Annotated in this window: 46 protein-coding genes (1 of these 46 running past the window's edge); 28 read left to right on the top strand and 18 right to left on the bottom strand. The window is 68.9% G+C overall.

Annotated features, from left to right (window positions below):
• The 4 genes from AB0F98_RS18710 to AB0F98_RS18695 all read left to right on the top strand — a co-directional run.
• A protein-coding gene (locus AB0F98_RS18710; protein ID WP_357736760.1) for a sugar ABC transporter permease crosses the window boundary here: on the top strand, positions 1 to 822 show its 3' portion. 120 nt of this gene lie to the left of the window's left edge; 822 of the gene's 942 nt are visible here — the last part of the coding sequence; the start codon falls outside the window, past its left edge; it ends in the stop codon at positions 820 to 822.
• Complete coding sequence (locus AB0F98_RS18705; RefSeq protein ID WP_357736757.1) at positions 823 to 1,707, top strand: carbohydrate ABC transporter permease; 885 nt, start codon at positions 823 to 825, stop codon at positions 1,705 to 1,707.
• Positions 1,708 to 1,786: 79 nt separating this feature from the next.
• Entirely contained in the window at positions 1,787 to 3,514 is a 1,728-nt protein-coding gene (locus AB0F98_RS18700; RefSeq protein ID WP_357736754.1) for an IlvD/Edd family dehydratase, read from the top strand.
• Between the two features lie 39 nt (positions 3,515 to 3,553).
• Positions 3,554 to 4,621, top strand: a complete 1,068-nt coding sequence (locus AB0F98_RS18695) for a LacI family DNA-binding transcriptional regulator (protein WP_357736751.1) — start codon at positions 3,554 to 3,556, stop codon at positions 4,619 to 4,621.
• Between the two features lie 82 nt (positions 4,622 to 4,703).
• On the opposite strand, the gene AB0F98_RS18690 is transcribed toward AB0F98_RS18695, so the two are convergent.
• Complete coding sequence (locus tag AB0F98_RS18690) at positions 4,704 to 5,420, bottom strand: OBAP family protein (protein ID WP_357736748.1); 717 nt, start codon at positions 5,418 to 5,420, stop codon at positions 4,704 to 4,706.
• A gap of 184 nt (positions 5,421 to 5,604) precedes the next feature.
• Between AB0F98_RS18690 and AB0F98_RS18685 the strand changes: the two genes are divergently transcribed.
• Complete coding sequence (locus AB0F98_RS18685; RefSeq protein ID WP_357736745.1) at positions 5,605 to 6,102, top strand: YcxB family protein; 498 nt, start codon at positions 5,605 to 5,607, stop codon at positions 6,100 to 6,102.
• 15 nt (positions 6,103 to 6,117) lie between these two features.
• On the opposite strand, the gene AB0F98_RS18680 is transcribed toward AB0F98_RS18685, so the two are convergent.
• A complete protein-coding gene (locus tag AB0F98_RS18680) occupies positions 6,118 to 7,008 on the bottom strand; it encodes a LysR family transcriptional regulator (protein WP_357736742.1) in 891 nt (296 codons plus the stop codon).
• 100 nt (positions 7,009 to 7,108) lie between these two features.
• On the opposite strand from AB0F98_RS18680, the gene AB0F98_RS18675 reads away from it, so the two are divergent.
• Positions 7,109 to 7,996, top strand: a complete 888-nt coding sequence (locus AB0F98_RS18675) for an NAD(P)H-binding protein (RefSeq protein ID WP_357736739.1) — start codon at positions 7,109 to 7,111, stop codon at positions 7,994 to 7,996.
• A gap of 42 nt (positions 7,997 to 8,038) precedes the next feature.
• Here the strand turns inward: AB0F98_RS18675 and AB0F98_RS18670 are convergent, their stop codons facing one another.
• The gene (locus AB0F98_RS18670; RefSeq protein ID WP_357736737.1) at positions 8,039 to 8,803 is read right to left on the bottom strand and encodes an MBL fold metallo-hydrolase; all 765 of its coding nucleotides are present in this window, start codon (positions 8,801 to 8,803) and stop codon (positions 8,039 to 8,041) included.
• Positions 8,804 to 8,928: 125 nt separating this feature from the next.
• A complete protein-coding gene (locus AB0F98_RS18665) occupies positions 8,929 to 9,396 on the bottom strand; it encodes an NUDIX hydrolase (protein ID WP_357736734.1) in 468 nt (155 codons plus the stop codon).
• A gap of 168 nt (positions 9,397 to 9,564) precedes the next feature.
• On the opposite strand from AB0F98_RS18665, the gene AB0F98_RS18660 reads away from it, so the two are divergent.
• On the top strand, positions 9,565 to 10,452 hold the full coding sequence (locus tag AB0F98_RS18660) for a hypothetical protein (protein WP_357736731.1): 888 nt from the start codon (positions 9,565 to 9,567) through the stop codon (positions 10,450 to 10,452).
• Between the two features lie 413 nt (positions 10,453 to 10,865).
• Here the strand turns inward: AB0F98_RS18660 and AB0F98_RS18655 are convergent, their stop codons facing one another.
• Both AB0F98_RS18655 and AB0F98_RS18650 read right to left on the bottom strand, forming a co-directional pair.
• Complete coding sequence (locus tag AB0F98_RS18655; RefSeq protein WP_357736728.1) at positions 10,866 to 11,264, bottom strand: hypothetical protein; 399 nt, start codon at positions 11,262 to 11,264, stop codon at positions 10,866 to 10,868.
• A gap of 151 nt (positions 11,265 to 11,415) precedes the next feature.
• On the bottom strand, positions 11,416 to 12,450 hold the full coding sequence (locus AB0F98_RS18650) for an aldo/keto reductase (protein WP_357736725.1): 1,035 nt from the start codon (positions 12,448 to 12,450) through the stop codon (positions 11,416 to 11,418).
• 69 nt (positions 12,451 to 12,519) lie between these two features.
• Between AB0F98_RS18650 and AB0F98_RS18645 the strand changes: the two genes are divergently transcribed.
• Both AB0F98_RS18645 and AB0F98_RS18640 read left to right on the top strand, forming a co-directional pair.
• Entirely contained in the window at positions 12,520 to 13,389 is an 870-nt protein-coding gene (locus AB0F98_RS18645) for a helix-turn-helix transcriptional regulator (RefSeq protein WP_357736722.1), read from the top strand.
• A gap of 138 nt (positions 13,390 to 13,527) precedes the next feature.
• Entirely contained in the window at positions 13,528 to 13,950 is a 423-nt protein-coding gene (locus AB0F98_RS18640; protein WP_357736719.1) for a hypothetical protein, read from the top strand.
• 235 nt (positions 13,951 to 14,185) lie between these two features.
• Here AB0F98_RS18640 and AB0F98_RS18635 read toward each other — a convergent pair whose 3' ends face one another.
• Together AB0F98_RS18635 and AB0F98_RS18630 are read right to left on the bottom strand one after the other, a co-directional pair.
• Positions 14,186 to 14,647: a tetratricopeptide repeat protein gene (locus AB0F98_RS18635; protein WP_357736716.1), complete on the bottom strand. Its 462-nt coding sequence runs from the start codon at positions 14,645 to 14,647 to the stop codon at positions 14,186 to 14,188.
• 124 nt (positions 14,648 to 14,771) lie between these two features.
• Complete coding sequence (locus AB0F98_RS18630; RefSeq protein WP_357736713.1) at positions 14,772 to 15,176, bottom strand: MerR family transcriptional regulator; 405 nt, start codon at positions 15,174 to 15,176, stop codon at positions 14,772 to 14,774.
• A gap of 196 nt (positions 15,177 to 15,372) precedes the next feature.
• Between AB0F98_RS18630 and AB0F98_RS18625 the strand changes: the two genes are divergently transcribed.
• The 3 genes from AB0F98_RS18625 (at position 15,373) to katG (ending at position 19,247) form a co-directional block, all read left to right on the top strand.
• Positions 15,373 to 16,302, top strand: a complete 930-nt coding sequence (locus tag AB0F98_RS18625; protein WP_357736710.1) for a TIGR03619 family F420-dependent LLM class oxidoreductase — start codon at positions 15,373 to 15,375, stop codon at positions 16,300 to 16,302.
• Between the two features lie 219 nt (positions 16,303 to 16,521).
• Positions 16,522 to 16,977 carry a Fur family transcriptional regulator gene (locus AB0F98_RS18620; RefSeq protein ID WP_357736707.1) on the top strand — a complete coding sequence of 152 codons (456 nt, stop codon included), beginning with the start codon at positions 16,522 to 16,524 and terminating at the stop codon, positions 16,975 to 16,977.
• Positions 16,974 to 19,247, top strand: a complete 2,274-nt coding sequence (gene katG, locus AB0F98_RS18615) for a catalase/peroxidase HPI (protein ID WP_357736704.1) — start codon at positions 16,974 to 16,976, stop codon at positions 19,245 to 19,247. Before AB0F98_RS18620 ends, katG begins: the two co-directional genes overlap by 4 nt.
• Positions 19,248 to 19,385: 138 nt before the next feature.
• Here katG and AB0F98_RS18610 read toward each other — a convergent pair whose 3' ends face one another.
• From AB0F98_RS18610 to AB0F98_RS18600, 3 genes are all read right to left on the bottom strand, one after another.
• Positions 19,386 to 20,153 carry a VOC family protein gene (locus tag AB0F98_RS18610; RefSeq protein ID WP_357736701.1) on the bottom strand — a complete coding sequence of 256 codons (768 nt, stop codon included), beginning with the start codon at positions 20,151 to 20,153 and terminating at the stop codon, positions 19,386 to 19,388.
• Positions 20,154 to 20,287: 134 nt separating this feature from the next.
• Positions 20,288 to 22,087, bottom strand: a complete 1,800-nt coding sequence (locus tag AB0F98_RS18605) for a hypothetical protein (protein ID WP_357736698.1) — start codon at positions 22,085 to 22,087, stop codon at positions 20,288 to 20,290.
• A gap of 336 nt (positions 22,088 to 22,423) precedes the next feature.
• Positions 22,424 to 24,340 carry a Xaa-Pro dipeptidyl-peptidase gene (locus AB0F98_RS18600; RefSeq protein ID WP_357736695.1) on the bottom strand — a complete coding sequence of 639 codons (1,917 nt, stop codon included), beginning with the start codon at positions 24,338 to 24,340 and terminating at the stop codon, positions 22,424 to 22,426.
• Positions 24,341 to 25,253: 913 nt separating this feature from the next.
• On the opposite strand from AB0F98_RS18600, the gene AB0F98_RS18595 reads away from it, so the two are divergent.
• Positions 25,254 to 25,433 (top strand): hypothetical protein, encoded by a 180-nt coding sequence (locus AB0F98_RS18595; protein ID WP_357736692.1) that lies wholly within the window; start codon positions 25,254 to 25,256, stop codon positions 25,431 to 25,433.
• A 280-nt stretch (positions 25,434 to 25,713) separates the two neighbouring features.
• The gene (locus AB0F98_RS18590; protein ID WP_357736689.1) at positions 25,714 to 25,956 is read left to right on the top strand and encodes a hypothetical protein; all 243 of its coding nucleotides are present in this window, start codon (positions 25,714 to 25,716) and stop codon (positions 25,954 to 25,956) included.
• A 147-nt stretch (positions 25,957 to 26,103) separates the two neighbouring features.
• Here the strand turns inward: AB0F98_RS18590 and AB0F98_RS18585 are convergent, their stop codons facing one another.
• Together AB0F98_RS18585 and AB0F98_RS18580 are read right to left on the bottom strand one after the other, a co-directional pair.
• Entirely contained in the window at positions 26,104 to 29,247 is a 3,144-nt protein-coding gene (locus AB0F98_RS18585) for an NACHT domain-containing protein (protein WP_357736686.1), read from the bottom strand.
• An 853-nt stretch (positions 29,248 to 30,100) separates the two neighbouring features.
• Entirely contained in the window at positions 30,101 to 30,412 is a 312-nt protein-coding gene (locus AB0F98_RS18580; RefSeq protein ID WP_357736683.1) for a GYD domain-containing protein, read from the bottom strand.
• Between the two features lie 637 nt (positions 30,413 to 31,049).
• Here AB0F98_RS18580 and AB0F98_RS18575 point away from each other — a divergent pair.
• Complete coding sequence (locus AB0F98_RS18575; protein ID WP_357736680.1) at positions 31,050 to 31,748, top strand: hypothetical protein; 699 nt, start codon at positions 31,050 to 31,052, stop codon at positions 31,746 to 31,748.
• Positions 31,749 to 31,908: 160 nt separating this feature from the next.
• Here AB0F98_RS18575 and AB0F98_RS18570 read toward each other — a convergent pair whose 3' ends face one another.
• On the bottom strand, positions 31,909 to 33,333 hold the full coding sequence (locus AB0F98_RS18570) for a M1 family metallopeptidase (protein WP_357736676.1): 1,425 nt from the start codon (positions 33,331 to 33,333) through the stop codon (positions 31,909 to 31,911).
• Positions 33,334 to 33,670: 337 nt separating this feature from the next.
• On the opposite strand from AB0F98_RS18570, the gene AB0F98_RS18565 reads away from it, so the two are divergent.
• Positions 33,671 to 34,801 (top strand): HupE/UreJ family protein, encoded by a 1,131-nt coding sequence (locus AB0F98_RS18565; RefSeq protein ID WP_357736673.1) that lies wholly within the window; start codon positions 33,671 to 33,673, stop codon positions 34,799 to 34,801.
• Between the two features lie 34 nt (positions 34,802 to 34,835).
• The gene (locus AB0F98_RS18560) at positions 34,836 to 39,536 is read left to right on the top strand and encodes a PQQ-binding-like beta-propeller repeat protein (RefSeq protein WP_357736670.1); all 4,701 of its coding nucleotides are present in this window, start codon (positions 34,836 to 34,838) and stop codon (positions 39,534 to 39,536) included.
• 209 nt (positions 39,537 to 39,745) lie between these two features.
• Here the strand turns inward: AB0F98_RS18560 and AB0F98_RS18555 are convergent, their stop codons facing one another.
• Positions 39,746 to 40,576 carry an NAD(P)H-binding protein gene (locus AB0F98_RS18555; protein WP_357736667.1) on the bottom strand — a complete coding sequence of 277 codons (831 nt, stop codon included), beginning with the start codon at positions 40,574 to 40,576 and terminating at the stop codon, positions 39,746 to 39,748.
• A gap of 91 nt (positions 40,577 to 40,667) precedes the next feature.
• Between AB0F98_RS18555 and AB0F98_RS18550 the strand changes: the two genes are divergently transcribed.
• Positions 40,668 to 41,264 (top strand): TetR/AcrR family transcriptional regulator, encoded by a 597-nt coding sequence (locus AB0F98_RS18550; protein WP_357736664.1) that lies wholly within the window; start codon positions 40,668 to 40,670, stop codon positions 41,262 to 41,264.
• Between the two features lie 119 nt (positions 41,265 to 41,383).
• Here the strand turns inward: AB0F98_RS18550 and AB0F98_RS18545 are convergent, their stop codons facing one another.
• The gene (locus tag AB0F98_RS18545) at positions 41,384 to 42,103 is read right to left on the bottom strand and encodes a hypothetical protein (protein WP_357736661.1); all 720 of its coding nucleotides are present in this window, start codon (positions 42,101 to 42,103) and stop codon (positions 41,384 to 41,386) included.
• A gap of 253 nt (positions 42,104 to 42,356) precedes the next feature.
• Between AB0F98_RS18545 and AB0F98_RS18540 the strand changes: the two genes are divergently transcribed.
• Positions 42,357 to 42,887 carry a GNAT family N-acetyltransferase gene (locus tag AB0F98_RS18540; RefSeq protein ID WP_357737197.1) on the top strand — a complete coding sequence of 177 codons (531 nt, stop codon included), beginning with the start codon at positions 42,357 to 42,359 and terminating at the stop codon, positions 42,885 to 42,887.
• A gap of 409 nt (positions 42,888 to 43,296) precedes the next feature.
• Here the strand turns inward: AB0F98_RS18540 and AB0F98_RS18535 are convergent, their stop codons facing one another.
• Positions 43,297 to 45,957 (bottom strand): glycoside hydrolase family 97 catalytic domain-containing protein, encoded by a 2,661-nt coding sequence (locus AB0F98_RS18535; protein ID WP_357736658.1) that lies wholly within the window; start codon positions 45,955 to 45,957, stop codon positions 43,297 to 43,299.
• A gap of 602 nt (positions 45,958 to 46,559) precedes the next feature.
• On the opposite strand from AB0F98_RS18535, the gene AB0F98_RS18530 reads away from it, so the two are divergent.
• From AB0F98_RS18530 to AB0F98_RS18490, 9 genes are all read left to right on the top strand, one after another.
• Complete coding sequence (locus AB0F98_RS18530) at positions 46,560 to 47,243, top strand: GntR family transcriptional regulator (RefSeq protein WP_357736655.1); 684 nt, start codon at positions 46,560 to 46,562, stop codon at positions 47,241 to 47,243.
• Positions 47,240 to 48,208 (top strand): tripartite tricarboxylate transporter substrate binding protein, encoded by a 969-nt coding sequence (locus AB0F98_RS18525; RefSeq protein ID WP_357736652.1) that lies wholly within the window; start codon positions 47,240 to 47,242, stop codon positions 48,206 to 48,208. The genes AB0F98_RS18530 and AB0F98_RS18525 overlap by 4 nt, the downstream gene beginning before the upstream one ends.
• Complete coding sequence (locus AB0F98_RS18520; RefSeq protein WP_357736649.1) at positions 48,205 to 48,687, top strand: tripartite tricarboxylate transporter TctB family protein; 483 nt, start codon at positions 48,205 to 48,207, stop codon at positions 48,685 to 48,687. The genes AB0F98_RS18525 and AB0F98_RS18520 overlap by 4 nt, the downstream gene beginning before the upstream one ends.
• Positions 48,684 to 50,210, top strand: a complete 1,527-nt coding sequence (locus AB0F98_RS18515; protein ID WP_357736646.1) for a tripartite tricarboxylate transporter permease — start codon at positions 48,684 to 48,686, stop codon at positions 50,208 to 50,210. The genes AB0F98_RS18520 and AB0F98_RS18515 overlap by 4 nt, the downstream gene beginning before the upstream one ends.
• The gene (locus tag AB0F98_RS18510) at positions 50,207 to 51,232 is read left to right on the top strand and encodes a sialidase family protein (protein WP_357736641.1); all 1,026 of its coding nucleotides are present in this window, start codon (positions 50,207 to 50,209) and stop codon (positions 51,230 to 51,232) included. Before AB0F98_RS18515 ends, AB0F98_RS18510 begins: the two co-directional genes overlap by 4 nt.
• The gene (locus tag AB0F98_RS18505; RefSeq protein WP_357736638.1) at positions 51,229 to 52,104 is read left to right on the top strand and encodes a dihydrodipicolinate synthase family protein; all 876 of its coding nucleotides are present in this window, start codon (positions 51,229 to 51,231) and stop codon (positions 52,102 to 52,104) included. Before AB0F98_RS18510 ends, AB0F98_RS18505 begins: the two co-directional genes overlap by 4 nt.
• 612 nt (positions 52,105 to 52,716) lie before the next feature.
• Positions 52,717 to 53,901 carry a sialidase family protein gene (locus AB0F98_RS18500; RefSeq protein WP_357736635.1) on the top strand — a complete coding sequence of 395 codons (1,185 nt, stop codon included), beginning with the start codon at positions 52,717 to 52,719 and terminating at the stop codon, positions 53,899 to 53,901.
• A 307-nt stretch (positions 53,902 to 54,208) separates the two neighbouring features.
• Entirely contained in the window at positions 54,209 to 54,802 is a 594-nt protein-coding gene (folE, locus tag AB0F98_RS18495; protein WP_357736633.1) for a GTP cyclohydrolase I FolE, read from the top strand.
• A 20-nt stretch (positions 54,803 to 54,822) separates the two neighbouring features.
• Positions 54,823 to 56,076: an FAD-dependent oxidoreductase gene (locus tag AB0F98_RS18490; RefSeq protein WP_357736630.1), complete on the top strand. Its 1,254-nt coding sequence runs from the start codon at positions 54,823 to 54,825 to the stop codon at positions 56,074 to 56,076.
• A 13-nt stretch (positions 56,077 to 56,089) separates the two neighbouring features.
• Here AB0F98_RS18490 and AB0F98_RS18485 read toward each other — a convergent pair whose 3' ends face one another.
• Entirely contained in the window at positions 56,090 to 56,734 is a 645-nt protein-coding gene (locus AB0F98_RS18485; protein WP_357736626.1) for a hypothetical protein, read from the bottom strand.
• Positions 56,735 to 57,671: the final 937 nt, after the last annotated feature.

Genomic DNA, 57,671 nt, shown 5'->3' with positions numbered 1-57,671 from the left:
GTGTTCCTGGCGTTCCTCATCGCGCCGCTGGCGTACGCCCTGTACCTGAGCCTCTTCCAGAAGAAGCTGATCGGCGGCACCAGCTTCGTCCTCTTCGACAACTACGTGAAGGCGTTCACCGACCCGAGCTTCCTGTCCGGCGTGTGGTTCGTGTTCCGCTTCTCGCTCGTCGCCATCCCGCTGCAGATCGTCATCGCGCTCGCGATGGCCCTCATTCTTGATGCGGTGACCACCCGGTTCACCCGCTTCTCCCGCCTGCTGATCTTTCTTCCGTACGCGATCCCCACCGTCATCGGCGCCGTCATGTGGGGTTTCCTCTACAGCAAGGGGTTCGGCCCCCTCACCGACATCTTCGGGCTGTTCGGCGCCACCGCACCCGACTTCCTCGGCAGCAACCTGATCTTCTACGGTCTGCTCAACGTCGTGACCTGGCAGTGGGCCGGCTATTACATGATCATCTTGTATGCGGCGTTGCAGGGAGTCGACCCGTCCCTCTACGAGGCGGCCCGGATGGACGGCGCCGGACGATGGCAGATCGCGCTGCGGATCAAGATTCCGCTGATCGCGCCGGCTCTGATCCTGATCCTGGTCTTCTCGCTCATCGGCACCCTGCAGTTCTTCAACGAACCGCAGATCCTGCGGTACCTCGCCGCCGGCACGATCGGGACGGACTTCACGCCCAACATGTACGCGTACCAGCAGGCGTTCTCGCTCGCCAACTTCAACTACGGGTCGACGATCTCGTTCGCCCTCGGCGGAGTCGTGTTCATCTGCGTGTACGCATTCCTGTTCTTCACCCGCAAGCGGAGGAGCTTCCTGTAGATGGCCGACCGCACCAGCGTCCGCGCCGGCTCCCGCCGACCGCAACGCTACCTCCCGCTGCAGATCCTCCTCGGCTTCCTGGTGATCTATTTCCTCGTGCCGTTCTGGTGGATCATCGTCAACAGCTCCAAGGACGCGCCGGGCCTGTTCGGCGGCGGAAACACCCTGTGGTTCACCGACCGGATCGACTACCTCGGCAACCTCAAGCAGCTCTTCACCTACGACGGCGGCATCTACCTCCGATGGATCCTCAACTCCACGCTGTACGCCATCGCCGGCGGGATCGGCGCCACCGTCCTGGCGGTCATGGCCGGCTACGGGTTCGCCAAGTACCGTTTCGCCGCCCGGCGCTTCAGCTTCGCCGTCGTGCTCGGCGCGTTGATGGTGCCCGCCACCGCACTGGTCATCCCGACCTTCATCATGTTCTCCCGGCTCGGCATGACGAACACGATCTGGGCGGTCATCCTCCCGTCGCTGCTCAACCCGTTCGGCGTCTACCTGATGCACGTGTACGCCCGCGACGCGGTCCCCGACGAACTCCTCGACGCGGCACGGGTCGACGGCGCGGGAGAGCTGCGCACCTTCCTCCAGATCGCCCTGCCGATGATGCGACCCGCCGTCGTCACCGTGCTGCTCCTGTCGGCCGTGGCCTCCTGGAACAACTACTTCCTGCCGCTGGCCATGCTCTCCGACAACCGCCTCTTCCCGGTCACCGTCGGCCTCGGCCTCTGGCAGGGCATCGCCTCGGCGAACAACGCGGGGAGCACCTCCCTCTGGAGCCTCATCATCCTGGGCTCGCTCGTCTCGGTGATCCCGCTCATCGTCGCGTTCTTCAGCCTGCAACGGCACTGGCGCGGCGGTCTGTCGGTCGGCGGCCTCAGATAGGCCGCACCGTGCCACCAGCCGATCAAACACTTCTATCGCCGCGTACCCCCGCGGCCGCTCAGATCACGGAGGCGTGCTGATGACGACCACCGATCGACCGCTGCGCAGCGGGCAGTGGTTCGGCGCGGAAGGCCGCAACGGGTTCATCCATCGATCCTGGATGCGCAACCAGGGGTTCGCGGACGACGTCTTCGACGGTCGCCCGGTGATCGGCATCGCCACCACCTGGTCGGAGCTGACCCCCTGCAACGCCCACCTGCGAGACCTGGCCGAATCGGTGAAGCGGGGCGTCTGGGAGAGCGGCGGCCTGCCGCTGGAGTTCCCGGCGATGAGCCTCGGCGAACCCCTCATGCGACCGACGACCATGCTCTACCGCAACCTGCTGGCGATGGAGTTGGAGGAGTCGGTCCGCGCCAACCCGCTCGACGGGGTGATTCTGCTCTCCGGTTGCGACAAGACGACCCCCGGCCTGCTGATGGGGGCGGCGAGCGTCGACCTGCCGACCCTGATGATCACCGGTGGTCCGATGCTCAACGGCAAGTTCCGCAGCCAGGACATCGGCTCCGGCACCGTCGTCTGGCGCTTCACCGAGGAGATGCGGGCCGGCCGGATGACCGCGGCCGACTGCGCCGAGGCGGAGGTCGGCATGTCCCGCAGCCGCGGTCACTGCATGACCATGGGCACCGCCTCCACGATGGCCTGCGTGACCGAGGCTCTCGGCGTGCAACTGCCGGGGGCCGCCGCCGTGCCGGCGGTCGACTCCCGGAGGTACGCGCTCGCACATGCCGCCGGACGCCGGATCGTCGCCATGGTCAAGCAGGACCAACGTTTGTCCACTGTGCTCACCATGCGGGCGTTCGAGAATGCGATCCGGGTCAACGCCGCGATCGGCGGTTCCACCAACGCCGTCGTACACCTGCTCGCGATCGCCGGACGCCTCGGCGTACCCCTGTCGCTGGACGATTTCGACACCCTCACCGCGGACGTGCCCATGCTCGTCAACCTGATGCCGTCCGGGACGTACCTGATGGAGGACTTCGCCTACGCGGGCGGCGTTCCCGCGGTGATGAAGGAGATCGCTTCCCTGCTCCACCTGGATCACGTCACGGTCAGTGGGGAGAGCGTGGCCCAGAACATCAGCGGCGCCCAGTGCTGGAACCGCGAGGTGATCGGCACCATGGCCGAGCCGGTCCAGCCCGCCGGCTCCGGCACCGTGGTGCTGCGCGGGTCGCTCGCACCGTCCGGAGCGGTGCTGAAGGTCTCCGCCGCCTCCGCCCACCTCCTCAAGCACACCGGACCGGCACTCGTCTTCGACCGGATCGAGGACTACGTCGTCGCGGCCGACGATCCGGACCTCGATGTCACCCCCGACACGGTGATCGTCGTACGAAACGCCGGACCACGCGGCTATCCCGGTTTCCCGGAGGTGGGTAACGTGCCCATGCCACGGCGGCTGCTCGCCGACGGTGTCACCGACATGGTGCGGATCTCCGACGCCCGGATGAGCGGCACCGGGTATGGAACCTGCATCCTGCACGTGGCCCCAGAGGCGTCGGTGGGCGGCCCGCTCGCGCTCGTACGCACCGGCGACCAGGTCCGGGTCGACGTTCCAGCCCGGCGCCTGGACCTACTGGTCGACGACACGGAACTCGCCCAACGCCGCTCCACCTGGCAGCCACCACAACCGGTCGCCGACCGGGGCTGGGTACGGCTGTACAGCGAGCACGTCCTGCAGGCCGACCAGGGCGCGGACCTCGACTTCCTCGTCGGCGGCAGCGGCAGCGCCGTGCCCCGTCACTCACACTGACCACCCGCGGAACTCACGAGCCCACGAGGAACTGATCCCATGGGAGAACGGATGGCCCGCCAGGGCGGGTTTCGTAAGGCGGCAGCCACCGCGGCCGCCGCTCGGCCACCGGTCATGGCCGACGTCGCTCGCCTCGCGGGCGTATCGCACCAGACGGTGTCGCGGGTCATCAACGGCGCGCCCAGTATCCGGCAGGAGACGCGGCAGCGGGTCCTCGAGGCCATCGAACGGCTCGGCTACCGCCCCAACATCGCCGCCCGGGCGCTGGTCCGCGGACGCTCCGGAATGATCGGAATCATCGGCACGGCCAGGACACTGTTCGGTCCGACGAGCATCCACCGGAGCGTCGAGGATGCCGCGCGCGCCGCCGGCTACTTCGCCACCTCCGTGAGCCTGTCGGAGGTGACGTTGCACGCCCTCATCGACGCCACCGAACACCTGATGCGTGTCGGGGTGGAAGGCGTCGTGATGATCGCCAGCAACGACGAGGCTCTCGACGTGGTGCGGATGACCCGCACCGGCGTTCCCTTCGTCGTCGTGGAGGGCGATCTGTCCAGGGCCACCGTCACCGTCGGCGTCGACCAGGTGCTCGGCGCCCGCCTGGCCACCGACCACCTCCTTCAGCTCGGGCACCGCGAGATCGTGCACGTGAGCGGCCCACTCGACTGGGCGGAGGCCCGCGCCCGCATCGAAGGCTGGCGCCGAACGATGACCGAAGCGGGCCTACGCCCGCCCGAGCCGGTTCAGGGTGACTGGAGCGCCCACAGCGGTTATGTCGCCGGGTTGCGGATCTGCGAGATGCGCGGGACCACCGCGGTGTTCGCCGCCAACGACCAGATGGCGATCGGCGTGCTCCGGGCGTTGCACGAGCGCGGCCGACGGGTGCCGCAGGACATCTCCCTCGCCGGATTCGACGACGTCCCGGAAGCGGCATACCTCGTCCCGCCGTTGACCACCATCCAACAGGACTTCGACGCCGTGGGCCGCCGCGCCATCACGGCCGTCACCCAGGCGATCAACGGAACGAAGCCGCAGCCCTTGCCGCTGGTCGTCCCGAAGCTGGTCGTACGGCAGAGCACCACCCGCCCGCCCACGACCGAGACGTGATCACGCGGGGGGCGGGTCCGCTTCGACGGACATGAGGGAAGCACCGAGCAGCCACGTCCGTGTGAGCCGCGAGTCCCGCCGGTCAAATGGTCTCGGAGCGGTCCACCACTGCGGCGAGTGGGGTGCCGTCCGGGAAGGCCCGGTCGAGCAGCGCCACCCCGTCCTGCGGGTGCGCGCGGTCCACCAGGCCGGAGCGCGAGGAGAGTTTCTCCATGCGGTCGACTCCCATGGCCTCGTTGCGGTGCTGTTCCAGGGCCGGGTCGCACTGCCCGTCGCGGTTGAACGACCACATCAGCATCGGGTCACCGAACGGCAGCATGTCGCCCGGACCGGTGTCGAGCCGGCCGGTGTGCCAGGTGTGCCAGGTTTTCCCATAGCTGTTCATCAGCATCGCCATGAGCGCCCGCTCGGCCGGCTCCGGCAGGCCTGGTGCGATCAGGGAACCGCCGAGCACCTCGTAGTTGTGCGGGTGCCAGTAGTGGCGTTCGTCCTCGGGCAGCGTCCCGTACAGCCGCTCCGAGACGATGTACTCGACACCGATGAGGTTCGCCTCGGCGGTGTTGCCGTCGAACAGCACGCACTGCAGGAAGTCGTCGTTGACCTGACGGCAGTAGTGGTGCGCCTCCATCTGCATCGACGGGTCGTCCTTCGCCGGATGGAAACCGACGACGTACGCGTCGAAGCCCTTCAGCGGCGCCGTCTCCTGCATGACCTTGGCGCCGAGGTTCAGCCCCTGGTGCCAGAGACCGGTCGACGCCCCAGGCGGCCGCACCGGGCTGTCGCGGCGGTGTCTCTCCACGATCCGCTCCCGTCCTCGCCGCTCGGCAGGTCCTTCCTGACGCTAAGTCGTCCGTCGGCTCCGCCGGTGGCGTTCGCCGGCCAGATCCCACGAAGGGACCCGTGTTCGAGCAGCTGCACGCGATCTGACCGGTGGGGCGCGTCAGGCGCCGCACCGAGTCGGGTGGGCGCACTATCGTTCTGGCGTGCACATCCGCTTTGACGTCCCGGCCGATCCCACCTACCCGGGCCGCGTGGCCGCCGCGCTCAGCAGTGTCCGGCTACGCAAGTACGGCTACATCGGCGCGGTGCTGGCGGCGGTCGGGGCGATAGGCTTCGCCGTCTCGCGGGGGTTCGCGTGGGGCGACCGGGTGACAGCGCTGTGCACGGCGTTGGTCGTGGGTGGCCTGCTGTCGATGCTGTACGCGCCGTGGGTGCGGTTGCGTGCCCGGCGCCGCTCCAGTCGCTACGCCGTCCAGGGCGCCTACGACATCACCGACGACAACATCATGATGCGCAGCGGTTCGGAGTCCGGCGGTATCGCCTGGGACGGGGTCGCCCAGGTGCGGGACACCCCTGAGTTCTGGATCGTGTACGTCGGCCGGATGCCGGCGACCGTGATCCCACGCAGCTTGATGTCCGCCGAGGACGCCGAGACGTTGCGTGCCTATATGGCCGAGCGTGGGCTGCTCCAACGTCGGTGAACTCGGTTGCCGCGATCACCTCACGGCGGGCTGACCAGCGGCCGACGATTCGTCGACCATGGTGGTGTCTGCGATCTCCTTGACGGTGCGCACGAAGGCCGCCACCGCAGGTGAGCGCGACTCGGCCGGCCAGGCCACCGCCAGCGTCGTCGGCTCGAGTCCGTCCACGGGTCGATAGGCGATGTTGGGGCGGGGGAAGCGCCGGGCCACCCAGTCCGGCAGGAACCAGACGATGTTTCCGACTTCGACCAGGTTGAAGATCTGCGACAGGTCCAGTCTGCTCCGCCAGTTCGCGGGCGGCTGCTGCGTACGGCCCGTCTCGGCCGGCGTACCGTCCGGGAGCCGCCGCCCGGCCAGGTCGGACAGCCGTACGGTCGCCCGCGCGGCCAGCGGGTCGGTGGCCGCCAGCGCTACCAGACGCGGACCTGTCACCAGCGGTTCCGTGTCCAGTCCACCCCCGTCGAACGGCGTCGGCACCAGTGCCACGTCGGCACGCCCGTCACGCAGCGCCGGAACCTGTTCGCCGTGCCCACCGAGAAGCAACTCGACCGGCAGGGTCCGGTACGCATCCATGATCTTCGGCAGCAGCCCGGCGTCGTAGTCGGCCTTCAACGCCAGCCGCAGCGTCGGTACTGGCCGCCCGGCGTGGCGGGCCCGGTGTTCCGCCGCGGCGACCGCGTCCAGCGCCACCCGGGCGTCGGCCAGCAGCGTCTCCCCGGCCGACGTGAGCGCGACCTGCCGCGTCGTGCGAATCAGCAGCTGCACGCCGAGCTGCCGCTCCAGATCGCGGATCGCACGGGACAGCGGCGGCTGTGCCATGCCCAGCCGCGCGGCGGCCCGCCCGAAGTGCCGTTCCTCGGCCACCGCCACGAAGTAGCGCAGCTGCCGCGTCTCCAGACCACTCATACCGTCAGGGTATCAATCGGGACGGAAGCGATCCTTCCGCCGAGCACCCGACCGGCGTTCACTGGACCGCGTCAAGTTCGATACCGAATCGAGGAAAGACATGATCGTGGTTACCGCGCCGACCGGCAACATCGGCAGTCGGCTGGTGCAGGATCTGCTCGACGCCGACACGTCGGTCCGCGTCGTGGTCCGGGACCCGGCGCGGCTCGCGCCGGGCATCGCCGAGCGGGTCGAGATCGTGCACGGCTCCCACAGCGACCCTGCCGTCGTGGCCGAAGCGTTCGCCGGCGCTGACGCCGTCTTCTGGCTCGTGGCGGCCGACCCGCGCGCCGACGATGTCGACGCCGCGTACTCGGGCTTCACGCGCCCGGTGCTCGAAGCGTTCACGGCGCGGGGCGTCGGGCGGGTGGTCGGTATCTCGGCGTTGGGTCGGGGCACACCGGTCGCCGGGCACGCCGGTCACGTCACCGCGACGCTGGCCATGGATGACCTGATCGCTGACACCGGCGTGCCGTACCGGGCGCTGACCATGCCGTCCTTCATGGACAACACGCGGTGGCAGGCCGGCCCGATCGCGGCCGAGGGCGTGTTCCACGGCCCTAATCTGCCCAACCTGCCCGCACCGATGGTCGCCACCCGGGACATTGCCGCGGTCGCCGCCCGGCTGCTACGCGACGACACCTGGACCGGGTTCGACGAGGTGCCGGTGCTCGGCCCGCAGGACCTCACCTACGACGAGATGGCCGCGATCATCTCCGACGTGCTCAGCCGACCGGTGCGCTACCAGCAGATCCCGGGCGAGGTGTACAAGGCGAACATGATGCGGGCCGGCTATTCCGAGCCGATGGCCCAGGCCCTGCTCGACATGGCTCTCGCCAAGAACAACGGCCTGGACAACGGCGTCGCGCGTACGGCGCGGACCAGCACTCCGACCACGTTCCGCCAGTGGTGCACCGATGTGCTGAAGCCGGCCATCGACTCGATGTAGGCACCCACCCGCCGGTTGCCGCTCATAGGGCGCGATGCGGATTCACGACCTCTGCGAAGGCTGCGGCGTCAGGAGGCGGTCGGCCAGGCCGGCGGCGGTGAACGCGGCACGGACGTCGGCGAGGCCCTCGGTGAAGTGGGACCAGCTGTCGATGTGGGCGGGGACCACGGTCGACGCGCCGAGGATCCTGGTCGCCTCCACCATCTCGTTCGCGTCGAGGGTCAGGTTCGCGTCTCCGGCCAGCGGGGTCCGGGCGGCGCCCCCGAACAGGATCGCGACGTCGATGTCCGGGAACCGAGTGGCGATCTCCCTGACCACCCGCAGCGAGGCGTTGTCGCCGCTGACGTACACCGTGGGCACCCCGTCGCCGCTCAGGACGAACCCGGTGACCGGGCCGGTCAGGTGGTCCGTGCCGTCGGGTCCGTGCTGGGCGGGGACGGCGGTGACCCGCAGATTGCCGGCGCCGTCCGGCCGCGGCAGGTCGATGTGCGTGAAGGTCGGCAGCGCGCGGGCGGGCGAGCCCAGCCGCTCGGCGGCGGTGGTGGTGCACAGCACCAGCGGCACGGTGGCGCAGAAGTCGCGGCCCGCGGCGTCGAGGTTGTCCGGGTGCTGGTCGTGGGAGAGCAGGACAACGTCGACCGGGCCGGCATCGGCGGGTGTGCCGGCCGCCGCGGCGGTCTTGGTCAAGGTACGGCTACCGATCGGGTACTCGCCCGGGGCGTCGAACGTGGGGTCGGTGATGAAGATGAGGCCCCCGAGGTTGAATGTCACGGTTGGGCCGCCGAAGAGGCGGATCGCAAGGCTCATGTTGGCAAGTATGCGGCCCGTCGATCCTGCCCGGGAGCGGCCGGAAAGTAGTCCTCCGACACATTCGAGCTGTTACGCCACTGCTCCCGGACCGGTTCGGCGACGCCGGCGCCGGCATCGCGGTCTCAGTGCTGAATCAGACCGCCGACCGGGACGGGAGCGACGTGGCCGGTGGCCGGTAGGGTCTGCGCCAGTGCGAGACCGACGTCGACCAGCGAGGATCGGCGCAGGCGAGCCACGTCGGGTATCGGAGTCCAGACCGACTCGGCGACATCGCCGTTCACCTCGGGACGGAGGGTGCCACCGGTGACACGGACTCGATAGAAGATGCCCACGTTCTGGTGCTCGATCCCCAGCAACGCCTCAGCGGCGGGAATCACCCTCGAGTCCACGCCCAGCAGGCGCTCCACCAAGGCGTCGTAGCCGGTCTCTTCGGCGACCTCCCGGATCACCGCATCGAACGGATCCTCCGTGTGCTCGACCTTGCCGCCAGGAAGAGTCCAGTGAGCGTCGCCCGTCGGTGACACGCAATGGGCGAGCAGTACCCGCTCGTCCTCGATGCACACGGCGTATGCCGCCAGCCGGAAACTCAACTAGCACCCCCGGCGGACCCTACCCGAGCGCGCTCTCGGTGTCGCGGGCCGGCCATCACGGGCGCGAGCCGGAACCCGACAGCCATCGAGTTGGGGCGGCAGATCCGCCGCTGATAGTGCTGGCCGGCGTTCTGGAGCCGGTCGCTGCCAACCCGTACGATCTCGGCCGTGCACACGACCCCGCACCCTCCCCTTGATATGGATGCCGTCTTCCCGCAGCTGCGTGCGCTCGCGCGGACCACCACCCGGCTGCATCCACGAAAGGGCTCGCCGTCGGAGGAGCAGAGCTCCGTCGGCGGCCCGCTGTTGTGGCCGGCGAACGAGCCTTGGCCGACCTGTGACGGCATTGGCCTGGACGACCACCCGGCCGAGGCTGGGGTGCCGCTCGTGCCGGTCTTGCAACTGGTCGCCGACGACGTGCCCGACCTGCCGTTCCCCGAGGGCTCCGACGTGCTGCAGGTGTTGTGGTGCCCGTTCGACCATGATCCCTGGAGCGCTCCGCTTCCACGCCTGCGGTGGCGGCGACGATCAGCGATCGGCCCGCGACTGGCGACGATGCCGGCCCCGCCCGAGGACGCCGAGGCGTGGTATGTGCCCGACCCGTGCGTCGTCGATCCCGAGCGGGTGGTCGAGTATCCGTCGTACGACCTGCCACGCGAGGTGTGGTCACAGATCCTGGAAGCGGCACGGCGGGTCGAGGCAGACCACGGCTGGGAGTACGACAGCGACCTGGCGGTCGCCCCCGGGATCAAGGTCGGCGGCTACCCCGGCTGGACGCAGTCGCCTGACTGGCCGGTTTGCCTGTGCGGCAGCCGGATGGAGCATCTGCTCACCATCGCCACCTGGGAGTTCAGCCGGGGCGACGAGCGACGTTGGGTCCCGCTGGAGGATCGGCCCGCAATGGTCGGCTGGGGCTTCGACAGCCCCGATGACCATCCGTGGCGGTCGCTCCAGAATCCGACAGGATTGATGCTCGGCGACGCCGGAGGCATCTACATCTTCGTCTGCACGACATGCCCGGAGCGTCCCTACGACCACCGATTCGACTGCTCCTGACCGGACGGGATCACCGACGACACTGATCTGTGGCGTCTTGGCCGGGCACTCAGGTATCGCCGCCCTGACAAGATCGCTGGGGAAGTAGAGCCATCGCAATACATGTGGTCCGTCGGTCACGTGGCGGCCGCATGTTCGGGGTCCGAGCCGACGGTGACGACGACGTACCGTTCCTCGGAATGGCTGCTCCCGCGAGTTCGGCTACGCGTCGTCTTTTCGCGCTCCGGGTTGGCTTGGGATGTTGGCGGCTCTGTGGGCCGAGTGACGTTTGCGTACGGGTCGCTGGTCACCATCGCCACGGTTGCCCTGAACGGTCGTGCAACGGGACCGAACGGAACTCAACCCAGTCCCGCCCACCCAGGTCAAAGGGCAACCGTCAGAGGCGGGCGCTGCGATGGCTGCTGGTGTCCAGATCAGCTGAGGGTCGATATGCGCGGTGCGAGGCTTCGGATCGCGCTCACCACGTAGAGCGGCACCACGGGTAGGAACACCACCCCGATGCCGAGCGCCAGCAACAGCCCCCAGCCGCAGATGACGGCCGCCGCGATGAGGTCGGCGATCCCGGCGGAGCGAGCGGAACGCTTGGCCAGCAGTGGAACCGTCGCCGCGAGGACCGGCACACCGAGTAGATAGCCTGCCGCCGCTCCGGAATCCTGCACGGTCCACGGGGTCAGAACGGCGGCGACCAGCACGGTGATCACCAGGCCAGCCAGGCGGATGAGCCGTTGGGCGGCTGCGGGCCGGCGGATCAGCAGCAGGAGACCGACCGCCGCAACGGCCGCGAGAGCACCCAGCGTCACGAAACTGGTCATTGCCCCTCCCAGATCGCGTAGCGCTGGTCTAGGCAGTCCTGGTGGCCGTGCTGGTCACGATAGCGGGCCTTCTGGAGCGGTGGCACCACCCACATCGCCACTGCTGACGTGAACCTTGAGGCAAGACGTGCCGCCGGGCCGGCAGGACCCGCTAGTAGCGGGCGCCCACGACCCGACCGGCCAGATCGTCGAGGGCTCCGATGTCTTCCGCTGTGAGCTGCACTTGCAGAGCGGCCGCGTTCTGTTCGATCCATGACACCCGCTTGGTGCCGGGGATCGGCACCACCGGGATGCCCAGTTTCTCGCTGCGGGCGGCGACCCACGCGATTGCCACCTGGGCCGCTGCGACGCCCCTGCGTTCCGCGATCCGCCTGACCTCGTCGGCGATGGCCTGGTTTGCTGCCGCCGCTTCGTCGGTGAAGCGGGCCAGGCGGCGGCGCCCGTCGCTCGGAGCGAGGTGAGCAGGGTCGACGGTCCCGGTGAGGAACCCCCGGCCCAGTGGCGAGTAGGCAACGAGACCGACCCCCAGTTCCCGAGCCGCCTCGGCCACCACCGTCTCGGGGTCGCGCGTCCAGAGCGAGTACTCGCTTTGCACGGCTGCGATCGGGTGGATTCTGTGCGCCGCGCGCAACTGATCGCCGGTGACCTCGGATAGGCCGATGTGACGTACCTTGCCCTCTTGGACGAGTTCGGCGAGGGCGCCGACCGAGTCCTCGAAGGGCACCTCGGGGTCCACCCGATGTAGATAGAACAGGTCGATGTAATCGGTTCCGAGCCTCAGCAGCGAGGCGTCGGCAGCGGCCTTGATGGCGTCAGGGTCGTTCCTGATGACGACCTTGCCGCGCGCCGCGGTGAGGTCCATGCCGAACTTGGTGGCCAGTTGCACCTCCTCGCGCCGGCCGGCGATCGCCCTTCCGACGAGCACCTCGTTGTGGCCGATGCCGTACGCGGCGGCAGTGTCGATCAGAGTGACGCCGAGATCCAGTGCCCGCCGGATTGTGGCGATGGACTCGGCCCAGTCGGCTGCCCCGTAGACGGAGCTCATGCCCATGCAGCCGAGCCCTTCCGCGGAGACGGTGAGGCCGCCGAGCGAGACACTTTTCATATTATCCACCCGTCTGCGAAGTACGTAACGATCGCTGGTGAGGCTGACCGTCCCCAGAATCGTCCTTCTGAATTCGCGCAAACAGGTCCCCGACTTCCTGGGAACAGCAGGGACAGTCACCGAGCGCAGCGGCAACCTACTGTTGTGAGAATGGAGGAGCGGGCCAACGCGTTCGGTGAGTTTCTACGTGCCCGACGCGAACGGCTGCGGCCCGAGGATGCGGGCCTGCCAACGACGGGATACCGCCGTACTCCGGGATTGCGTCGCGAAGAGGTCGCACTGCTCGCCGGTATCAGCACCGACTACTACCTGCGCCTGGAGCAGGGACGCGACCGGACGCCGTCCGCACAGGTGCTGGACGCCCTCGCCCGGGTCCTTCAACTCGACGTGGACGAAACGACCTATCTTTACGCCCTCACCCAGGCCCGCCCCAAGCGTGCCCCGCAGGTACGCGTCGAAAAGGTACCTGCCGGCACGCTCCGCCTGCTCGACGCGCTGCCCATGCCCGCATTCGTCGAGGACCGTTACCTGACAGTGCTCGCCGCGAACCAACTGGCCCAAGCCTTGTCGCCAAACATGCGTACCGGCGTCAACCGGCTGGCCGCCGCGTTCCTCGACCCGCGCGACCGGGAACTGCACGACGACTGGGAGCAGGCCACCGCCGCCGCCGTGGGCCAGCTGCGCGCCGTCATGGGCACCGAAACGACGGATCCTCGCATGGTGGCCCTCGTCGGCGAGCTCTCCCTCAAGAGCGAACGCTTCAGACGGCTTTGGGAGCGGCAGGACATCGTCCGGCGCACCAGCAGCCAGGCTCGCCTGCACCATCCTGAAGTCGGTGATCTCAAGTTGTACCGGGAGAAGTTGATCGTCGCCGGTACCGACGATCAAGTCCTCGTGATCTATCACGCCGAACCTGGCACACCCTCAGAGCAGGCGCTCGCCCTGCTGGGCAGCATTGCCGTCAGTGCGGAACACACAGCGAACCCCGCCCAGCCCGACGAACCAGGCCTACCGAGGTGAACCATCAACGCCGCGAGGACGACCGGACTACGACCTGCTCCGGGGGAGAGGTGTCGTGAGCGCCGAAGGACGGTGACGCGGTGAGCCGTCGTGTCGCCCCGCCTGGCCTCACTTGCCTGTCGTCTATATCGTGCGAGCGTGGATCGCCGACCTGCGGCGCCGTGGGCGCCAGGCGCCGTCGCGCTGCTGACGGTGGCATGGCTCATCGGCGCGCTGGTGCTGCTCGGGTGGATCTTCAGCATCGGCCTCGAGGGCTGGGCGGACCAGCACAGCGACCAGGGCGCCGGTGCCGACGTACTGGCACGTAAGGCGAACGTGGCACTGCTGCTCTTGGCCGCCGAGGTGGTGGCCGGCCCGGCAGTGATCGCCGTCGTGGCCCGCGGCGGGCTGTTGCGCCGGACCGCCGCTGTCTACCTGGTCATCGCGCTCGGTCTGGGCGTAGTCGCCGTTCCGGTCGCCGCCGGAGCGTACCGGGAGCTCGTCCCGGCCCCGCCTTCCCCTCCACCGCCCACGATCTGCCAGGAGCACAGCGGCGGCGATACCCGCTGCCCCGGCGGGTAGCCGTATTCCGAAGGCTGAGCGCCACCTCGAACGCCCTGCCAGGGAGCCGGTCCCCGCGGCGTCCAGACCTGCCGCAACTCGCGCGTCGAGCAGCGTCGATATTCGACTCGTCCGAGCATTCGGGGCAGGGCAGCAGTGGGCGGAAGGAGGGGGACTCGTCGCGGCCGCCCGCCGGTTGATCCGGGGCGTCGCGCGGCGACGCCGCCCGCGGCTGATTCTCTTCCGTAGAGCGCGGCTACTCGGAGGTCAGCTGCTGCACCATCCGGTCCATGCCGCTCTTGATCAGCTGCGCGTACTCGTCATCGCCGAGCGCGCCGATTCCCGCCTGCGCACGCTGGAGGTGCTCGCGGGCACGGTCGAGATCACCGAGCTTGCGGTAGCACTCTGCCAGGTTGAGGTGCAACGACGGATACAGGCCGGCCACCGGCAGCGTCACCCCGGCCTGCGCTACCCGGGTGTCGGTGAGCAGGTCGGCCGCCGCCAGTGCTCGCTGGTCCCAGATCAGCTCCTGGTGGACGTCGTCCTGCACATCGGCCATCGCGTGCGCGAGGACGCAAATGTGCAGGGGATCGCCTTGTTGCCCGCCGATCTCATCCCAGATCTGCGCGAACAGGTCGCGCGCAGCCTCACGCTGGCCCTGGTGATGATGCAACTGCACCGCTTCGTTGATCCGGACGAGCGTTGCGTCACTGATCATCGGCTGCTCCTGGGGGAACTCGTCTCGCAGCGCTGACTCAACTCATGCGTGCCGCGAGTCCTTGGCGGGTCTGATGCCTCTGCCGGCCGACGTGGGCATCTCAGCTCACCGCCATGATGATGCCTCAGTCACACCGGGCAGGCGATAGCTGCGGCGTGTCGCCGCCGCAACGAACTTTGAGCACCGTCTCGAGGTAGTCGGCGATCGCGTCCCGGTTGCGGGTCAGGCACTCAATGCGTTCGGACAGCCGAGCTTGTTCGCGTTGCAGTGTGTCGACCATTTCGGGTGTCACGTCGGGGACGTAGATGGTCTGCGGCTTGTCCAGGCACGGCAGGAGCTCCCGAATGATTCGGGTCGGCAGTCCGGCATCGAGCAGTCCCTTGATCTGCTGCACGACGTACACGTGTGGCTCTTGGTACTCGCGGTAACCGTTGATGCCGCGGCTGGGTGTGATCAGCCCCTGCTCCTCGTAGTAGCGCAGCAGCCGCCGGGACGTGCCCGTACGCTCCGCGAGCTCGCCGATTTTCATGTGCCCAAACCTACATTGACCTTCACATCGGTGTGAGGGTTGAGACTTGGCGGGTGGACCGAGAACGGCGGAAATATGTGCTATGTCCGGTCGCGGGGCCGTCCCTGCGACAGGGCTCACCCCGTGCCGCGGCGGCCACAACGACGGACTACACCGGAGGTTCCAGATGAAGCTCGGACTTCGGCTGCCCCAACGATTGGGCGTCGACCTACGGCACGACCTGGTCGAAGCGGCCAGAACGGCAGAAGCAGCCGGCTATGCCAGTTTGTGGACCTATGAGCGGTTGCTGTTTCCCGAGGCGCCCGCCGACCCGTACGCCGGGGCGCCCGAGATGCCGTGGCCGGAGAGCCAGCGGCAGGCGGCCGACCCGCTTGCAGTCCTCACGGCAGCGGCGGTGGCGACCGAAAGGGTGCGCCTCGGTACCTCTGTGCTGATCGCTGCACTCCACGCTCCGGTCCAGTTGGCGAAGGAGCTGGCCACGATCGATCAGATCAGCGGTGGCCGCCTGGTCGCGGGTCTGGGCGCAGGCTGGTCCACCGACGAGTTCCGGGCCACCGGCGCGACCGGAGCGGACCGCGGCCGCTACCTCGACGAGACGCTGGACGTGTTCGATGCCGTGTGGGGGCCGGATCCGGTGACCGTCCGGGGCCCTCGCGTTGCCATCGACCGTGCCTCGGTGCTGCCCAAGCCAGTGTCGAAGATCCCCGTGATGTTGGGCGGCGGTGGCAGCAACATCGGCCGCGACACCAAGTCCAAGGCCGTGGAACGCATAGCCCGACGCGCAGACGGCTGGCTGCCGTTCCTCGGCACCCCCGGGCCGGCTGGAGCCGCAGAACTGCGTGCGAGCTGGGACCGTATCCGGGAGATGGCCGCTGGCTATGGCCGGGACACGAGCCGGATGGAGATGATCGTGGTAGGAAACGTGACCTTCACCGACCGTCCGGCCGGACCTGGCCGAGCCCCGTTCGTCGGCACCCTCGACCAGATCATGGACGATGTCCGAACGGCCGCCGAGGCTGGCGCAGACGAGCTCATCGTGGATCTGAATCTGCAGGACTGGTTCACCAGCACCAAGCAGATGCTCGAGATGGCGGTGGAGATCCGCGAACGGGCCGCAGCCTCGTGACCGATGTCCGACGACGGACCCGGGGAACGGCTGATCCTCGGGTCCCGCGGCGCCGACCGCGCCCGTAGGGTCGCCGCCGAACTCAACCGCCGCCGACTGCGGCCGCCGCCTGCCGAGGCCGCGCGGGGACGAGCCGTGGAACGAGTTTGCGGCGAACTGAGTGGATTGAAGCCGAGTCAAATCTTGAGCAGTTCCAGAAGATTGGGCTATGTTCAGCACATGACGTCCGGTTTCGAGGCCCAGCTTCGGGCGGCCTCGTTGCGTGTGACCGGGCCCCGGTTGGCGGTGCTCGCGGCGCTGCGCGACCATCCGCACGTCGACACCGACACGGTGATCTCACTGGTACGGGCGGACCATCCCACGGTCTCCCACCAGACGGTGTACGACGTGCTGCGTGCACTCACCGACGCCGGTCTCGCGCGGCGCATCCAACCCGCCCGGGCGACCGCGAGGTACGAGTTGCGGGTGGGCGACAACCACCACCACGTCGTGTGCCGCTCCTGCGGTGCCATCGCCGACGTCGACTGCGCCGTCGGCCACGCTCCCTGTCTCACCGCCTCCGGAGATCACGCGTTCGTGGTCGACGAGGCGGAGGTCGTCTACTGGGGCACCTGCCCCGGCTGTGCGACCGAACGCACCTCCCAGCGATCCGTCAGTTCGGAAGGAAGTTCATGAGCGACACCCAGGACCAGCCCTCCAGCGCGCAGGGCGTGGACAAGAAGGCGGCGGCCGGTTGCCCGGTCGCGCACGACTCGGTGACCGCGCACGGCAGCGAGAGCGAGAACCCGGCCATCGACTCGCCGACCCCCAAGACCGGCGGTCGTCCACGCACCAACCGGGACTGGTGGCCCAACCAGCTCGACCTGTCGGTGCTGCACGCCCAGTCGCCGAAGGGTAACCCGCTGGGGGCGGACTTCAGCTACGCCAAGGAGTTCGCCAAGCTCGACGTCGAGGCCCTCAAGCAGGACATCATCCAGGTCCTCACGACCTCGCAGGACTGGTGGCCGGCCGACTTCGGCCACTATGGCGGCCTGATGATCCGGATGAGCTGGCACGCCGCGGGCACCTACCGGATCCACGACGGTCGCGGCGGCGCCGGCGACGGCGCGCAGCGGTTCGCCCCGCTCAACAGCTGGCCGGACAACGCGAACCTGGACAAGGCGCGCCGGCTGCTGTGGCCGGTCAAGCAGAAGTACGGTCAGAAGATCTCGTGGGCCGACCTGCTCGTGCTCGCCGGCAACGTCGCCATGGAGTCGATGGGCTTCAAGACCTTCGGCTTCGGCTTCGGGCGAGAGGACGTCTGGGAGCCCGAGGAAATCTTCTGGGGCCCGGAGGACACCTGGCTCGGCGACGAGCGCTACGCCTCCGAAAAGGAAATGGTGGCCGACGTCGGTGCGACCGAGATGGGTCTCATCTACGTCAACCCGGAGGGCCCGCGCGGCAACGCCGACCCGGCCGCGGCGGCGCACTTCATCCGCGAGACGTTCGCCCGCATGGCGATGAACGACGAGGAGACCGTCGCCCTCATCGCCGGTGGGCACACCTTCGGCAAGACCCACGGTGCCGCTGTCGCCGACGACCACGTGGGCCCGGAGCCCGAGGGCGCCCCGCTGGAGGCGCAGGGCTTGGGCTGGCTGAGCACCCACGGCAGCGGCAAGGGCCCGGACACGATCACCAGCGGTCTCGAGGTGACGTGGACCGACCGGCCGACGCAGTGGAGCAATCGCTTCTTCGAGATCCTCTTCGGCTTCGAGTGGGAGCTCACCACCAGCCCGGGTGGTGCGAAGCAGTGGGTCGCCAAGGACGCTCCGGAGATCATCCCGGACCCGTTCGACGCGTCGAAGAAGTACAAGCCGACGATGCTCACGACCGACCTGGCGCTGCGCGTCGACCCGGCGTACGAGAAGATCTCCCGCCGCTTCCTGGAGAACCCCGACGAGTTCGCGCTCGCGTTCGCGAAGGCCTGGTACAAGCTGCTGCACCGCGACATGGGCCCGGTCAGCCGTTTCCTCGGCCCGTGGGTCCCGGAGACCCAGCTGTGGCAGGACCCGGTGCCGGCCGTCGACCACGAGCTCGTGGGTGACAACGACATCGCCGCGCTCAAGACGAAGGTCCTGGCGTCCGGCCTCACCACCGCACAGCTGGTCTCCACCGCTTGGGCCTCCGCCGCGAGCTACCGGTCCACCGACAAGCGTGGCGGTGCCAACGGCGCGCGGATCCGCCTCGAGCCGCAGCGCAGCTGGGAGGTCAACCAGCCCGAGCAGCTCGCGACGGTCCTGGAGACCCTCGAGGGCATCCAGCGGGAGTTCAACTCCGCCGGTGGCGCGAAGATCTCGCTCGCAGACCTGATCGTGCTCGCCGGCTCGGCCGCGGTCGAGAAGGCGGCACGCGACGCCGGCGTCGAGGTGAGCGTGCCGTTCCACCCGGGCCGTACCGACGCCAGCCAGGAGCAGACCGACGTCGAGTCCTTCCGGGTCCTCGAGCCGCGCGCTGACGGGTTCCGCAACTACCTGCGCGCCGGTGAGAAGACCCAGCCGGAGGTGCTGCTCGTCGACCGTGCCTACATGCTCGACCTGACCGCCCCGGAGATGACCGTTCTCGTGGGTGGCCTGCGTTCCCTCGGGAACAACGTCGGCGGCACGTCGCACGGCGTCCTCACCGACCGGCCCGGCGTGCTCACCAACGACTTCTTCGTCAACCTGCTCTCCCCGGGCACCCGGTGGAAGGCGTCGGAGTCCGAGGAGAACGTGTACGAGATCCGGGACCTGGCCACCGACGAGGTGAAGTGGACCGCCACCGCGGTCGACCTCATCTTCGGCTCCAACTCGCAGCTCCGGGCCCTCGCTGAGGTCTACGCCAGCCAGGACGCCCGCGAGAAGTTCGTGGTCGACTTCGTCGCGGCCTGGACCAAGGTTATGGAACTCGACCGGTTCGACCTCGCCTGACCCGGCTCCAGCAGACGAGCCCCGGTCGATCCATCAGTGATCGACCGGGGCTCGTCCACCGTTGCGGGCCGCAACGAAACGATGGTGGCGGCGCGACGGGCCGCCGGTGGTGCCGGTGCGGCCGCGCCCGCGTACCGATCAGGGTGGCGTAGTCCCGAGGATCGAGAAGAACGCTCCCTGCGGATCGGTGAGCACCGCGAACCGGCCCCGGGTCAGATCGGTCGGCGGCACGGAAACCAGCCCCTCCAACCGTTGCGCCTCGTCGGCGACGGCGTCGGTGTCCGATACCGCGAAGTAGATCATCCAGTGCGGCTGGAGGTCACCCCAATCGTCGCCGATCATGGGCATCATCCCGGCAACCGGCCGGCCGTCCAGGTGCCAGGTGGTGTAGTTGATCGGGCCCATCGGTTGGTCTTCCGCCGTCCAGCCGAACACCGACCCGTAGAACTCCTTCGCCCCGTCCCACTCCCGCGTGGCCAGCTCGGGCCAGGTCAGCGAGCCGGGTACGTCGAACACCTCGGCCCCCGGCATGCCGAGGGACTGCCACACCCCGAACGCCGCCCCGGCCGGGTCGGCCAAGAGCGCCGTCCGCCGGGAGCCGGGGACGTCGATGGGCTCGCTCAGGATCCAGCCGCCGGCGGCCGTCACCCGCTGGCAGGTCGCCTCGGCGTCCGCGGTCGCCAGGTAGGGCATCCAGGCGGGCGGTTGTTGCGGGTCGGCCCGCAGCCCGGCACCGGCCACCGGTTTGCCCTGCTGGTGGAAGACGAGGTGACCGTCAGTGGCGGGTTGCCGGTCCGCCTCGGCGACGGCCCAGCCGAACAGGGGCGCGTAGAAGCGCGCCGCGCCGGGCAGGTCGGTGGTGACCAGGTCGACCCAGGCGGGCGCCCCCGGTGGAATGTCTGTCATGGCTTCGGCTTCGCTTCCTCTGCTCGGGCAACTCTCGGCACTACGACCCGTCCGAGCGCCCGTGTCCGGTCAACTCCTGCGGCACACCGAGCGCGATCAGCTCGTTGGTGCGGCGGCGGGCCTGACAGCGGAGGTCAGCCGCTGGGGTGGCGTCCGGTGGAGCGAATGGACTTTCCACCGCTGCCATGAGTATCCGCCGCCGGCTTGCCCAGCTGGTTCACCCAGTCGACGAACTCCGCGTCCTGCCTCGGCAACGGTTCGCCATCCGTTCGGGCGCCCGCGCCGTCCGCGTCGGCCCGGGGCCTGTTGCGCCGGAACAGGCCCAGCCGGCCGTTGGCCCGTCCCGCCTCGGCGGCGGATGCCGGGGCGGTCGCGGCGGCGTCGGTCGTGGGCGGGGGACCGGCGCGCCGTGCGGTCGCGAGAGCGTCCCAGGTCGCGGCCCGGTCCAGGTTGGGCAGGGGCGGTCGGTGCCGAGGTGGAAGGACGGGTTCCGGCCCCTCCTGCGTGCCGGCCTGGTGGGTCGCCTCGGCACCTGCGACGGGTTCGGTCGAGGGTGGCACCCGCCGCGCCGGAACGACCGGCCGGGTCGCCTGGACCCGTACCCGATCGGTCTTCGGCGGCTGGTACATCCGCCGGGTCCCCTGGGCGGCAAGTGTCCCGTCGGCCGGCGCGCCGTCGGGCTCGATGTGGCCGGCGGCCTCCGCCTCCACCGTCCCGGAGCCGCTCCCGCCGGGAACCGCGGGAAGGTGGGCCACGGTCGCGGGCTCCGGCTCCGATGTCTCCATGATGTGGTCGACGTCGGCGGCCGCAGCGAGGTCGTCCGGTGCGGATAGTTCGGCGAGTGGGCCCGCTGTGGCGGTGGCAGCCGGTACGAGGCCGGCGTCCCGGTCGCCAGCCGGCGCACCGAAGCCCAGCGGTTCGGCTGCGATCGAGAACCCAGCTGCGGTCGCGCCGGCGTCCGGTCGCGCGCCGGCCAGGGGCTCCGGCTCGGCGGTCGTACCAGCAGCGGCCGGCACCATGGCCTGCGGCACGGCGGGTTCGGCGGACAGCGGACGGAGGATTTCGGTCGGCTCGTCGGCCGGCGTTTCGGCGGCGCGGCGCGCGAACGGCCAGCGCAACGACGCGGCGACCCCCGAACCGACCACACCGGCGGCGACGGCGAGCAGCGCGCCGTAGTACGGCGTGATCTGGTACCTGTCGACGGCGTCGCCCGGACCCGCGGTCAGGTAGGCGGACGCGACCAGGACCATGCCGGCCGCGCCGGTCACGCCGTTGACCAGCGGCGAATGGCCGCGCCAGCGAGCCAGCGCGCCGGTCACCAAACCGATGAGCAGGGCCACCGCCGGCAGGATCAGGACCGCCTGCCGGCCGGCCGCGCCGACGTCGAGCACACCGAGTCGTACGGCGGGCAACGGTCCGGCGGTCGAGAGCGACGGAACGACCGAGACGAGCGCCACCAGCCAGACCACGACGCCCACCGCCGCCAGGTTCCAGCCCAGCGGCGGCTTCACCAGTACGGCGATCGCCGCACCCGCGCCGACCAGCGCGCCGAGGATCGCGCAGATGCCGACTGCCCAGATCGGGTCCACAGAGAAGCGCTCGGCGGCCTGAGCCGGCCGGAAGCAGAGCGGTGCCACAACGGTGGCGCCCAGCGCGGCAGCGGCGGCGATGGCCACCAATCTGCCCGTGCTCCCCAGCAGCCCGTGCCTGCGGGCCAGGCGTGCGGTGACGACGGTGCCGGCTACGGCGGCGTGCGCCGCGAACCAGCCCACCCAGACCAGCTGGGCGGGCCACTGGTTGACGGTGGCGCCGGCGGAGGCGCCGGTGAGCTGGACGATGCCGAAGGCGAACGCGATGCCGAGCTGACCGGCGCCGGCGAGCACGCCCATCCCGAGTGCAGTGAGCAAAAGGTTACGCCAGGTACGTGAGACCATGTCCGGCAGGTTACGCACGAGACGCGCCGGATTTCACCGAAATGCGGCAATTTGGCGTACAGGTGTGCCCCGGATACTTCGGCTCGACCAGGCAGGCCGTGTGCCGCCCACATTGGTGAACATGTGGACGGTGTCCGTATCGGGTGGACGTACGGGTGCCCGTGGCGGTGCGGCATCTGCCGCTCACCCGGCTCCGATCGGCCGGCACGGCCCACGAGTAGTCGTGGCAGGCCCGCACCCGATCGGCCGGTGGCTCGACCTACCGGCTCAAGGACGCCCGGCCCGCTCCGAGTGGACGGAAACCCCGCCACCCGGACCGGGCCGGACCGTTCGCTCTTACTCGCCGCCCAGGGCGGACGCGAGTGCGGACGCCCCGCCGACGATCGGGAGGTCGACTCTGGTCTGGCTGTGGTGCGGGTACAGGCTCAGCTCCGTACCCGGTGGCGGCCGGAGAGTGAAGACCCGGTCGCTGGAGTACACGACGAGACCGATCTGGCTACCTTCGCTGAACACGTAGTCGTGCGGCTGCAGGTCGAATTCGTGACTGAACGGGGCTCCCGGCTTGATGCCGAAGCTGCGATCCAATCCGAACCGCTTCAGCGGGTCCGACCAGCCACGCGCGATGATCTTCGGGTCGCCCGACTTCGGGTACTCGACCAGCATCGCGCTGACGAGCCCGGCCCGGGCGTTGATCGACATCCGGGTCGAGACATGCACCGTCCCGCTGAGGTGGACCGGCTCGGTGAGCCGCGCCGTACGGTAGGCGAGGCGGTTCGGTGACTGTTCGGCGCGGGCGAAGGACGTCGCGTCGATCGTCATGTCGTCGACGAAGGTCTCGGTGACCGGCCCGTCCGCGGCATTGCGGGTCAGCGTGAGCTTGCCCGTCGTGTTGTCGCCGCTCGCGCCCAAAAAGAGAGGCGTGGCGGCGGAGCCGGGCACCGGCCAGCTGTCGTACGACGTCCAGGTGCCGTCCTCGCGCTCGACCACTGCCGCGGGCTCGTCCAGCACATCGTTGTCGACCCCGTGCAGCCAGTAGGTCCACCAACGGTTGAGCAGATCCAGCCAGGCCGCCCGGTTGTTCGAGAGCGCTCGGTCGCCGTGCCCGCCCTGGTGCAGCCACACCTGGTGCGGGATGCCGTTCTTCTCGAGGGCGTCGACGAGCTGGGCGGCGTTCCGGAGCTTCACGTTCTGGTCGTTCAGGCCGTGCTGCACCAGGACGCCGCCGGCGATGTTGCCGATGTTCGGCAGGTAGTTGCGCTCGTGCCACCAGTCGTTGTACTCGCCGGTGAGCCGGTCCTGACCTCGCCGGACCTCTTCCTTGGTGTAGTCACACACCTCTGGATACTTCCGGGAGATGTTGGAGTTGTGGTTGGAGTTCTGGTCGCCGCCGAGGTTGGTGTTGGTCGAGATCGGCGTGCCGTTCATCCGGCGGTAGTCGTAGTAGCTGGAGATCGCCGCGATGGGCACGATCGCCCGCAGTTCCTTCACACCGGTCGTGGCCACCCCGATCGGCAGCGTGCCGTCATAGGAGGTGCCGATCATCCCGACCAGGCCGGTGGTCCAGTTGGCCTCGACCGGGTTGCCGTCGATGTCATAGGCGTCGGCCCGGCCGTTGAACCAGTCGATGACCGCCTTGAGCGACTCGTGTTCCTCGGGGCCGCCCCCAGTGGTGCACCCGGTCGAGCTGCCCGTACCGAGCATCTGCGCGTGGGCGAAGATGAAGCCGCGTGACAGGAACTCGTTCTGGTACGTGCCGCCGTTGATGGTCTGGTGCGGCGGCTCGGTTCCGTCGTACGGCTTGTCGGGCAGCGGGAAGTACGGGAACGGCCCAGGGTCTGGCTTCGGCGCGTAGCCCGGACGTTCCGGAGCGTAGAGCGGAACGTGGACGTCGTTGTTCAGGAACTCCCCACCCTCGCCCCAGTAGGGGCTGGCCTGCATGATGATCGGCAGCTGGATGCCCTTGTCGGTCGACGCGGGACGTCGGATCTGCACCCGGATGCGGTCGTCGGCACCGTCCCGGTCGGTGTCCATGCCCTTGACCTCGACCCACACGTTCTGGGTGATGATCTCTTCACCGGCGTACACCGGCTGGGCTCGGCCGTTCTCGAACACCGGACGCTGCCCGGTCGGCTGTTCCAAGGCGGCAGCTGCCGGAGCGGCGAATCCGAGCGAGGCCACGAGCGCCAATGCCGCGGCGCCGGGCAGCCAGCTTCGTGGTCGTGATCGTCGCTGTCGACGGATGTGGAGATGCATGGTCACGCGCTCCTTCGGCGAGTGGGGTATGGGCATGACGTGTTGGACCGCCGACTGGTTGGTGAGGCCGGTGGTATCGAGGCGGGGCAGGCGTCGGAGTGCACGCCCCGCGCGGGCTTCGTCGGGCAGTGCGCCGATCGAGCCGTCGGCGGCCCTGCCGTACGGCCGCCTGGTTCTCGCCATCGTCGGTGCCGCCTCCGCTGTCGGCGCCGACGCACAGGCCGCGACGCAGCGAGCATGGCGACCGTCACCACCGATGCCCGTAGTGGACGGAGCCGGCGTGGACTCGTCTCGCTGGGAGAGGGGTTCGATGGCAGCTCCTCGAATCGGTGACCTTCAGAGCGTATGTTGTATACGAAGATGAGTGCAAGACTTTCGATCTCTGGTGAACAACCACCCGCGCATGTCAAAAATCTCGCGTGGAGCGTCCGCCTTGGAGCGTAGGGAGTTGGCCCGCGTGCCGTGGGTGCCTTCGGGGCGCCGCGTCGAGCCGTGGCAGCGGCGAGCGGAGTCGCACCAAGGCCAGCAAAGCCCCTGTTGTTCGTCAAGTGGCGCCTCGGGTGACTGGCCGAGCCCGTAAAGGCCGTTAGAAACTGAGCCACGAGAGCATGATCGGCATCGATGTTTGCCGGCGTTGGCGGAAGGTCTGGCGAAGGGGACGAGATCAGCCGGTATTTCGGCAAAGAATGTGCCTTTTGGCCGCCTCGACCCGCCCGTCGACCAAGCGCCCGTGACGTTTTCCGCGTGCCTGACGCTTGATGCACACAAAGGCGATCACGGCTGCCGGTGCTGCACGCCCGACATCGTCCGCCGACAACTGGGCGCGTGGACCCTTTGCCTGCCACGCCCCACGCACCACCCCCGCGTACGACCGGCCGCTTTTGACCGAGCGCTGCAAGAACGGAGGTCCCACATGTCGAAGCTCAATTGGACGACGCTGCGCTGCGACTACAGCGACCCGAACTGTCCCGAGATTGCCGCGGGCGGCGAAAACGTACACCTGCGGGGCAGCAAGAGTCTGGCGGACGTCGCGAGGTTCCCCGCCGCCTCTTTCGAGACGCTGAAGCGAAAAATCCGTGACGGCGGAATCTGATGTCGCCCAGGAGGCGTGTCCCAATCGTCAAGGACTCGACGTGTCTCGGCTGTGCGCCCGTGATCCTCGTCGGGATCGTCAGCCATGGCTGTGGTGGCGACCGGATCCCGTCTGCCGAACTCGGTTGGCGATGTGTGTGTCCGGAGCCGGAGTGCCGGCGGCGCCAGGCGGGTGACTGGTCTGGTGCGGACCAACCGACCGTCTGCACGTTCGACGATCGGCCAGACGCGGTGATCCCACCCACCGGCGGTGCCCTCGGTCGGGAAGCGAGTCCTGACGGGTGAGCGCCCTACCGTTCGTGCTGCCCAGCTGCGGCGCGGCAGCCAGCGACCGCATCGAGGTCTACGGTGGTGGTTCCTTGGACGCCTCCGTGTACACCTGCCCTCAGCACACCGACGAAGTCTCGCTGACGGTCATGGCCGGCGGCCTCACCCCGCATCCGGTGCGGATGCCGCCGAACATCGCCCGCCGATGTGGCCACGTCTACGTCTACCCGACCGGCGCGTTCGGCGGTGAGCGATGAGCCAGATGGTCAAGGCCGCAATCTGGCCACCCGGCCGTCGAGATCGGCACCACAACCTCGCCGGCATCTACTGACGTCGGCGGGCCTGCGTGCAATAGGCGAGGCTCCTGCGTCAGACCGCGACGAAGCGCGTGGCCGCATGTTTGACTACTTCCGCCAGGCAGGAGCCATGCGTTCGGACATCTCCCGCCAGAACGTCCGGAGGTCCTCTCGGTTGACCCCATGCCAGTTCGCCCGCCCCGGCACGTGAAACCGGTGGCCGACGAGGTCGATCTGGTGAGCGCAGAAGGCTTCGTCCATTTGGTACGGCAGCTCGTCACCCTTCGGCGGCAGCGGGCACAGCCGGAACGGGCAGTCGTCGATGCAAGTGGAGCCCGGTTGAACGTCGTGGGCCTGGCGGCGGCTGAGGGTGACGCGCATGGGACTGCGGTCGATGGTGAGGCACGGGGGCAGCTCGGCGCGGCTGGCCCGGCTGAGCCTGCGCGCCCGTTCGGCGTTGTCCTGTCCCCGGTCGGCGAGGTTGAGCAGCAGCATCACGTCGGCCAGCAGCCGTTGCGCGCGTGGTTCCAGGACGGCCCAGCCGTGTGATGGCGGCAGCCAGGAGTTCTGCATCCGGCGGACGCCGGGTTGGGGGCTGGCCGCTCCCACCCGCCCGACGATCTCCCGCTCGTCCACCCAGAGGTGCCGTTCCGGGTGCCGGTCGGTGAGCGTCTCGACGCACATGTCGGCGACCTCGAGAACGAGCGGGTGTGTCGTACCGCTTCCGCGCTCAGGGGCGCGGTGCCCACCGCCGGCGATGGAAGTCCAGAAGGTGACCAGGCCGCGTGGGTCCGAGCCGTGACCCCGCTCGCGCAGCGTCTCGTTGGGATCCCTGGGCAGGGCCAGCAGGGTGAGCGCCTGCAGGAGTGCCAGGTGTGAGTACCAGAAGTGGGAGTGTCGCAGCGCCTTTTCGGCTTCCTCGATCAGAGTGCTGCGGTGCGCCGGGTACGTGCGGCAGTTGGCAGCCAGCCGGAATCCCTGCGCCAGCGTGAGCTCGTAGACGCGGGCCCCGTCCGGCGCGTCGGTGGCCAGGCGGTGCACCCAGCGCCGCAGCGTCTCCCGGGCCACGCCCTGCCATTCTTCTTCACCGGGGGCATACGCACCCTCGGCGAAGAGGAACAATGACGGAGCGATCCAGGTCCGTAGCTCCTCCACGCGTTCGCGGCCCTGGGTGTCAGCCGCCTCCGGCGGCTGATCGAGCAGGTCGTGCAGCGCGCGGACGGCCGCGTCGCCGCCATTGGCGATCTGGCGAGCGGCGGCCAGCCGCGGCAGGTAGGACGCCTCCTCGGTCATCATCTGGAACAGCTGCCGGTACTGCGGCTCGGGATGCGGGCCCCGGGGCCCGCTGCCCTGCCGGGACCCCTTCCCGAGCTGCCGGGCGGCGTCGCCGTACCGGTGCACAAGGGCGATCTTGGCGTCTTCAAGCGGGCGGTCGGTGACCGAGCCGTCCGCCTGGTAGACGGGCCACGCGCCGCGAATGGCATCGGCGATTTTGCGGTGAAGCGTGTGCCCGCTGGCGGCGTCCATCTCCAGCGCCGTCGCGAACATCTCCAGGGCCCGGGTGCGGTTCCGCGTCCGGGTCGCCTCGGCGCAAAGTCGCTGTACGAGGCTGATAGACCGGCTCCGGGTGACCGTCGCGGCCGCGACGGTCGGCCAGAGCGGCACGGTCTGCCGGATGGCCTCACCGAGGCGGTGCAGCCTTCCGCGTGCGGACGGCGGCATGCGCCGCCCGTCCAGCCGCTCGAACACACCGCCGCTGCGGCTGTAGAGGGTGAGGGCCGAGAGCAGTTCCCGTCCGGGACCGTGGTGGCGGGTGAAGGCCCGCTCGAGGAAGGCGTCGTCGCGCAGGGCGGCGGTGAGGAAGCGCGAGCCGAGGTACGCCTGAATCACTCCGTGCTGGAAGCGCACGCCGTCCTGCCCTTTCACCACGATGTTCAGCGCGTCCCCGGTGGTCTCGGCGAGGCCGATGTCTTGAGGGTTGTCGGCGCTGAGTTTGTGCAGCCGGCATCGGAGTTCGGCCAGGATCCACTGACGGCCGGCGTCTGGCGTGCCGTCGGCGCCGCTGAGCGCGGAGGTGCGCACCGACTGCTGGTTGTCGCGCAGACCGAGGCAGGCGAGCGCGGAGAGCACCTCGATCGTGTCGGACCGTTCGGTCGGCGGCATGCCGTAGTCCTCGTACAGGTCGCCGGCGACGGTGGCCTGGTACCACTCCTCCAGCAGACTCCAGCGCAGCGCGGATCTGCCCCGGCCCTCCGGCTCGACGCGGTCGAGGCGGTCGATCTCGTAGAGCTGGCCGATGACGCGCAGGTAGAACGGTGAGTCGGCCACGTCTGCGGCCTTGACCAGCCCGATGATCCGGTCCGACCGCTGTCCGGCGTCCGAGCGGCGGCTGCGGCTCTGCACGTACTCCAGGGCGGCGCCCTGGGCTAGCGGCTCCAGTTGCAGCAGCAACGCGTCCAGCCCGCGCAGTGGATCGGCGGGGCGCGATGCGACCACCAGGGGGAGTCGCTCACGGACCGCGCCTCGAATGGCCTCCCGCAGCAGGCTGTCCCGGTCGGTGGGCTGGTCGGTGTCGGCGAGAGCCTCCTCCAGGCCGTCGGCGAGCACGACGATGCGATTCTCCAGCCAGAGTCGTCGCCACACCTTGTCCGCCTCGCCCGCGGCGTGCAGTTGGGTGTCGATGGTGCGCTCGAGCTGTGCCTGGGCGAGTCGGTGGAAGTCCAGCTGCTCGGGAGCGGTCACGGTGCGTAGGTCGATCCCGATCGGTACGACGTCGGTGGCCATCAGCAGCTCGGCGAGGCGGACGAGAGTCGCCGTTTTGCCGGTGCCGATGCCGCCTACCAGCAGCAGCGGACGACGGTGGTGCTCGTCGCGGAGCCGTTCGATCATTAGATCGCACAGTTCGTCGCGACCGACGACGTGGACGCCGCTGATGTCGCGTTCGGCGGTGGGGACCACCATCCGACGGTTACGCAGGGCGTTGTGGTCGTACCACCGGCGGACCCGTAGATACCGCCACAAGAGGAAGACTGCGATGCCCAGCGCTAGGACCAGCGGCCCCTTGACGAAGCCCTCTACCTGCCCGCAGTAGTACGACCTCGGCGGCTGTCCCGCACACCACTTTGACACCGGCAGAAAGCGGGGCTCGGTGTCGAGAACCGTCAGAACCAGCGAGTAAGCGGTCCACACCACGAGTACCGCGGCGGTCGCGATGATCGCCCAACGCAGTCCGCGATAGTGCCGCCAGCTCATCCGATGGTCGGTCCGCTCGTCGGTCCGCCGGCGGAGATTCCGCTCGGTCCGTCGTTCGCGCCGAATTCGCCACCTGCGCCGCCGCTGGCGTAGCCACAGCTCGGCCGCCCAGATCGGACCCCGTCCAGGCCCGCGCATGGACACCCCCCATGATCTTCATGGTCGGCTACCGGGCGGTCGCCTGGACGCCCCGCTCAACAGACACCCGCGTCTGACCGCTGTGGCCCGGCGGGTCCGTGAGTGCGCCAACCTGGCACCTCGGCCGCGACCTCGATGCCTGGTTGGCCGCAGTCGGGACCGAACACCTGCCCTCGCTGCACGCCCATGCACGCAAGCACTTGCCGGCCGTCGTCGCCGGGCTAACCCTGCCTAGTGCAACGGCCTCATCGTAGGCACCAACACTCTGGTCATGTTCCTGAACGGCGGTGCGGGCGCGATGACGTCTGAGAACCGCAGCGCGATGGACGTTCCTTCACCGCTTTGATGGGACCAGTCTGATCATCAGGTGCAGGCGACGAGCGTCAACGGTGGTGGCCGCGACTGGGGCGGGCGACGGTGCTGCCTGCGGTGGGCGGGTCGCCTGCGGTGGAGGTGAGCGGGGTCTCCACGTCAGTTCGATCCCGATCGGAGTCTGGCTCCCGAGGCACTCCCGGTACCGGGCATTTCACCTGCCGCCGCGGGGCTCGCATGGGCCGGGCCAGTCTAGTTTTCGCCCGCCCGACGGCCACGACTCTAACCAAAGCTCACTTGGGTGTACCAGCGCGCACTCAGACGGCAGTAGCCGGCTGCCCTGAGGACCTCTTAAGACCATGGCCGGCTCGTTGGGCGCCAGCCTGGCAGTGTGTCGAAGGCCTTAGCCAGCGGTTTTGGCGATGATCCGACCCATCTCCTCTCGATCGAAGGCACGCAGGGTCGTGCTACGGACGTTGCCTGCCCCGCCGAGCTGCAGGAACGCCGCGGCGGCGGCTTCGTCGTCGGGCGCCTCGACGACGGCCACGAGGTCGTACGGACCGACGGTCCAGTAGATGTTCAGGAGATCGGCCCCGAGCGCCTGTGTCGCCGCGGCGAAGGCTTCGGCCCGCTTCGCGGTGTCCTTGTAGCCTCGGATCCCTTGATCGGTCCAGTTCAGCAACGCGATATACGTCGGCATGTCTTTCACCTCCATGTTGAGACCTCATCGTAAGGTCGACTCCGGGCATGATGACCGGGAATCGCATTGAGTGCTCACCAGAACCAATGATGCGAGCGACCACGGGCGGTTGTGCTCGACAAGTGCATCCCGCCAACGCCGCAGGCCCGCGAACGTCCTCACCTTCTCAGGGTTCTGGCTCACCGGTTTTCGTCGCTTGCCCACAAACTCGACCACTGTCCGTACCAGCGCTGGCTTGTCTTCAAAGTGCCGGTATAGCTGCGATTTGCGGACCTCGCTCCTTGAGGCGACGTCGTCCAGAGCCGTTCCACCGACTCCCCACACGTGCATCCAGTTGTGGCCGGACCGAACCGACACGAACAGGGAGCCGAAATGTCTGAGGCCTATCTACTCGCCACTGAACCTGAAGGTGTCGTCGCGTCACTGTTTGAGCGATTCAACGCCGGCAACGTAAGCGCAATGATGGCCCAGCGGCTGCCCATCAGCAGTCGTTGAGAACTCGCCGGGATCGGTGCGGAACTTACTGTGCGCTAGGCGCGCTGACGGCCGACCTTCGGCACCGTCAGCTACGCCGGACGACGTAGCGTAACGGAGAGTTAAGTTTTGCTTATCGAGTGATCGATCCACGAGCCAAGCTCGGTACCTTGCCCGAATGCGACACATCAAGACCGTGATCGCCGCGCTCATCGTGGGTCCGCTGGCCTGGGTTCTGCTCGCCGCTGGACAAGGCCGGTCCCTGCGAGTGTTCGCGGATGCGCAGGACACCGGGGCAGCGCCCGGGGCCGGCGCCCTGCTGAAGCCGCTGCTCGTGCTGGCGGCAGCCGGCCTTCTCCTCGGGCTCATCGCCACCGTCCGAGTCTCCCCGCTCGGCTCGGTGCTGACCGGACTCGCGTACGCGGTCAGCTACCTAGGCCTGTTGTTCAGCCCGGCATGGGTGCTGGACCTACTCAGTCACAAGCTGGGCGTGGCGGGCTACCAGATCGACCTGCTCACCCCCGTACGGACCGGAACGACGCTGCTGCTGGGCTTGCTGCTCGTGGTCGGGGTCGTCAGTGTCCAGCGGTGGCGGCGCTGGCCGCAGCCGGACACCGATGGGCAGACGGTCGACGTCCCGGACAAGATGATTCCGCCGGCATCGGAGCGGGATCGCCCGCTCGGCGCGGACGGGCTCGGTTCGACGAAGCAGGGTGAGGATCCGACGGAGCCGGGTAAGGCCGACGGACCTGAGCCGGCAATGGTCGGCGGGCCACAGTGGATCGACTCGTTGCGCCGCGATACTGCGAACGAGCCCCGGCAGTCGGACGCCACGCACTGGCAGTCCCCGCCGCAGGGCACGGGCTACCCGAGCTGACCGAGGCACCCCCGCCAGCGTGGCCGGCGGTGGCCCCCTCTTCCAACGACGTCGAACTCGATCGGTTCGCTGACCGGCCGCGGAGTTACGGGCGGTTCAGCCCGCCCTCCAAGACATGGGTGGGGCCCGCGGCCGAAACGGTCGCGGGCCCCGCTCTCCGTCACCAGGTCGTGGGCTTGCCCTTCTGGTAGAGCCACACATCGAAGAACGCGGTGAGGTTCTGCCCGGATTCCCGCTCGGAGAGGGCGACGAAGTCGGCCGTCGCGGCATGGCTGTACCGGTGGCCGGCCGCCCACTCGCGCAGGATGCGGAAGAACGCAGCCTCGCCGACCTTGCCGCGCAGCGCGTGCAAGGTCATCGCGCCCCGGTTGTACGGGATGTTGCTGAACATCTCCTCGGGACCCGGGTCGGCCATGACGATCTGCCAGAACGGTGACGACGGGGCCCGACCGTAGTTGCTGCTGCTGTCGAAGGTCTGGCTGACCGACGCGCCGCCGTTGTATTCGGTGTACATCCACTGGGCGTAGGTGGCGAAGCCCTCGTTGAGCCAGATGTCCGACCAACGTTTAGGGGAGACGCTGTCGCCGTACCACTGGTGGGCCAGTTCGTGGGCCATGGTGCCGACGCTCGCCGGGCTGGAGAAGATCGGCTTGGTCTGCGTCTCCAGGGCGTAGCCCACGTCGGGGGCCCGGTCGATGATCGCCCCGGTCGAGGCGAAGGGGTACGGACCGAACATCGTGGAGAAGAAGTCGATCATCTTCGGGATCTGTGTCACGGCAGCGGTGGACCCGGAGACCTGTCGCGGGTCGATCGCGACGTAGACCGGGATTCCGGTGGGCGTGGTCGACTCGGTCACCAGAAAGTTGCCAATGGTGATCGTCGCCAGGTAGGTGGCCATCGGCTCGGTCGAGTCCCAGGTGAAGGTGGTCCAGCCGTCCCGGGTCTGCTGAGACAGGAGCTGGCCGTTGCCGACGGCAGTGAGTCCCGCCGGCACCTTCGCGGTGAACCGGAAGGTGGCCTTGTCGGTCGGGTGGTCGTTGGTGGGCAGCCACGCGGGTGTCCCCTGGGGCTCCCCGACGACGAAGGCGCCGTCGTCGGTGGGCACCCAGCCTTCGATCGAGCCGTCCGGGTCGGTGATCGGGCCCGGTACGCCGGCGTACCTCACCACCACGGTGAACGTGTGTCCGGCCTTGAGCTTCGGACGCGGGGTGACGATCAGTTCCTGCCCAGCCCGGACGAAGTCGTGCGCATGCCCGTTGACCGTCACCGCCGAGACTGCCGGGCCGCGGAAGTCCAGGTTGAACCGGTCGAGGTCCTGGGTGGCGATCGCGGTGATGGTGGCAGTGGCGTCCATGAACCGGGTCGCCGGGTCGTAGGAGAAGTTGAGGTCGTAGTGCTGGACGTCGTATCCGCCGTTGCCCTGGTCGGGGAAGTACGGATCACCGACGCTCGCCGCACCGGCCGAGTACCGGGGGGCTCCAGGCGTGCCAGGTGCCGCATCGGCCGAGGCCGGCGCCACCGTCGACCCGACAGCCACGAGGACGACCGTGGCCAGCGCGGCATCGCGCAGGCGTGGGACTGTCATGTGAATCCTCTCTTTCGGACCGTCGCGGCGGCGCTGGCCACCGTATGTGTACGCCCTATCCACGCGCACCGGATACGGATGCGTCAAGGTCTGCCGGCCACCGAGCCTTCGCCGTACGTTCGAGTGTCGGCAAACCGGAACCGTGGATCCCGTCGGGCCTCGTGTGGCCCGCGTCGCCGGACGTCGAGCACGGTCCTGCTCTTGACGCGGCCACACGCCACGTACTCGCGGGTGCAAATGCCCGGATTCGAGGGTGGTGACGCGCAGCGGAAGCCTCGGTGAATTGAGCCGTCTCTTTATTGCCGGGCGCCGAGCGAGCACTGCAAAGTGCTTGCCTGTGCGTCTACTGGCGATCATCGCTGCCCTCGTTGCCCTGCTTGGCGTTGCCACTCCTGCGCAGGCCCACGTCCGCGCGACCTCGGTCGCCGTCGACCTGCGCAGCCAGGGTGACGGGGTCGTGGCCGTCGTCGATGTGGAGTACGACGTCCTGGCCCGACTGCTCAGTCTCGACGGAGTCCTGGGCCCGGACGCGGTCGGCGTGGACGGCGCGGCCGCCGAGGTGCCGACCGAGGTTCGGCGCAGATCGCTGGATGCGCACGCGAGGGCGGTAGCGGCGTATGTCGGCGAGCGGCTGCGGCTGAGCCGCGGCGCGATCGGGTGCAGCGCCGAGGACGACGCCCGCATCGAACTCGCCGACTCCGGTGCAGTGCAGGTCGCGCTCGCCTACGGCTGCGCGGCGTCCGGCGCGCTCACCGTCCGCAGCGACATCTTCCAGGCCTCCGACGGCGTCGTCGACGACACCACCACGATGGTGTCCTACGACATCGACGGCCGCCGCGGTTCGACGTTGCTCGACTCCGCCCGCACCAGCGTCACGGTGGGGCGCACCGACCTGCTCACCGATATTCCGCGGTTCGTCCGGCTCGGGGCGGAGCATCTGCTCTTCGGGCTCGACCACGTGCTGTTCCTGCTGGCGCTGTTGCTGGGCGCGAAGCGGCTACGCGACGTCGTCGAGGTCGCCACGGCGTTCACGGTCGCACACTCGGTGACCCTGGTGCTGGCCGCGATCGGCTGGGTCAGCCTGCCCGGGTGGATCGTCGAGCCGCTCATCGCGCTGTCGATCGCGTTCGTCGCGGTCGACAACCTGCTCTCGCCGAGGACCAGCCACCGGCTGCCCGTCGTCTTCGGTTTCGGGCTGCTGCACGGGCTCGGCTTCGCGGGCGCGCTCAGCGTCGACGGGCCGCTGTCGGCCTCGACGCTGGCCGACCTGGTCTCCTTCAACGTCGGCATCGAACTCGTCCAGTTGGCGATCATCGCGCTCGCCTTCCCGGGACTGCTGTTCCTGCGCAGGGCCATGACCAGGCCGGTCGCCGCTCGCGCTCTCACACTCGGCACCGCCGCGGCGACCGTCTCGGTCGCTGGTGCCGGTCTGGTCTGGTTCGTCGAACGCTCCTCGTTCCTGGCCTGACACCCATCCCCAACCCCCATCCCGAAGGATCCCGATGTCCGCGTTCATCTGGACGCGCGCACGCCTGCGCGTCGTCCTGTACGCCACCACGCTGGCGCTCGCCGCCAGCGTCGTGGCGGGTCCGCTCGCGTCGTACGCGGCGTACGCCATCGACCCGCCGGAGGCCACCGTCAGTGGCGTCGTGTACGTCGACGCGAACGGCGACGGCGTCCGCGACGACGGTGAGGCCGGTCTGGCCGGCGTCCGCGTCTCCGACGGCGTGGTCGCCACCACGACCGCCGCCGACGGCTCCTATTCGCTGACGATCTCCACCGACCGTCGCAAGACGGACATCGTGTGGGCCGGCCAGCCTCGCGGCTACCGGTTCGGCCTGGACGAGTACAAGGAGCCGCGGTTCTGGGCCAACCTCGGTCAGCTCGCCGACGACGCCACGCCGACCGCGGACTTCGCGCTCGTGCGCGACCGCCTCTCCGACGGCGACACCTTCTCCTGGGCCAACATCGCCGACCCGCACGTCAACGCGCAGCTGCCCGACCAGATCCGCGAGATCAACTCCACGGGCACCGACCTGCGCTTCATCGCGGTCAGCGGTGACCTCACCAACAACGCCAGCCAGGGGCAGTTCGACACGTATCGTCGCGGCACCCAGCAGTCGGCCGTCGGCGTGTGGCCGGCCGTCGGCAACCACGAGTACGCGAGCGGGTCGGCGTACGCCGACAAGATCGACAACTATCGTAAGAACGTCGGTCCGGAGTGGTACTCGTTCAACTACGGCAACCGGCACTTCGTGGTGCTCGAGAACAACGGCTCGGCGCCGTTCGACGAGGAACTCGACTGGCTCAAGGACGACCTCGCCGCGAGCGTTCCGGTCGACGACGACCCGAAGAACGACATCGAGGTCGTCGTGCTCACCCACCAGCCGATGAACGTCCCGTTCGGCTCGCCGTCGACGTACGACGCCTTCGGTGACGTGCTCGAGCACTACAAGGCGCAGTTGATCCTGGTCGGCCACGAGCACTCCAACCACGTCGAGAACCACTCGGCGTTCGCCTCGACCGCCAAGCACATCCAGACCGTGTCGAGCTCCTACACGATCGACAACGCGCCCCGCGGCTTCCGCTACATCCACATGGCGGGTCCGGGCTTCGACAACCCGTTCCGGATGTACGGCGAGAACGAACACCTCACCATCGTCAGCCCCGCACCCGGTTCGAAGATGCCGGCCGCGAAGTTCCCGGGCATCCAGATCAACGCCTACGACACCGGCGACGAGGTCGTCTCGGCGCGCTACCGGATTGACGGCGGCAAGAACTGGATGCCGCTGCACCACAGCGGCGAGTTCACCTGGCAGAGCAACCTCCCCAACAGCCTGCAGAAGGTCGGTGAGCACCGCATCGACGTGAAGGTGGTCGACGCGGCGGGCAAGACCTGGACCCGGTCGGCGGAGTTCACCTTCACCGGCGAACCGGCGCTCAAGCCGGTCGCCGGCGGTGACTGGGACCAGCACCACGGCAACGATGCCCACTCCGGTGTCGCACCGGCGCAGGAGGCCGGTCGCCGCCTCGCCTGGAGCTTCCGCACCAACGGCACCTTCCTCACCGGGTCGCCGGTCATCCACGACGGCGTCGTCTACGCGGGCACCCGCGACGAGAACGGCGACGGCAACAGCCGCATCCACGCCGTCGGACTGAAGGACGGTAAGGAGCTGTGGAACTTCGAGGTGCCGCAGTCGATCCACGGCAGCCTCGCCTACGGTGACGGCCTGATCTTCGCGCCGACCCTCGGCTCGGAGCTCTACGCCGTCGACGCGACGACCGGCGAGCTTCGCTGGAAGGCCGTACCCGAGCAGGCACCGGCCCCCAACAACCAGCGCACCTACGGCTACTACTCGCCGGCCGTCTCCGGCCACACCGTGCTCTGGCCCTACCAGACCCGCTTCGGCATCGGCAGCCAGGGCGTCCTCAAGGCGCTCGACACCCGCACCGGACGGCAGATCTGGGCCTCGCCGATGTCCGGCAGCCAGATGAGCGACGGCACCCCCGCCGTCCTGGACGGCACCGTGTTCGTCGGCAACGAGACCGCCGACCGGGTGCTCGCCTACGACCTGGCCACCGGCGCCCGCAAGTGGACCGGCACCGAATCGCTGGGCAGCTGGCAGGACGGCGTACCGACCGCGGCCGAGGGCAAGGTCTTCATCGGCGCCAACAACGGCATCACCGCCCGTGACGCCAAGACCGGAGCGACGCTGTGGACCTACCGCAGTTCCCGCTCCTCGCTCGTCTCGAGCGGCTCGACGCCGAGCGCCGCGGCCGTCAAGAACGGCATCGTCTACATGGGCTTCCCGAGCGGCGCCGTCGTCGCCCTCGACGCCCAGACCGGCAACGTCTTCTGGGAGCGGGTGCTGCCCGGCGACATCTACCACGGTGGCGTCATGTCCAGCCCGGTGGTGGCCGGCGACACGCTCTTCGTCGGCGCCAACAACGGCAGGTTCTACGCCCTGGCCACCGACACCGGTCAGATCCTGTGGAGCCACGAGATCGGTACCTGGGTGGGCGCCGGCCCGGCCGTCAGCGGCAACACCGTCGTGACGGGCGCCTGGGACGGCAACCTCTACGCCTACGTGCCGGGCGGCGAGTCCGCACAGCGCTGGGCCACCGTGACCGGCACGGTCAGCGACCCGCAGACGGGTGCTCCGATCGCCGGCGCGAAGGTCACCGCCGTCGCCGCCGGCCAGGACACCGCGGTGACCAGCAGCGACGCCGACGGCCACTACCGGATCGGCCTGCCCGCGTCGACCTGGACCGTCACGGCGGCCAAGCGGGGTCTGATCGCCGACGACCGCTCGGCGGCCCGCGTCACGGTCAGCAGCACCGGCAACACCACTGCCGACCTGAAGCTGATCAAGGTGACCCACCCGGTCGCCGGCAGGTCGACGTACGCGCCGGACTACGGCAACGGCAGCACGCGCACCGACGTCGTCACGGGTACCGAGTACTACTACCTGGCCAACGACAAGATCCGCGCCTCTGTGACGCCGTACGCCGCCGGCAACAACGGCGTCGGCGGTCTGGGCCAGGGCGCGCTGTCGGACCTCATGCTCAACGATGTCAACGGCGCCGAAACCCTCGACTGGGGTGAGATGCTGCTGCGTCCGAGCCTCACCCCGCCCAACTCGTGGGAACGGCCGAACGACCAGCTCGACCTGCCCGACCTCGAGGTCGACGGCGCCGCCGTGGTCGGCAACGGTCAGTACCGGGCGGACCCGGCCATCAAGGCGCAGGTCCGCTACGAGACCCTGCCCGACGCTCCGATCGTGAAGATGACGGTCAAGCTGACCAACACCGGCACGACGGACTACCAGGGTTACTTCAACTACATGATCGATCCCGACAGCTCGGTCGACAACGGCCGTATCCCCGGGTTCAGCGGCACCAATCCGGGGATGAAGACCTCCGGCTGGACCGGAAACTACGTCTACGTCGGCGCTGACACGGCCACCACGAACGGTCAGGCCGCCCACGGTCTGGCGTGGGCACTGGACACGCCGGCCGCGGTCGGCGCGTACGGCTACGTCGAGGGCCTCTACTACGACGCCACGATGGCGGCCGGCGCCACCAGGCAGTTCAGCTTCTACCACCTGACCGACTACGCGACCGCCGGTGGCGACCCCACCGGCAACATCGCGAAGTGGGCCGACGAGATCGACCTGCACGACACGGCCGTCCCGGACGCCGCTCGCGCGGCCGGCACGATCACCGCGGGCGGCGCTGCCGTCTCCGGTGGCCGGGTCGTCCTCGAACAGGCGGGCACGGTGGTCGCGACCACGAGCAGCGACGCCCAGGGCAGGTACCTCGTCAAGGCCCCGACCGGTCGGTACGACGTCCGCGTGTCCAAGCTGGGTTACCAGAGCACCAGCGGCACGGTCGCCGTGCCGGCCTCGGGCAGCGGCGTCGCCGACGTCGCGCTGAGCAAGGTCACCGTCGAGGCCAGCTACGGCAAGCAGATCGGTGCGGGTCTGGTCGAGGCCGGCTACGGCGACGTCATGCTCGAGAACGACAAACTCTCGATGGCGATCGCCGACGCCTACAACGACGTGCAGCTCTCCGGTGGCACCCGCGGCAAGCCGGTCGACCTCGCCGTCTGCGGCATGGCCGACCAGTTCGACTGGATCAACCTGCCCTACGTCTCGGCGACCCAGCCGACCGGCGACAGCGCGTGGAACATCCGGTCGGTCACGGCGACCGACGTCCAGATCGTCCAAGCGAGCGGCGACAAGGCCGTCGTCCGGGCGTCCGGGCCGGTCATCGGCTTCCCGGGTCTCACGGCGACGACGACGTACACGCTGAAGCCGGGCGACAACTTCGCCACGGTCTCGACGCAGTTGAGCAACTCCGGCTCGGCGCCGGTCAGGGTGTGGACCGGTGACGCGATGGACCACGACGCGGCGGGCCAGGCCAGTGTCATTCCGGGCGCCGGCGTCGTGCCGCCGGGCGCCACGACGGCGTACACCCCGACCAGGCCGTACATCGGCATGACCGGGACCGATCCGCAGGTCTTCGGTCTCGTCTACGGCACGCCGGCCGCCGCCTTCGACGTCTACGCCGCGGGTAACTGGGTGATGAGCCGGTTCAACGTCGACGTGCCGGCGGGTGGCTCGTACACCCTCACCCGCAAGCTGGTCGTCACCCCTGGCACGGACGCGGTGGGCATCCTCGACGGCGTCACCGCGCCGTAACCCCGCGCCTACCCACGCACAGGGCCGGCCCGGACGCCAACCGGGCCGGCCCGTTGCGGCCGGCGGCCCGAAGCGGGCGGGTCGCGTCAGGTGGACGGCCCACCAGACAGTCACGTCTCGACGGGGAGTTTCAACGGGTCTGTCCGCCCTCCTGCCGCCTGGACAGCAGCAGGAGGGCGGCACCGGCCGGACCTGGGACTACCGGCCCGTCAGCGGAAGATCGCGGCGTTGCGTTTGGCCCAGTCGGCGAAGGTGCCGGGGGAGCGGCCCAGGATTCGTTCGACATCGGGGCTGACGGTCTGTTCGTGGACGGTGGGGGCGCCGAGGATGTCGAGCGTGGTGTCGGCCACCGGGGCCGGCATGAACGTGAGCAACTGGGCGCGGGCCACCTGCCGGGTCTGGTCGATGAAGGTGACGGGCTCGCCGATGGCGTCGGCGATGGCGACGGCGCGCTGGCGCGGGGTGGTGAGTTCGGGGCCGGTCAGTTCGTAGATCGTATTCGTGTGGCCGGGCTGGGTGAGCGTGGCGGCGGCCACGGCGGCGATGTCGTCGGGGTCGATGACCGGGAGGCCGACCTCCCCGAAGGGGGCGGCAGCCGTGCGGGTGGCCTTGATGGAGGGCGCCCAGGCGTAGGAGTTGGACGCGAAGCCGCCGGGACGCAGGATGGTCCATCCGATGCCGGATTCCATGACGGCCTGCTCGAAGGCGGCGAAGGCCAGGCCGTGGGACACGGAGTCCGGGCGGGTGGCCACTCCCTGGGAGGAGAGCAGGACTATCTTGCCGGCGTCGGCGAACCGGGCGACGACCTGAGCGGGATCGCCGGTCATCATCAGGTCTCCGCCGACCAGCAGGAAGACCGCGTCCGCGGACGGCAGGCCGGCGGCCGGTTGGGCGAGGTCCGCGGGGACCGTGCGGACGCCGTGCGGGACATCGGAGGCGGTGATGCGGCGGGAGATGGCGGTCACCTCACGCCCCTGCTCGGTGAGGGTGCGGACCAGGGTGCGGCCGACGTTTCCGGTGGCGCCCGTAACGATGATCATTCGGTATCGCTCCAGAGATTGTTAGTTAGTTGGCTGACTCAATCATGAGCGGGAGGACCGTAACACGGGACGGGCACCTATAGTTAGTCAGGTGACTGACTTGAAGGCTTCGGGTCGAGCCCGGACGGCCAGCGACAAACGTCAGCGACTCATGGTGGCCGCCGCCGAGGTCGTGCACCGACAGGGAGTCGAACGCACCACCATCGCCGACATCGCGCGCGCGGCCGACGTCCCCGTGGGCAACGTGTACTACTACTTCAAGACCAAGGACGAGCTCGTCGTCGCCGCCTTGTCGGAGCACACCCGGCAGCTGGAACTGCTCACCGACCGCCTCAACCAGCTCGCCGACCCCCGCGAACGGCTCAAAGGCCTGGTCGAGGCCTGGGTGGGCCAGCGTGACGTCGCCGCCCGCTACGGCTGCCCGACCGGCACCCTCGCCATGGAGCTCGACAAACGCGACGACGGTGAACTGGATGCCGAAGCAGGCAGGGTCATCAGGCTGCTGCTCGACTGGGTGGAGCAACAGTTCCGCGAACTGGGCCTGCCCGAGCCCGACGGCCTGGCCCTGACGCTGGTGGGTGCGTACCAGGGCATGTCACTGCTGGCCAACGCCCTGCGCGAGCCACGAGTCATGGACCGCGAAGGCGCCCGGCTGCTCGCCTGGCTCGACTCACTCGAAGCCGCCTGAGACCGGCACCCCGGCAAGGTTGAGCCCGCTCGGCAAGCGAAGCGCACTGGCCGGCGGGATCAAGTCCGGCGCGGCCGGCACTCATCACCGCCTTGCCGGGGGGCGTACCGCATCGAGGGCTACTCGCCGGCCGGGAACGCGTAGCTCGACGGCGGGTTGGCCTGCTGGGCGGGCGTGCCGTAGACGAGGGCGATCTCGTCGTGTGCGTGCAGCACGATGCCGGCCGGGTTGCCCGAGTACGCCTTGCCGTTGACGTATGCGCGCAGGACCTTGCCGTCGCCGGCGGTGAGCCCACCGACCTGATTCTCCGAGAGCGCCACCTGCCACTCGGTGAAGAACTGGCCGAGGCTGAAGTCCGCCTTGACCGGCGACTCGACGTGCAGCACGCCCGTGGTGTCGTGGGTGTGCAGCGGGCTGATCTGGCCGCTGGCCTCGTCGATGCCGATCTGCGCCGGTACGGTGACCGGTTTACCGTCGACGATCACGTCGAGGTGGGCGTGGATGTGCTCGATGGTCCCTTCCGTGCCGAGCATCGGCAGTCCGGCCGCCTCTACCCGGTTCGTGGCGTCATCCGGCGTCGGCCACGGCGGTTGGTCGGTACGGCCCTCGGCGGTCGCAGCCGGGGTGGCCGGAATGTTCGCAGCGCCCGAGTATCCATGCGCCGGCTGGTTCAGCGCGACGGCCAGGCCGACCGCGACCAGGAGGACAGCTACCAGTCCGCCGCCGATGCCCCAGAACAGCCGGTGCTGTCGGCGTTCGCGTCGCCGGGCGCGTTCGACCGCTTCCCGGGCGGCTGCCGCGGAAGCGCTTCGGCTCTTGCTCTGACTCGGCATGGTCATGATCTCCCAAGCAGGCTGCTCGTCCCTGAGACGCGCGTGCGGTGTTCGCCCCTGCTGACGGGTGCCGCCAGGCGGGACCGTCCTACGATGCGTCGCCTGGTTAAGAAGTCGCCGAGAGTTGGCTGAGCGTTCGATGACAGCCCCCTGCGCGGTCGAGGTCGCGCTCCTCGACGACGCCGTCGCTGACGTACCCCCTGGGAGCTTCGGCGCGGCCCGGCCAGGAACGGCACCGGCCGCCTGGGACGATGGCCGGGTGAAGATCAGCCGACTCATCACCCTGCAGGATGCCCCGGCCCTGGCCGAGTTGTTCCGCGTCAACCGTGAGTTCCTCGCACCCTGGGAGCCGATCCGGAGCGAGGACTACTTCACGGCAGACGGCCAACACGCCGTCGTCCAGGCCGACCTCCAGCAGCACGAGCAGGGATCGAAACTGCCCCACGTCATCCTCGACGACTCCGGCAGCGTGATCGGCCGCATCACCCTCAACGGCATCGTGCGTGGCCCGTTCCAGTCGTGCTCCATGGGCTACTGGGTCAGCGCAAGCCACAACGGTCGAGGGGTCGCGACCAAGGCGGTACACGAGATCGTGCGGGTGGCCTTCGAGGAGCTGGGGCTGCATCGGGTGCAGGCGGAGACCCTGCTGAACAACGTCCGATCGCAGCGGGTGCTGGAACGCAGCGGGTTCGTGCGGTACGGGATGGCGCCGGAGTACCTCAACATCGCCGGCCGGTGGCAGGACCACGTCATGTACCAGTTGGTGAAGGCCCCCTCAGCGGCCGGCTGAACGCCGTCCCGCCGCATGCCTGACGATCCCGTCTCGGGGCGGTCAGTGGGGAAGCTCCGGCCCAGGCGCGCTCACCTGATCGAGTATCTTTCGAAACCGAATCTCCCGCTGCGCACAACAGGATAATTTCGCGACATGGGCATCACCGGGGGGATCGCGTGCGTTTTTCTGACTGTCATCATCGTGGCGCTCATAGTGTATTTGCTGGTGCGGTTCGGGTTCGTCTCGAAGCGGAAGTCGCCGCCACCGGAGGACGACATAACGCCCTAGCTCCGTGCGATCATCGCCGGCGCCGGCGACATGACAGCGGCCCGGGCGACGCGTGAATCCGTGGTGCGAAGGGTCGGGGGCGGCGTGGTGACCGGCCCCCGCCCCTCCGCGGGGCCGTGGCGGCCCCGCTGGAGACCACTTACGCGCAGGTCACCCGCGCGTCACCCCAATCGGCGTGGTCGAAGTTCTTACCGTCCCCACCATCGGTGACCCTCAGGGTCACCGTGCGCACCCCGCTGACGTCGACTCCGAGCGTGCGCGCGCCGTCGGCGCTCCGGATGATCCCGGTGTCGGCGAGTGGCCGACCGTCACCGACGACTTCGAACGCGACCGAGCCGGACTGGGTGACCTCGTCGTCGATGCCGACGTCGGCCTGCAGTTGGGTGCAGACGCCACCCAACCACACAGTGATCTCGCTGGGCGCGTGGGTGCCGATGCCCTTGGCGTACGTCCTGCCGCCGATGGAGATGGCGCCGCCGTCGCCGGCGTTCATCTCGCCGTTGGAACCGTCGCGCTCGACCGGACCCCACCCGTTGCTCTCGCTCAGGAACGGCAGGTCACTGACGTACGCCGTTCCGGTCGGGTTCGGCGGCGGTACGAAGACGCGCACCGCCTCCTCGACATGCACCGGGCGCCGCTGCGGGTCGTCGGCGACGCGGTAGGTGGCGACGACCGGTACGTCGACGTACCCGGGGGCGGCCTCGGCGGCGGCGGTGACCGTCCACGCACCGCTGATCGACTCACCGGCGCGCAGGTGCTTGTCGGACACCGTCTCGCCGGTGACACGCCAGCCTGCGGGCGGGGTCACCCGCAGTTGGACGTCGCTGATCGGGCCGCCGGTGGGCAGGGTGAAGGTGCCCCGTACGTCGATGGTGCCGCCCGGTCCGGTCTGCGCCTGGTCGGGTGTCACCACGAGATCCGTCCGCGGTACCCGCCGCACCGGCTGGTCACAGGTCGACCTTCCCTTGGTGTATTCGCAGATCACCGAGACGAATCCACCGTTGGTGGCCACCGGCACCGTCAGCGAGTCGTGCGCGTCGGCGATGCGGGCCTCCCGGACCAGGCCGTCCGGGCCGTCGCGGAGGGTCTCCACGAGCCATCGCCCCTTGCCGAGGAACGTCAGCGGCGTCTGGAACGTCTTCGCCGGGACGGCCGAGATCCCACCGAGGTACCACCGCTGACCCGACCGTCGGGCGAGGTAGACCTCCTGCCCCGGGCGTCCGCCGAGCAGCCGCGTCTCGTCCCACGTCGTAGGGAGCTGGTTCAGGGTCCGCAGCGCCTCGGGATGCGAGTCGTAGTTCTCGGGCTTGTCCGCGGCGTGCTGCCAGCCCGACTCGTAGACCAGGAACGTCGCCACCTCGTGCGCGTCCGTGGTGTCGCGGTCGGAGACGACGAACGCGACAGGGGTGTAGTCCATGCCGCCGACGACGTTGCGGGTGAACGGGAACATCGTGTTCGTCGCGGCCCGGGTACGGAACTGCTCCGCGCCGCGAATCGCCTCGAGCGTCATGACGTGTGGCCAGGTCCGTTGAATTCCGCGAGGAATGGTCGCGCCGTGGAAGTTGACCATGAGTCGCAGCTCGGCGGTCTTGCGGAGAATGTCGTCGTACCACTTGAAGCGCGCCTGGGAATCCGAGTCCATGAAGTCGACCTTCACCCCGGCGACGCCCCACGACTTCACGAGCGACAGCGTGTCGTCCCGCTCCTGCGCGGTGTCCAGAGCCGTCCAGTGGAACCAGAGCAGCACCTCGACACCCCGGGCGCGCGCGTAGCGCACCACGTCCGGCACCCAGCTGCGATCCCAGCCTTCGTCGATCAGGATGTAGGACCATCCGTTGCGGGCGGCGAAGTCGACGTACTGCTTCTGGCGTGCGGGGTCCCGGGGGCTGTCGTGCTCGGACAGCCATGACCAGGCGACCGTGCCCGGGCGGATCCACGAGGTGTCGGCCAGCTTCGACGCCGGTGCCAGGTCGTCGACGAGCGTCGAGGTGGTCACCGTGGCCAGGTCGCCCACGATCGCGGTACGCCAGGGAGTGGCCAACGGGCCGGGCGAGGTGACCTCCGCGTCGGCGAGCTTGACCGCGTAGGAACTCGATCCCGTCTGGTGAGTGAGGCGGCCACCCGAGTATCGGCCGTCCACATCCGATTCGGTGAGCAGGACGTAGGTGTCGTCCACTTCGAACAGAGCCGGGAAGCCGAATTCACCTGCCGCGGCGGCGCCGGCGGTCGTCTCGACCCGGGTCGCCTCGTAGTTGGGCGTGTACGGCAGCAACCACGCGGGTGCGCCGGTCGGCAGGGTGTATGAGGAGGCCTCCCGCTTGACGGTGACGCCTGCGGCGTCGGGCAGGACGTACCGGAAGGCCACACCGTCGTCCGAGACGCGGACCACGAGATCCATCCGCGCGCCGCTCGCGCCGGCGAACGACAGCGTCGACTCCGCCGACCTGGCGTGCCGGACGCGCTGCTTTCCAGTGGTCATGACGTAGTTCTCCACCACGACCCGGTCTTCACGGCGGATGAAGCTCAGACCCTTGGTCAGGTCGGCGGCCGTGGTCTCGATGCCGACCGCCGAGGGGGCCAGCACGCTCCTGCCCTGGTGATCGACGGCGAGCGACAACGCACCGTCGGAGTCGAGCGTCACGGAAGCCGACACCGGCGCTGCCGGCGACGGCCCACGGACCGTCCACGCGCCGGAGGTGGAAGCCGTGGCAGGGGTGGTCGCCACCGCCGCGGCGGCGACGGCGAGCATCAGTACGACGCAGCGCGCGAGAAACCGGTGCCGCGAGCTGTGCACACGCATCGATCGTCCCTTCTGCAGGTGGGTTTGATCAGCGGATGCCGAACCAGCAGGCACGTGCCAGGGCGACGCGGCGGTTGATTGACGGCCGGGGGAGTTCGTGCGCCGCCAGTTGCGAGTTCCATCCTGACCGCGGTCGCGTTGCCTACGCCGGCAAGAGCCGGCCGTGAGGGCCGGCGTGGGGGAGTCGACCTCCCTCCTGCCTGTACGCGAATCCAACAGAATCGAACAGGGGTGACGATCGCGAAAGCCTATGTCTGGCTCTCGCGACCCGGAGCCTAAGGGACGAAGTCCGCCTGGAGCAACCGCTACGTCGCCGCGTCGTAGCGCTGAGTTGAGGCACGATGCAGGCGCACGGCCGGGTAAATGACCGCACTATCGGCCAAAGTAGACGATCGCCCGTGGTGCGTTCGAAGATGTCGTCCAATGTGCGGCTGAGAGTGTTTGGGCCCCGACGATCTCGCCCGTGCCGATCTGAAGAGGCTTGTGGGCGGTCGCGACTCCGCCTGTCCGAGTGCGGGTGAAGGTCGGGGAGACTTCGCCTCGTCAACCGTTGACCGTCGATGAAACCAAGTGTTAACTGTTAACAGTTTTCGGGAGGTCAAGTGCTGAACGTCAGCCCCATCAGAGTAGAGTCCCTCGGGGAAAGGCTCGCCAGCGAGCTGCGTCGCCGCATCATCATGGGCGAACTCGCCGCGGGCACACGCCTGGTCGAGGAGGAGCTGGCTGAGTCTTTCCGGGTCAGCCGGGGCCCGGTCAGGGACGCCATCAAAATCCTGCGCGCGGAGGGACTCGTCGCCGGCACCGGCCGGAACGTCGTCACCCGCTCGCTCACCGCAGCTGACATCGACGAGCTGATGGCCCTCCGAGAGTCCTTCGAGCTGCTGGCGGTCGAACGTGCCATCGCCGCCAGGCGAGATGACCTCTCCCGCGAACTGGAAGCAGCACTCGCCGACATGGATGCGGCCGTCACCGACCGCAGCTCGACGGACTTCACGGCAGCCGACATCCGTTTCCACAGCGCCTTCTTCGACGCCGCCGGTCTGACCCGGCTCGGCGTCCTGTGGAACCAGTTCCGTCCCACCATCGAGGGCCTGCTGTACGCCTCCGGCAAACGCATGGACGACCTCGCAACGTCGGCGCGGGAGCACCGCGACCTCGCCGGGCTGATCGCCGCGGGCGAGGTCGCCGAAGTCAAGGTCGAGCTGCACCGTCACCTGCAGACGACCTGTTCGCGATTGCAGTCCGCGGTACCCCCACCACCCCTGCAGAAAGAGAACGACTTATGAGATCAAGAAGGGTCGCGATAGCCGCCCTGGCCGTCGCCACAAGTCTCGCAGTGACCGCGTGCGCCAACCGGGGCGGCGGGGGAGAGGCGTCCTCCGCGAACTACCCGTCGAAGGATTTGACCCTGGTCGTCCATGCCGGAGCGGGAGGGGGATCGGACCTGACCGCCCGGACGCTCGCCAAGGAGATGGAGTCCGACCTCGGAAAGTCGATCGTGGTGGAGAACCGTACGGGCGGCGGGGGCCGTGTCGGCCTCACCTACCTCAAGGAGCGGCCGGCGGACGGCTACAACATCGGATTCATCCCCGTCGAGGTGGCGATGCTCGGGCACCAGGGCGCCGACATCAAGCCCGACCAGTACACCATCCTCGGTCAGGTCATGAACGCGCCCGCGACTCTCTCGGTCCCGGCAGAGAGCCCCTACAAGACGCTCGCGGAGTTCATCGCCGCGGCCAAGGCCGCTCCCGGGACCATCACCGTCTCGAACTCAGGTGCCGGTGCGATCTGGGAGGCGGCGACCCTCGCCCTCGGGGAGTCGGCCGGGGTCACCTTCAAGCCCGTCCCGTACGACGGTGGAGCACCCGCCGTCGCGGCCGGCGTGTCCGGTGAGGTCAAGGCTGTCATGGCAGGCGTGAGCGAGTCCGGCGCGGCAGCAAAGGACGGCCGGCTGCGGATCCTCGCCGTGATGGCACCTGAGCGGGTCTCCTCGCTGCCTGACGTTCCGACCGCGAAGGAACTCGGCATCGACCTCGTCATCGGTGGTTGGGGCCTGATGGGCGCCCCCGCCAACCTGCCGTCCGAGGTCAAGCAGCGACTCGCCGACGCCGTGCACAAGGCGGCGTCCTCGGCGACCTTCACCGACGTCATGAGCAAGGCGGGCAACACCCCGATGGCCACCTCACCGGAGGACGCCGCCGCCTTCGCCCAGTCGGAGTTCCAGCGCTTCGGCGAGATCTACCAGAAATGACCGCGTCTCACCCGACCCCCGAGGGTGAGCTCAGTGCTGCCTCGCCGTGGCGCGAGGCAGCACTGGGCTGCGTCTTCCTGGCGCTGGGCGTCGCCATCCTCGTGCTCGCCCACGCGATCGAGCTGCCTGACCGTGCCCTCGCCGTCAGTCCCCGCATCTGGCCGGAGACGTTGGGCGCCGGGATCGTCGTGCTGTCCGTCCTGCACATCGTCATCGCGTTCCTCTCCCCGCCCAAGCGCGACGACGCGGAGCCGGCCACCCGGGTCGGCGTGTTGCGGGTGGCCGGCTTCGTCCTGGCCGCCCTCGCCTTCGGCCTGCTCTGGTACTACATCCACTTCCTGGTGTCCGGGATGGTCTTCGTGGCCGCCCTCACGTGGATCGCGGGCGGCCGCGGCATCAAAGACCTGATCCTTTTCCCCGCCGGCATCACGGTGGTGCTCTACGCCCTGTTCGCGCTCCTCCTGAGAGTTCCGGTATGAACGCTCTCCTCGACGGCTTCGGCGCTCTATTCACTGTTCAGATCGCACTGTGCATCCTCGTCGGCGCCGCCATCGGCATGCTCGTCGGTGCCTTCCCAGGCATCAGCGCCACCATGGCGGTCGCCCTGGCCAGCGCCTTCACCCTGACCATGGATCCGCTGCCCGGACTGGCGGTTCTCCTGACCATCCTGGTCGCCGCGCAGTTCGGCGATCGCATCCCGGCGATCCTCATCAACACCCCCGGCACACCCGCCTCCATCGCGACCACTTTCGACGGTTACGCGCTCGCCCGTCAGGGAAAAGCCGGCCTCGCGCTCACCGCGTCGGCGTACGCCTCGGCGATCGGCGGCCTGGTGGGCATCGCGGTCCTGATGGTCGCGGCCGTTCCGCTCAGCAACCTGGCGCTCGAGTTCGGTTCGCCGGAGATGTTCGCCCTCGTGGTTTTCGGGCTGACCATGATGATCGAGGTATCGGGTGGCAAGATCGTCATGGGCCTCATCGCGGGTCTGTTCGGTCTCGCCCTCGGCACCATCGGCCGTGACCCCCTCGACGGCTCCGACCGCTTCACCTTCGGCATCCCGCAACTCGTCGAGGGCGTCCCGTTCATCGCGGTCATCATCGGGCTGTTCGGCATCACCGAGGTGTTCACCCAGATGGTCGAGCGCGGGCACGCCCAGCAGGAGGCGGTGCGCAGCTTCGGCCGCTGGTGGCCGAACAAGGCCGAAAACCGGGCCATGATCAAGCCCGTCGCCGTGGGGTCGGCCGTCGGCACCGTCGTCGGTATCCTGCCGGCGGCGGGCGGAGACATCGGTGGCATCGTCGCCTGGGACCAGGCGCGGCGGGTCTCCAAGGAGCCCGAACTCTTCGGCAAGGGTTCACTGGAGGGGTTGACCGCGGCGGACTCTTCGTCGAATGCCGGCGTGGGAGGGTCCGTTCTGACCACGCTCGCCCTCGGCGTGCCGGGGGACTCCGTGATGGCCGTCATGCTCGGCTCGATGATCATCTGGGGTATCCAGCCCGGTCCCAGCCTCTTCTCGCAGCACCCGGATCTGGTGTACTCGATCTCGGGCATCCTGCTCTTCGCGACCCTGCTGACCCTCGGCCTCAGCCTCCTTCGGATGCGGGGAGTCGCCAAGCTGCTCGAGCTACCCACTCGCTTCCTGTGGGTGGTCATCGTGACCTTCTGCATCGTCGGGACGTACGCGGTCAACAACAGCGTCTTCGACGTCGGCCTCATGCTCCTCTTCGGCGTAATCGGCCTGCTGTTGCGCAGGTTCGGTGTGCCCGCCGGACCGATCGTGCTCGGCCTCATCCTCGGACCTCTGGCCGAGCGCAACTTCCGTCGCTCCATGGAGCTCGGCGGGCTCGAGACGATCTACACCAGCCCGATCGCCGTCGTCCTCCTCGTCGCCGCGGTCCTGGCGATCGCCGTGCCTCGCATCCGCTCCCGGATGAAGGCAAGGAAACGGCCATCCCCACCGGGCACGCCGGAACCGCGAAAGCCGGCCGGGGTCGGCAGTTGATCGAAAAGCACTTCGTCGTGCGGGACGTGCCCGGCCAGTGCCACGGCAGCACGCTCTGCGAAACAACTGGCTCCTTCGTCGCCGCCTGGTTTCAGGGCGACCACGAAGGAGCACCCAACTCGCAGATCTGGCTCACCACCCGAGCCGGCGCAGACTGGACCCCACCCAGGGTGGTCAGCGGCGACCTCGCGCCGTGCTGGAACCCGGTCCTGCACCGACAGGAATCCGGAGCGCTGCGCCTGTTCTTCAAGGTGGGCAAGACCATCTCGGCGTGGCGGACGTACCACACCACCTCCATGGACGGCGGCGAGACCTGGTCGGTACCACACCCACTCCCACCCGACACGCCGGGCGGACGAGGACCGGTACGCACACCACCTCTTCGCCTGCCGTCCGGCCAGCTACTCGCCGGCGCCTCCACCGAGACGTGGGGAGCGACGCCCCGGTGGGACTCCTTCGTCGACATCAGCGACGACGACGGCTGGTCCTGGCGCCGCACCGACAACATCCTCATCGACCATGGCACCTTCCCCGGCGCGGGGATCATCCAACCCGCACTGTGGCAGGCCGCCACGGGGCAGGTGCGCCTCCTCGCTCGGAGCACAGCCGGCCGGCTCGTCTTCTCCTGCAGCGACGACGACGGTGAGACCTGGTCCGCCGGAGTGATGAGCAACGTTCCCAACAACAACTCCGGCATCAGCATCTGCACCCGCGGCGACACGGTGTACCTGGCCCACAATCCCACCAGTGGCGACTGGGCATCGCGTGCGCCGCTGCTGATCTCGGCCTCGACCGACGACGGTGCCACCTGGGAGCCCTGGACAAGCCTCGAGGAATCGCGGGACCGCGCCGGCGAGGAAACCTACCGGTCGGCCGACTCCGGCGTCACCACCACCGGCGCCAACGAATTCTCCTATCCCTGCCTCGTCCGGACCCGCGACGGGCTCGCCGTCACCTACACCTGGCAGCGCCGCAGGATCGCGTTCGCTCTTCTCGCCCCTTCAGACCGGAGCAATTCATGACCAGCTACCCCGACGCCAACCTGATCAGCGCCGTGCCGACCCTTTTCGACCAGGCCGGTGCGCTCGACATCGGCGCGACCAAGGCGGCCTACGCACAACTGGCCGAGGTGCCCCTCGACGGCATCTTCGTCGCCGGAACGACGGGCGAGTTCACGACTCTCACCGATGACGAGCGCCTGGCCGTCTGCACCGCCGCCAGTGACGCCTTCGGCCCTGACCGGACATACTGGCACGTCGGCGCAGCGTCCCGGTACCAGGCGGCCGCCCTCACCCAGGCCGCCGTGGACCGCGGTGCCCGCCGCCTCGCGGCACTCACACCGCACTACTACGCCGCCACCGAGTCGGCCCTGCTGTCGTATTACGAGACCCTGGTCGGGCGGGCCACCGGCGTGCCCATCTACGGGTATCTCTTCGAAGCGCGGACCACCACGTCGGTGACGCCCACCCTGCTCGCCCGGCTCGTCGACACAGGCCTCGCCGGAGTGAAGATCAGCGGTGCGGGTAGCGCCGCCGTCGGTCGGTACCTCGCCGCGCTCGACCGGACGATCCCGGTCTACTCCGGTGCTGACGCGGAGTTCGCCGAGGTGGTCGACCTCGGAGCGGCGGGCGTGGTTTCCGGCGTCAGCTCTGCGCTGCCGGCACCCTTCCTCGAGGTACGCGACGCCCTGCGCGCCGGGGACTCGGCGGCGCTGGCGGTCGCCCGGGAGCGAGCGCGCCGCGCTGTCGCAGTTACCGGTCAGGGCAACCTCGCCCACCTGAAGGCGGTCCTCGAACTGCGCGGTATCCCCGCGAGCGGGCTGCGTGCCCCACTCGACCCGATCTCCCCGCAGGATCGACGCACCCTTGAATCCGACGTCGCCGACCTTCTCTGATCGGTCCGCTCTCTTTCGATAGGTCACCCCGTAACTGACTGCGGCATGGGCAGCACCGGCCTGCTTCCCCCTCGGCGGCGTGACCCTCAGCGCGGTCTTCTTGGTCATGGACGGCGCGCCGCGCGTGAGTCCTCGGCGCCGGCACTGTGGTCGAGCCTGCCGGTCAGGAGACCCGCCGCCGATGGTGCCTGAGCGGTCACCGTGCGCGCTCGACACTGGGTGGCGCGCGGCCGGCTGGTGACCCCGCCCCAGGCCAGTACGCCATTGACATCGAGTTGAGTCGCTGGCAACCTACTGTTAACAGTAGACGGTTAACGGATGTGCATCCATGCGCCGTGTAGGGCGAGCGTCCACACGGGCCGGTGGGCAGTCGGCGGAACCTGCCCGCACCGATGGCGACCTGCCCTCGATGTCCGTGGCGCGAGACCGGCTTTCGACCGGTGGCCGGTCTCAACTGCAGGGGCGATCAGACGCGGAACCTGATCATGCGAATGGGGGCGTATTGCACCCGAGGCGGCGCAGCGCGCAGGCACGGATACGGGCACGGGCACCACCTGGCCGACCATGCGTCGCCCACCGCCCGTGCCACCGAACAGAACCGAAGGGGAGATCGTGATCGCACACCTGACCACGCTGCGCCGAGTGCTGGTTCCCGGCCTCGCCGCCGTGCTGGCGCTGCCGGCCGCCGCAGTGGCCCGCGCCGCGGAACCACCCGGACACAGCGATGCCTTTCGCGCCTACGCCTGCCGTCAGGACATCCACCCGCAAGATCCGGACTATCCCGGCGTCCACGTCGCGTCCATCGAGAAGGCACCCAACGGTGACCTCCTCTACGCCTTCTACGCCGGCACCCAGGAAAAGGCCGACGACGTGGCCACCTACATGAGTCGACTCCCGGTCGGCTCCAAAACCTGGACCGAACCTAGGGTGATCTTCGACGAACCCGACAAGCCGGACGGCAACGCCGTGCTGTGGGCCGACGACAGCACCACCTACCTGTTCTTCTCCACGATCCGTGGGGACGGCTGGACGGAAGCCGACCTCCGCCTCATCCGCTCGACGGACAACGGCCGCACGTGGAGCGCGCCGGAGCAGATCCGCGAGGAATGGGGCTGGCTCTTCGGCACTCAACCGTTCCGCATGTCCAACGGAGAGGTGCTCGTCCCGATCTACAGCGAGACGCGATGGGCGTCCGGCTGGTATATCCCGAGCGACAACTACTCCACCTGGGTGCCGCACCCGTCCGACAACGACGCGGACTGGCCCACCTCGCCGAATGGTGCGATCCAGCCAGCCACCGTCGAACTCGAACCTGGCCACCTGTTGGCCTACCTCCGCACCCGAGACCAGGCCATCTACAAGACCGAGTCGTTCGACTACGGCCGCACCTGGACCACCGCGGAGTCGACGGGACTGCCGAACAACAACGCCCGGCTGGCCCTGATCAAGCTCGCCGACGGCAACCTCGTGCTGGCGCACAACCCGATCACCTCGGGTAGGAACATCCTGCGGCTCTCCCTCTCCACCGACCAGGGCAAGACCTGGACGAGCCACGTCGACGTCGAGTCCGAGCCCGGTGCCGAGTTCTCGTATCCCTACCTGCTGCAGACCGGCGACGGCATGATCCACTTGGCCTACACGCACCGACGTGAGTCCATGCGGCACATCGTCTTCAACGAGGAGTTCGTGCGAGCCGGCACCGACCTCCCCTCGGACCCGCAGCCCGTCCCCGTCGAGCTCCGGCACGGGAAATTGACCCAGCCCTCCGCCTGCCACTACGTGAACACTCCACGCTGACCGCCGCGAGTACGGACGCCACGACGACACGATCGTGGCGTCCGTACTCCGCTTGCAGGAAGAGGCAGGAACTGACGCGCTCGCGATGCGCGGCCGGCACGCGGGCACGTACGGACTGTCGGTCATGGTCCCGCGCGACCTGCCCGGGACAGTCGGCACCTCCGTGAGCGCGGAATCCTAATTTAACCAGCGTCCGCTATTGAAATTCCTCGCCGGAGAGCACAGGATGACGGATACCGGCGACGGCCCTCGCCGAAGACGAGGGCCGCGCCGCGGAACCTGCACACCGACCCCGGGAGCCGCGGACGTGACCATCGCACCCGCCCCACGCCGCGTGAACCAGCAACCAGCACGCGACCTCGTCGCCGCCGAACAGGCCGCCGCCCAATTCCTCGCTGCGCTCGGCATCGACCTGGACTCCGAGAGCCTGCGCGCGACACCACGGCGGATGGCCTCGGCGTACGCCGAACTGCTCACCGCGCGCCCGTTCGACCTGACCACCTTTCCCAACGACGAGGGATACGACGAACTCGTGCTGGCCAGATCCATCCCGATCCGGTCAGTGTGCGAACACCACCTGCTCCCATTCATCGGTGTCGCCCACGTCGGCTACCTGCCGGGCGACCGGATCCTCGGACTGTCGAAGCTCGCCCGCGTCGTGGAGCTGTTCGCTCACCGCCCGCAGGTGCAGGAACGACTGACCAAGCAGGTAGCGGAGTGGTTGGCCCTCGAACTCGCGCCCAAGGGCGTCGGCGTCGTCATCGAGGCGGAGCACATGTGCATGACGTTGCGCGGCGTACGCGCGGCGGGTGCCACCACGGTGACCTCCACCCTGCTCGGTACTCTGCGTGACGACGCCCGCTCCAGGGCCGAGTTCTTCTCCCTCACCGGAGCCCAGTGATCCCCGAATCGGAGAGCGGCATGGACAACAGCCTCACCTTCGTCATCGTCGGCGCCGGCCTCGCCGGCGCCAAAGCCGCCCAAACGCTGCGCGAAGAGGGCTTCGACGGCCGCGTGATCCTCCTCGGTGAGGAGCCCGAACGCCCCTACGAGCGGCCGCCACTGTCCAAGGGCCTGCTTCTGGGGAGCACCCCACGCAGCGACGTGTACGTGCACGACGCCGGCTGGTACGACGCGAACAACGTCGAGCTGCGTACCGGGACCCGGGTCGCCGCCATCGATCGCATCGCCCGCCACGTCGTCCTCGACGGCGGCGAGCGGATCGGGTACGACAAGCTGCTGCTGACCACCGGCTCGACGCCCCGCCGCCTGGGTGTCCCCGGTGCCGATCTGGACGGGGTGTTGTACCTGCGCACGTTGGCGCAGTCCGACCGGATAGCCGAAGCCCTCACCGACAAGTCCCAGCTCGTGGTGATCGGTGCGGGCTGGATCGGTCTGGAGATCGCCGCTGCCGCCCGCAAACGCGGCGCCACCGTGACCGTGATCGACGTCGCCGAACTGCCGTTGCAGCGAGTTCTCGGCGACGAGGTCGCCCGGGTCTTCGCCGACCTGCACCAGAGCCACGGCGTCACCTTCCGCCTCGGCGCCGGGGTTCGACAGCTGCACGGTTCCGGACGGGTGTCGTCGGTCCTCCTGACCGACGGCACCGAACTGCCCGCCGACACCGTCGTCGTCGGTGTGGGTATCCAGCCCGACACGCAGCTGGCCGAGGCCGCGGGACTGAAGGTCGACAACGGCGTCGTCACCGACGCCCGGCTGCTCACCTCCGACCCGCACATCTACGCCGCAGGCGACGTGGCCAACGCCTACCACCCGCTGCTGAGCCGGCACATCCGTGTGGAGCACTGGGCGAACGCGCTCAACGGCGGCCCGGCCGCCGCCCGCTCCATGCTGGGCCAGCAGGTCGAGTACGCCCGGTTGCCGTACTTCTTCTCCGACCAGTACGACCTGGGGATGGAGTACTCGGGCTGGGCGGCCCCGGACGGTTACGACCAGGTGGTGTTCCGCGGCGACCCATCCGTGGCGGACGGGAAGGCGCCGGAATTCCTGGCGTTCTGGGTCTCCGAAGGCAGGGTTCTGGCCGGAATGAACGCGAACGTGTGGGACGTCACCGACCACATCCAGGCGCTGGTGCGCGCCGGACACGGCGGCACCGCCGTCGACCTGGCCAAGCTCGCCGACCCGCAGGTGCCACTCGGCGATCTCCTCGGCTAGGCACCGCGACGGGTCAGGCCGGACGTACCTGCACGCAGCAAGCCCCCGGAGTGGGGACCAGCCGCGCGTGGAGTTCCGTCCGGCCGAGCCCGTCCAGCAGACCCGCGATGAACGCGTGGTTCAGGCCGCACACCAGTTCGGTCTGCTGAACAGCGAGCTGATGGAACGGGCAGTTCCGCAGCCGGATCAGCTCGTCGTCGTCGACCGGCTCGAAGCCGAGTTCGTCCAGAAGCGCCGCCACGGTGCCGCGCCCCGCGGCCTGACGACCGATGGTGACGCCCCGTTGCTCTGCGAGGCGGAGGGCCGCCGACCTCGCGTCGGTCGGATCTTCGGCGACCGCCTGAGCGAGGATCTCGCCGATCAGGTCGTAGCGGCGCTCCGGGATGGTCAACGAGATGCATCCCGGCGCCGCCTCGTACACCTTCGGCGTCCTGCCCCGGCCGCGTGGCTGGTCAGCCGGCGCCTCGTACCGGGCCTGCAGCAGCCTGGCCGCGACCAGCTTGTCGAGGTGGAACGCCGCCAGGCTGCGTGAGATGCCCTGTGCGTCGGCGGCCTCGTCCCGCGTCACCGGGTGGTCCTGGCTGCGGACGTAGTCGTACAGCGCCCGTCGGACCTGGTCGACCAGCGCCGTCACCGCCTGCCAGGAGGCCGCTGCCACGCCAGAAAGTTTATCACCAGCGGATCTTGTAGAAATTGCCCGATGCGGGCGTGGCACGCGGCGCGGCCGTGCCGCCGGCTCCCGGCTGCCGCTGGACGGACCCGCGGGGCGGCCGGGGAGTCAGAGGTACGGCCGTCCCGGCTGCCGCCGCACGGACCGGCGGGGCGGCCGTGCCTCCGGCTTCCGTAGGACATCGGGCCTGCCAGCAGTGCGCCGAAGTTGGTAGGGACCCATTCCTGCTGGGTGGATGGGGTGACGGCGTCCTTGCCGTGCCAGCCGACGAGCCGGCGTCACACGGGGCCGCGCCGGCCACCCTCACAACGTGGTCGCTGGCGGAGGTCGAGCGGGTGCTCCCTGCCGTTCGGCGGCGGCGACAGCAGGCGCGAGTTGACCCACGAGCCCGGATTTGACGATCAACCCCGCGGTCACGTAACTTTCTCTCTGCCAGCGCGGAACGGACGAAACGGGGCGAAAGTCCTGGAGGCCGGAGCGTGGCGGAGGCTTTCGGGTCGGAGGGGTTGTCTTCTCTGGCTCGGGATCTGGGCGGTGCCCCGGGTTCGCTGTGAGGCGGATTTGGTGAGGCGGAACCGGCCGGGTATGGTCGACGGTCGGCAGGGTGCCGGGCGAGCTTGCGGGTGACCGTGGCGGCCGGTCTGTTGATTCCTGTGATGAAGGCGGCGGAAGCCGGTGGATTCGGGGTGCCCGTGTTAAGGGTGGAAGCGTGTCAAACCGGGAAACACTGGTTTGACAGGGCGGAAATCGGCGGGTAACGTAGTAAAAGTGCCCGGCGCGGGAGCGGCGGGACCGGAGCGAAATGCCCCGGATGATGGGCCCTTTTGGTGGGGGTTTGTCGGATGGTGTGTGGTTGTTCTTTGAGAACTCAACAGGGTGCTTGATAAGCCAGTGCCAAATTGATTTATTACCCCGGACTGGTTGG

It is taken from the genome of Micromonospora sp. NPDC023737 (assembly GCF_040639715.1).
Taxonomy (GTDB): Bacteria; Actinomycetota; Actinomycetes; order Mycobacteriales; family Micromonosporaceae; genus Micromonospora.
This window is presented reverse-complemented; position numbering and strand designations above follow the sequence as displayed.

Bases quoted from the DNA above. Each gene is read 5' to 3' on its own strand.
- AB0F98_RS18630 (WP_357736713.1), bottom strand. From the start codon at position 15,176: ATGAAAATCGGCGAGCTCGCGGAGCGTACGGGCACGTCCCGGCGGCTG.
- AB0F98_RS18520 (WP_357736649.1), top strand. From the start codon at position 48,205: ATGACCGCGTCTCACCCGACCCCCGAGGGTGAGCTCAGTGCTGCCTCG.
- AB0F98_RS18585 (WP_357736686.1), bottom strand. From the start codon at position 29,247: ATGAGCTGGCGGCACTATCGCGGACTGCGTTGGGCGATCATCGCGACC.
- AB0F98_RS18535 (WP_357736658.1), bottom strand. From the start codon at position 45,957: ATGCGTGTGCACAGCTCGCGGCACCGGTTTCTCGCGCGCTGCGTCGTA.
- AB0F98_RS18545 (WP_357736661.1), bottom strand. From the start codon at position 42,103: ATGACCATGCCGAGTCAGAGCAAGAGCCGAAGCGCTTCCGCGGCAGCC.
- AB0F98_RS18490 (WP_357736630.1), top strand. From the start codon at position 54,823: ATGGACAACAGCCTCACCTTCGTCATCGTCGGCGCCGGCCTCGCCGGC.
- AB0F98_RS18620 (WP_357736707.1), top strand. From the start codon at position 16,522: ATGACGTCCGGTTTCGAGGCCCAGCTTCGGGCGGCCTCGTTGCGTGTG.
- AB0F98_RS18675 (WP_357736739.1), top strand. From the start codon at position 7,109: ATGATCGTGGTTACCGCGCCGACCGGCAACATCGGCAGTCGGCTGGTG.
- AB0F98_RS18515 (WP_357736646.1), top strand. From the start codon at position 48,684: ATGAACGCTCTCCTCGACGGCTTCGGCGCTCTATTCACTGTTCAGATC.
- katG (WP_357736704.1), top strand. From the start codon at position 16,974: ATGAGCGACACCCAGGACCAGCCCTCCAGCGCGCAGGGCGTGGACAAG.
- AB0F98_RS18695 (WP_357736751.1), top strand. From the start codon at position 3,554: ATGGGAGAACGGATGGCCCGCCAGGGCGGGTTTCGTAAGGCGGCAGCC.
- AB0F98_RS18595 (WP_357736692.1), top strand. From the start codon at position 25,254: ATGTCGAAGCTCAATTGGACGACGCTGCGCTGCGACTACAGCGACCCG.
- AB0F98_RS18670 (WP_357736737.1), bottom strand. From the start codon at position 8,803: ATGAGCCTTGCGATCCGCCTCTTCGGCGGCCCAACCGTGACATTCAAC.
- AB0F98_RS18525 (WP_357736652.1), top strand. From the start codon at position 47,240: ATGAGATCAAGAAGGGTCGCGATAGCCGCCCTGGCCGTCGCCACAAGT.
- AB0F98_RS18610 (WP_357736701.1), bottom strand. From the start codon at position 20,153: ATGACAGACATTCCACCGGGGGCGCCCGCCTGGGTCGACCTGGTCACC.
- AB0F98_RS18635 (WP_357736716.1), bottom strand. From the start codon at position 14,647: ATGATCAGTGACGCAACGCTCGTCCGGATCAACGAAGCGGTGCAGTTG.
- AB0F98_RS18645 (WP_357736722.1), top strand. From the start codon at position 12,520: ATGGAGGAGCGGGCCAACGCGTTCGGTGAGTTTCTACGTGCCCGACGC.
- AB0F98_RS18570 (WP_357736676.1), bottom strand. From the start codon at position 33,333: ATGACAGTCCCACGCCTGCGCGATGCCGCGCTGGCCACGGTCGTCCTC.
- AB0F98_RS18700 (WP_357736754.1), top strand. From the start codon at position 1,787: ATGACGACCACCGATCGACCGCTGCGCAGCGGGCAGTGGTTCGGCGCG.
- AB0F98_RS18600 (WP_357736695.1), bottom strand. From the start codon at position 24,340: ATGCATCTCCACATCCGTCGACAGCGACGATCACGACCACGAAGCTGG.
- AB0F98_RS18705 (WP_357736757.1), top strand. From the start codon at position 823: ATGGCCGACCGCACCAGCGTCCGCGCCGGCTCCCGCCGACCGCAACGC.
- AB0F98_RS18505 (WP_357736638.1), top strand. From the start codon at position 51,229: ATGACCAGCTACCCCGACGCCAACCTGATCAGCGCCGTGCCGACCCTT.
- AB0F98_RS18555 (WP_357736667.1), bottom strand. From the start codon at position 40,576: ATGATCATCGTTACGGGCGCCACCGGAAACGTCGGCCGCACCCTGGTC.
- AB0F98_RS18560 (WP_357736670.1), top strand. From the start codon at position 34,836: ATGTCCGCGTTCATCTGGACGCGCGCACGCCTGCGCGTCGTCCTGTAC.
- AB0F98_RS18605 (WP_357736698.1), bottom strand. From the start codon at position 22,087: ATGGTCTCACGTACCTGGCGTAACCTTTTGCTCACTGCACTCGGGATG.
- AB0F98_RS18655 (WP_357736728.1), bottom strand. From the start codon at position 11,264: ATGACCAGTTTCGTGACGCTGGGTGCTCTCGCGGCCGTTGCGGCGGTC.
- AB0F98_RS18580 (WP_357736683.1), bottom strand. From the start codon at position 30,412: ATGGAGGTGAAAGACATGCCGACGTATATCGCGTTGCTGAACTGGACC.
- AB0F98_RS18575 (WP_357736680.1), top strand. From the start codon at position 31,050: ATGCGACACATCAAGACCGTGATCGCCGCGCTCATCGTGGGTCCGCTG.
- AB0F98_RS18680 (WP_357736742.1), bottom strand. From the start codon at position 7,008: ATGAGTGGTCTGGAGACGCGGCAGCTGCGCTACTTCGTGGCGGTGGCC.